Source organism: Bacteroidota bacterium, from assembly GCA_016183775.1.
Classification (GTDB): domain Bacteria; phylum Bacteroidota; class Bacteroidia; order JABDFU01; family JABDFU01; genus JABDFU01.
On the sequence record JACPDY010000093.1, the window covers coordinates 1 to 57,671 of the forward strand.

The 57,671-nt window shown below is 39.3% G+C and carries 43 protein-coding genes and 1 tRNA gene (1 of these 44 running past the window's edge); 23 read left to right on the forward strand and 21 right to left on the reverse strand.

Annotated elements, in window-relative coordinates; translation table 11 throughout:
- Positions 1–1,865 (forward strand): SBBP repeat-containing protein (locus HYU69_11640; protein ID MBI2270987.1); only part of this gene is annotated, 1,865 nt, incomplete at its 5' end.
- A 27-nt stretch (positions 1,866–1,892) separates the two neighbouring features.
- Here HYU69_11640 and HYU69_11645 read toward each other — a convergent pair.
- The 3 genes from HYU69_11645 to HYU69_11655 form a co-directional block, all read right to left on the reverse strand.
- On the reverse strand, positions 1,893–2,309 hold the full coding sequence (locus HYU69_11645; protein MBI2270988.1) for a hypothetical protein: 417 nt from the start codon (positions 2,307–2,309) through the stop codon (positions 1,893–1,895).
- A 20-nt stretch (positions 2,310–2,329) separates the two neighbouring features.
- Entirely contained in the window at positions 2,330–4,870 is a 2,541-nt protein-coding gene (locus HYU69_11650; protein ID MBI2270989.1) for a carboxypeptidase-like regulatory domain-containing protein, read from the reverse strand.
- A 105-nt stretch (positions 4,871–4,975) separates the two neighbouring features.
- A complete protein-coding gene (locus HYU69_11655; protein MBI2270990.1) occupies positions 4,976–5,629 on the reverse strand; it encodes a carboxypeptidase-like regulatory domain-containing protein in 654 nt (217 codons plus the stop codon).
- A gap of 93 nt (positions 5,630–5,722) precedes the next feature.
- Between HYU69_11655 and HYU69_11660 the strand changes: the two genes are divergently transcribed.
- The 3 genes from HYU69_11660 (at position 5,723) to HYU69_11670 (ending at position 11,480) form a co-directional block, all read left to right on the forward strand.
- A complete protein-coding gene (locus tag HYU69_11660; protein MBI2270991.1) occupies positions 5,723–8,557 on the forward strand; it encodes a T9SS type A sorting domain-containing protein in 2,835 nt (944 codons plus the stop codon).
- An 89-nt stretch (positions 8,558–8,646) separates the two neighbouring features.
- Positions 8,647–10,785 (forward strand): tetratricopeptide repeat protein, encoded by a 2,139-nt coding sequence (locus HYU69_11665; protein ID MBI2270992.1) that lies wholly within the window; start codon positions 8,647–8,649, stop codon positions 10,783–10,785.
- Positions 10,786–10,856: 71 nt separating this feature from the next.
- On the forward strand, positions 10,857–11,480 hold the full coding sequence (locus HYU69_11670) for an ABC transporter ATP-binding protein (GenBank protein MBI2270993.1): 624 nt from the start codon (positions 10,857–10,859) through the stop codon (positions 11,478–11,480).
- Positions 11,481–11,765: 285 nt separating this feature from the next.
- On the opposite strand, the gene HYU69_11675 is transcribed toward HYU69_11670, so the two are convergent.
- The 4 genes from HYU69_11675 to HYU69_11690 form a co-directional block, all read right to left on the reverse strand.
- On the reverse strand, positions 11,766–12,104 hold the full coding sequence (locus HYU69_11675) for a hypothetical protein (GenBank protein MBI2270994.1): 339 nt from the start codon (positions 12,102–12,104) through the stop codon (positions 11,766–11,768).
- Positions 12,101–12,694, reverse strand: coding sequence for a DUF2179 domain-containing protein (locus HYU69_11680; protein ID MBI2270995.1), 594 nt, complete (start codon positions 12,692–12,694; stop codon positions 12,101–12,103). Before HYU69_11680 ends, HYU69_11675 begins: the two co-directional genes overlap by 4 nt.
- Before the next feature lie 22 nt (positions 12,695–12,716).
- Positions 12,717–14,348 carry an ATP-binding cassette domain-containing protein gene (locus HYU69_11685; GenBank protein MBI2270996.1) on the reverse strand — a complete coding sequence of 544 codons (1,632 nt, stop codon included), beginning with the start codon at positions 14,346–14,348 and terminating at the stop codon, positions 12,717–12,719.
- A gap of 227 nt (positions 14,349–14,575) precedes the next feature.
- Entirely contained in the window at positions 14,576–18,241 is a 3,666-nt protein-coding gene (locus HYU69_11690) for a hypothetical protein (GenBank protein ID MBI2270997.1), read from the reverse strand.
- A gap of 170 nt (positions 18,242–18,411) precedes the next feature.
- On the opposite strand from HYU69_11690, the gene HYU69_11695 reads away from it, so the two are divergent.
- Positions 18,412–19,923, forward strand: coding sequence for a hypothetical protein (locus HYU69_11695; GenBank protein MBI2270998.1), 1,512 nt, complete (start codon positions 18,412–18,414; stop codon positions 19,921–19,923).
- 65 nt (positions 19,924–19,988) lie between these two features.
- Here the strand turns inward: HYU69_11695 and HYU69_11700 are convergent, their stop codons facing one another.
- Entirely contained in the window at positions 19,989–22,943 is a 2,955-nt protein-coding gene (locus HYU69_11700; GenBank protein ID MBI2270999.1) for an SBBP repeat-containing protein, read from the reverse strand.
- A gap of 208 nt (positions 22,944–23,151) precedes the next feature.
- On the opposite strand from HYU69_11700, the gene HYU69_11705 reads away from it, so the two are divergent.
- Positions 23,152–24,690: a hypothetical protein gene (locus HYU69_11705; GenBank protein ID MBI2271000.1), complete on the forward strand. Its 1,539-nt coding sequence runs from the start codon at positions 23,152–23,154 to the stop codon at positions 24,688–24,690.
- Positions 24,691–24,753: 63 nt separating this feature from the next.
- Here the strand turns inward: HYU69_11705 and HYU69_11710 are convergent, their stop codons facing one another.
- The 8 genes from HYU69_11710 to HYU69_11745 all read right to left on the reverse strand — a co-directional run bounded on the left by HYU69_11710 (position 24,754) and on the right by HYU69_11745 (position 37,631).
- Entirely contained in the window at positions 24,754–27,498 is a 2,745-nt protein-coding gene (locus HYU69_11710; protein ID MBI2271001.1) for a PKD domain-containing protein, read from the reverse strand.
- Between the two features lie 30 nt (positions 27,499–27,528).
- Positions 27,529–30,267: an SBBP repeat-containing protein gene (locus HYU69_11715; GenBank protein MBI2271002.1), complete on the reverse strand. Its 2,739-nt coding sequence runs from the start codon at positions 30,265–30,267 to the stop codon at positions 27,529–27,531.
- Positions 30,268–30,339: 72 nt separating this feature from the next.
- Entirely contained in the window at positions 30,340–31,047 is a 708-nt protein-coding gene (locus HYU69_11720) for a T9SS type A sorting domain-containing protein (protein MBI2271003.1), read from the reverse strand.
- 39 nt (positions 31,048–31,086) lie between these two features.
- On the reverse strand, positions 31,087–32,676 hold the full coding sequence (locus tag HYU69_11725) for an SUMF1/EgtB/PvdO family nonheme iron enzyme (GenBank protein ID MBI2271004.1): 1,590 nt from the start codon (positions 32,674–32,676) through the stop codon (positions 31,087–31,089).
- Between the two features lie 54 nt (positions 32,677–32,730).
- On the reverse strand, positions 32,731–34,800 hold the full coding sequence (locus HYU69_11730) for a PKD domain-containing protein (GenBank protein ID MBI2271005.1): 2,070 nt from the start codon (positions 34,798–34,800) through the stop codon (positions 32,731–32,733).
- 116 nt (positions 34,801–34,916) lie between these two features.
- The gene (locus HYU69_11735) at positions 34,917–35,120 is read right to left on the reverse strand and encodes a hypothetical protein (protein ID MBI2271006.1); all 204 of its coding nucleotides are present in this window, start codon (positions 35,118–35,120) and stop codon (positions 34,917–34,919) included.
- A 40-nt stretch (positions 35,121–35,160) separates the two neighbouring features.
- Positions 35,161–36,843 carry a ThiF family adenylyltransferase gene (locus tag HYU69_11740; GenBank protein ID MBI2271007.1) on the reverse strand — a complete coding sequence of 561 codons (1,683 nt, stop codon included), beginning with the start codon at positions 36,841–36,843 and terminating at the stop codon, positions 35,161–35,163.
- A gap of 173 nt (positions 36,844–37,016) precedes the next feature.
- Positions 37,017–37,631: a GNAT family N-acetyltransferase gene (locus tag HYU69_11745; protein MBI2271008.1), complete on the reverse strand. Its 615-nt coding sequence runs from the start codon at positions 37,629–37,631 to the stop codon at positions 37,017–37,019.
- 198 nt (positions 37,632–37,829) lie between these two features.
- On the opposite strand from HYU69_11745, the gene HYU69_11750 reads away from it, so the two are divergent.
- A complete protein-coding gene (locus HYU69_11750; GenBank protein MBI2271009.1) occupies positions 37,830–39,323 on the forward strand; it encodes a hypothetical protein in 1,494 nt (497 codons plus the stop codon).
- A 79-nt stretch (positions 39,324–39,402) separates the two neighbouring features.
- Here the strand turns inward: HYU69_11750 and HYU69_11755 are convergent, their stop codons facing one another.
- Together HYU69_11755 and HYU69_11760 are read right to left on the reverse strand one after the other, a co-directional pair.
- The gene (locus tag HYU69_11755; protein ID MBI2271010.1) at positions 39,403–39,780 is read right to left on the reverse strand and encodes a PUR family DNA/RNA-binding protein; all 378 of its coding nucleotides are present in this window, start codon (positions 39,778–39,780) and stop codon (positions 39,403–39,405) included.
- Positions 39,781–39,883: 103 nt separating this feature from the next.
- A complete protein-coding gene (locus tag HYU69_11760; protein MBI2271011.1) occupies positions 39,884–41,692 on the reverse strand; it encodes an ABC transporter ATP-binding protein in 1,809 nt (602 codons plus the stop codon).
- Positions 41,693–41,865: 173 nt separating this feature from the next.
- Between HYU69_11760 and nusB the strand changes: the two genes are divergently transcribed.
- The 12 genes from nusB (at position 41,866) to HYU69_11820 (ending at position 53,498) form a co-directional block, all read left to right on the forward strand.
- Positions 41,866–42,810 (forward strand): transcription antitermination factor NusB, encoded by a 945-nt coding sequence (nusB, locus tag HYU69_11765; protein ID MBI2271012.1) that lies wholly within the window; start codon positions 41,866–41,868, stop codon positions 42,808–42,810.
- A gap of 133 nt (positions 42,811–42,943) precedes the next feature.
- Entirely contained in the window at positions 42,944–43,315 is a 372-nt protein-coding gene (locus HYU69_11770; protein ID MBI2271013.1) for a DUF1573 domain-containing protein, read from the forward strand.
- A 37-nt stretch (positions 43,316–43,352) separates the two neighbouring features.
- On the forward strand, positions 43,353–43,679 hold the full coding sequence (yajC, locus tag HYU69_11775) for a preprotein translocase subunit YajC (protein ID MBI2271014.1): 327 nt from the start codon (positions 43,353–43,355) through the stop codon (positions 43,677–43,679).
- A 98-nt stretch (positions 43,680–43,777) separates the two neighbouring features.
- The gene (locus HYU69_11780; GenBank protein ID MBI2271015.1) at positions 43,778–44,767 is read left to right on the forward strand and encodes a hypothetical protein; all 990 of its coding nucleotides are present in this window, start codon (positions 43,778–43,780) and stop codon (positions 44,765–44,767) included.
- Positions 44,767–45,354, forward strand: coding sequence for a dephospho-CoA kinase (locus HYU69_11785; GenBank protein MBI2271016.1), 588 nt, complete (start codon positions 44,767–44,769; stop codon positions 45,352–45,354). The genes HYU69_11780 and HYU69_11785 overlap by 1 nt, the downstream gene beginning before the upstream one ends.
- Before the next feature lie 47 nt (positions 45,355–45,401).
- Positions 45,402–46,916, forward strand: a complete 1,515-nt coding sequence (locus HYU69_11790) for an NAD(P)H-hydrate dehydratase (protein MBI2271017.1) — start codon at positions 45,402–45,404, stop codon at positions 46,914–46,916.
- 42 nt (positions 46,917–46,958) lie between these two features.
- Positions 46,959–47,519 (forward strand): hypothetical protein, encoded by a 561-nt coding sequence (locus HYU69_11795; GenBank protein MBI2271018.1) that lies wholly within the window; start codon positions 46,959–46,961, stop codon positions 47,517–47,519.
- Positions 47,519–48,109 (forward strand): GNAT family N-acetyltransferase, encoded by a 591-nt coding sequence (locus HYU69_11800; protein ID MBI2271019.1) that lies wholly within the window; start codon positions 47,519–47,521, stop codon positions 48,107–48,109. The genes HYU69_11795 and HYU69_11800 overlap by 1 nt, the downstream gene beginning before the upstream one ends.
- 106 nt (positions 48,110–48,215) lie before the next feature.
- Positions 48,216–50,228 (forward strand): tetratricopeptide repeat protein, encoded by a 2,013-nt coding sequence (locus HYU69_11805; GenBank protein MBI2271020.1) that lies wholly within the window; start codon positions 48,216–48,218, stop codon positions 50,226–50,228.
- 49 nt (positions 50,229–50,277) lie between these two features.
- On the forward strand, positions 50,278–51,336 hold the full coding sequence (gene mltG / locus HYU69_11810; protein MBI2271021.1) for an endolytic transglycosylase MltG: 1,059 nt from the start codon (positions 50,278–50,280) through the stop codon (positions 51,334–51,336).
- Between the two features lie 185 nt (positions 51,337–51,521).
- Positions 51,522–52,949 carry a phosphoglucomutase/phosphomannomutase family protein gene (locus HYU69_11815; protein MBI2271022.1) on the forward strand — a complete coding sequence of 476 codons (1,428 nt, stop codon included), beginning with the start codon at positions 51,522–51,524 and terminating at the stop codon, positions 52,947–52,949.
- A gap of 475 nt (positions 52,950–53,424) precedes the next feature.
- Positions 53,425–53,498: transfer RNA gene (locus HYU69_11820), tRNA-Arg, on the forward strand.
- Between the two features lie 214 nt (positions 53,499–53,712).
- Here HYU69_11820 and HYU69_11825 read toward each other — a convergent pair.
- The 3 genes from HYU69_11825 to HYU69_11835 all read right to left on the reverse strand — a co-directional run bounded on the left by HYU69_11825 (position 53,713) and on the right by HYU69_11835 (position 56,398).
- Complete coding sequence (locus tag HYU69_11825) at positions 53,713–55,266, reverse strand: Fic family protein (protein ID MBI2271023.1); 1,554 nt, start codon at positions 55,264–55,266, stop codon at positions 53,713–53,715.
- Between the two features lie 164 nt (positions 55,267–55,430).
- Positions 55,431–55,718 carry a hypothetical protein gene (locus tag HYU69_11830; protein MBI2271024.1) on the reverse strand — a complete coding sequence of 96 codons (288 nt, stop codon included), beginning with the start codon at positions 55,716–55,718 and terminating at the stop codon, positions 55,431–55,433.
- A 35-nt stretch (positions 55,719–55,753) separates the two neighbouring features.
- Complete coding sequence (locus HYU69_11835) at positions 55,754–56,398, reverse strand: hypothetical protein (GenBank protein ID MBI2271025.1); 645 nt, start codon at positions 56,396–56,398, stop codon at positions 55,754–55,756.
- A gap of 127 nt (positions 56,399–56,525) precedes the next feature.
- On the opposite strand from HYU69_11835, the gene HYU69_11840 reads away from it, so the two are divergent.
- The 4 genes from HYU69_11840 to HYU69_11855 all read left to right on the forward strand — a co-directional run.
- Complete coding sequence (locus HYU69_11840; GenBank protein ID MBI2271026.1) at positions 56,526–56,801, forward strand: hypothetical protein; 276 nt, start codon at positions 56,526–56,528, stop codon at positions 56,799–56,801.
- Positions 56,798–57,148, forward strand: a complete 351-nt coding sequence (locus tag HYU69_11845; protein MBI2271027.1) for a hypothetical protein — start codon at positions 56,798–56,800, stop codon at positions 57,146–57,148. Before HYU69_11840 ends, HYU69_11845 begins: the two co-directional genes overlap by 4 nt.
- The gene (locus HYU69_11850) at positions 57,111–57,449 is read left to right on the forward strand and encodes a hypothetical protein (protein MBI2271028.1); all 339 of its coding nucleotides are present in this window, start codon (positions 57,111–57,113) and stop codon (positions 57,447–57,449) included. The genes HYU69_11845 and HYU69_11850 overlap by 38 nt, the downstream gene beginning before the upstream one ends.
- Positions 57,450–57,637: 188 nt before the next feature.
- On the forward strand, positions 57,638–57,671 hold the 5' end (the start) of the coding sequence (locus HYU69_11855) for a hypothetical protein (GenBank protein ID MBI2271029.1). The gene runs 212 nt beyond the window's last position; the window shows 34 of its 246 coding nt (coding positions 1–34); the start codon lies at positions 57,638–57,640; the stop codon falls past the right edge of the window.

Here is a 57,671-nt window from a genome sequence, read left to right on the forward strand (position 1 = left end):
GAGCAGGAAATATTTTTATTACGGGTGATACGTATTCAACAAATATGCCTCAAAAACACCTTGCAGGGGCATATAATCAGCTTGTTAACTCCGGGGGATACGATGCTTTTGTTATTAAGTTTGATATTGTAAAGAGTGAATTACTTTGGGCTACTTATTATGGGGGGAGTGGCGATGAATGGGGAGCAAGTATAGGTACTGATATAGCAGGAAATATTTTTATAACCGGGCAAACCACATCAGCTAACTTTCCACTACAAGCTTCTGGCACAGCTTACTATCAGTCAATCATAAAAGTAACGGGAAGTAACTTTGATGCCTTTGTTGTTAAATTTAATAATCTAAATTCATTAGTATGGAGTACCTTTTATGGTGGAGGAAATTTTGATTGTGGCAACTCGGTTGTAACAGACTTTTTTGGAAACATATACTTAACCGGTCAAACTAATTCTTCTGACTTCCCGATTTTTTCTTCAACGGGGGCTTATAACCAATCAGTATGGGGAGGAAGCAATGACTCGTACGTAGTAAAATTTTCAAATTCCGGTTTGTTACTTTGGTCTTCTTATCTCGGAGGTAAGGGTACTGAATTTGGTGCAACAGCTATTGCAGACGCCAGTGGTAATATTTTTATAAACGGACGGATATCGGGTTTTTCTACCGGGTTTCCACTATTGAATCCATTTGCTGGAAGCTATTTTCAGGGAAGCCTCTCCGGCTCTTTATCGGATTATTTTATAGTTAAGTTTAACCCGCTAGGAGTAATACTTTGGTCAACTTTTTTTGGTGGCACTTCTGATGAAGAACAATCGAATTCTTTCGACAACTGCTCAATAGATTCCTGTGGAAATATTTTTGTTGCGTTCATCACCAAATCTTCCGACTTGCCTCTAATCAAGGGTTGTGATGAGTTTCATGATGGAACTTATGGAGGTGGGAATTCCTGGGGCGATTGTTTTGTTACAAAATTTTCTAATACAGGTATATTATTATGGAATACATACTTGGGCGGCGGAAGTGACGAGTTTAATATTTCTATTGCAAATGATAATAATGGTGCGCTGTTTCTCACATTAAGAACTTTCTCAAATGGTGGTATGCCAATCTTAAATAAAGCAGCTGCATATAATGACAACACCTTTAACGGAATTTCTGATCTTTTTATAACAAAATTTTCTCATACAAATACATATAGTCAATCCCAGGTAAATAGTGATTGTAGTTGCAGTGGATCAGCAACAGTAACGTTGAACTGCCACTACCAAGACTTCAATTATGTATGGAGCACAGGCAGCCAAACATTAAATACTCCAAATAAAACAAATACCATTACAGGTTTATGTATGGGTACATATACAGTAACTGTAACAAGTAATTGTAATCAATCACTAACAGCTATTTATAATATTATTGGTGGTGGTGGCACAATTTCTTTAAGCAGCACCATAATAAATCCAACATGTACTACTTCAGGGATGGCTTCTATTACAGCCAATGGAGGAACTGCCCCTTATTCTTATTTGTGGAGCACCGGTAATTCCACACAAACTGTCACTGGTTTATCCGCAGGTCAATTTACCGTAACAGTTACTGATAAAAACAGCTGTACTGCCATTGCTACAATAGTAATAATTTCACCTGTGAAATTGGTTGTGCAGTTTGATAAAGGAACAGCCAACTGTGCAGGTTGCGGTTGCAAGGAATGGATAATGATAAATGCTGTAGGTGGCACAAGCCCATATAGTTATTTATGGTCGGATGGCTCTGTAAACAGGTATAAAAATAAACTTTGTTCCGGAACACATAAAGTGAATATTAAAGATAAAAACGGATGTAGTGTAGATGTTAACCTTACCGCACCTTAAAAACAAAATCATCAGAGTAAAATCTCTTTACTTATAAGGCGACCCCATTTTAAAAATATTCATGCCTTCATCCCCTTCTCTCCTGATTTTTGCCTGCATTTTAAAGGCCATATCCGCATAGTGATAAAGTTTCGCGTTTTTAAGAAACATTATTGCTTTTTCATCACCATTAATAATATTGGCAGCTGCGGCCCAATGGAAAGCTCTTTTTTGAAATAGAATGTCGAAGGCTTTGGGGTCTTCCCAAACAGCATTAATAAAGGCAGCTAAAATATAATGTTTGTTTTGTATAAGCCATTGCAGACTTTTAACATCGCCACTTACACCGTCTCTAAGCATGGTCAGTTCTTTAAAGTTGTGTTGAATTAACCAGTTAAAGGCAGCAGTATCGCCGCATTCAATATAAAGTGATAATTTTTCTATGGCTTCCTGCGGATAATTCATCTGTATATATTTTTAAGCGTTTAATGGTCAGATGCCGTGCCTGCCGGCCGGCAGGGAATAGTCAATATATTCATTTTCAGCTTGTCTCGGCCCGGAATAGCATAGGTTCTGTTAGTAACATCTTTGACCCAATAGTAAGAAATGGTGTTGTTAACCTGCAGTAAATTTAAAACTTCAACCCCAAGCCACACTGATCTTAAATTATGGAAAGGATTGTGTGGAAGCAATTTTTTACCTTCCTTCAGAAGTTGGTATGAAAATCCGATATCAACTCTTCTGTAAGGAGGCATGCGCAATGTATCTTTGTAACGTTGATAGGTAGGAGGGCCGAAGGGTAAAGAACTTCCGAATAATAAGTTCAGGTGCATTTTAAAGTCGGGAAATTTCGGCAGGTAATCCTGAAAGAAAAGACTGAAATTAACCAGTTGGTCGGAAGGGCGTGGGATATAGCCGGGCTCGTGCCGCACACTATCCGTCTTTACAATGTTGTTTGTATATCCGGCAATTATTTTTTCACCGTCACTGTTGTAATAATCATAATAATAATCATTGCGGATATTTTCTTTGGTTTGAAGTAACGACAGGCTGAACCATGATTCTATTCCATTTACAAACTCGCCATTGATCTTAAAGTCCATGCCGGTGGCATAACCATGTGCATTGTTGGAGGCGAAATAACGGATGCGTACGTTATCAATTTCATAGGGAATAAGATCGTTTAATATTTTGTAATAAGCTTCTGACACAAATTTGAACGGACGGTTCCAGAGTTTAAAATTATAATCACTTGCTAACACCAGGTGAATGGATTGCTGCGCTTTAACATCGGTATGCACAACTCCATCCATACTTCGAAGCTCGCGGTAAAACGGAGGCTGGTAATAAAACCCTCCTGATGCCCGGAAAAGAAAATTGTGTTTCCAATTGGGTTTATACGCGAAGGTAGCTCGCGGGCTGATAACAGTTTGTTGATTAAGGTCCCAGTAATTGGCCCGCAAACCCGCCGTGATGATAAGCGTAGAGGTGTCGCGCAGATCTTTGTTCCATATGTACTGTGTGTAAGCTGAAAAGCGATTTGAAGAAAGAGTATTTTCTGTTTTTAATACTTTTTGCAAATTAATTTCGGAGAGGTTGCCCTGTGGCAAGGAATAGCCCGCTGAATCAACATAATTCCATTCACTCAGCTTGTCTGTTATCAATTCATGCTGAGCTTTTACACCCCATAACATCAGATTTTTTCCTCTCAGGTAACTTCCTTTATGCTCAGCGTTCATTACTGTTCCATCAAGATAATTACGCGCATGGTTAAGGTAGGTGCCAACTCCAAGGTTCGCTTTTACCTGTCCGAAACTTGGTTTGCCAAAATCTGTTTCTATCTGGTCAATGTAATATTGCCCCATAATATCAAATGTTTCATCTTCCGAAGTTTTATAAACAGATGAAATAAATTTCATTTGCAGCCTGTCGTTCGGCCTATAGATGGCGGATAACGCGGCCTGGCCTGTTTCAAACCGGTCAACTTCCTGTCCGTCGAAATAAACCAGGAAGCGAAGCGCCTGGTTTACGGTACCAAACTGTGTTTCGCGGGTTTGAGGAACCACATTGTATTTATTGTTTGAATACATACCCAGCAGATCGATCTCCCATTTATCTGAAATATCATACGTTAAAAAGGTCTGCAGATCAATGAATGATGGCCGGTAATCACCTTTCACATCTGTTTTGCCGAGCAGGTATTGATTCGTTTTATAACGCGCACCAATTATCCATGTAAAGCGAAAGTCCTTTGAAGCTCCTTCCAGGTGTGCACTTCCGCCAAGAAGGCTGGCCGACCCTGTCCCGTTGAATTTACGAGGTCTGCGGTACTGTATATCAAGCACCGATGAAAGTTTGTCTCCGTATTTTGCTTCAAAGCCTCCTGCAGAAAAAAGGATAGAGGAGACCATATCTCCGTTCACAAAACTTAATCCTTCCTGCTGACCGGATCGGGCTAGGAAAGGGCGATACACTTCAATGTCGTTCACGTACACCAGATTCTCATCATAATTCCCGCCTCTTACTGAATAGGCGGAGCTTAGTTCATTTCTGCTCGAAACACCGGGTTGCGAAAACAGTATGGCATTGAAATCGCCGGAAGCTGTAGGAATGAAAGAGACTACTTTGGGATCGAGCCGGGTGGTACCTGTTGCACGGATGTTATCCGTTACTTCAACATCGGGTAAAATTATTTTTGTGTTTAATGTGAGCGAAATGTTTAGTTCGAAGCGCTGTCCGGGTTTTAAGTTGACCGCTTTCTTTTGCTGATTGTATCCGAGGTTTGAAAAAACAATTTCAATCTCTTTGTTGGCCGGAACTTTGTATTCGTAATTGCCGTCTTTATCTGTATAAACAGGGGCCTGTGAAGATCCGAACACGGATATCTGTATGTCTTCAGCAGGTTTGTTCTCGGCATTTATCAGCTTGCCATATATTGTTGCTGTGTTTTGGGCTTTAACAGTATAAAATGAAAAACTACAACTAAGTATAATTAAGGTGCAAAATGTATTTATTCCTCTTTTCAAAATTTATTTTGTTCAAAGTTCAAGGTTCAACGTTCAGGATTTTATGTTTATCAATACATATTTATCTTGTTCTTCTTCAACTTTGAACCTTGAACCCGTAACTTTTTAGTCCTTCTTCTTAAAATCACCCCTTTTCCAGGCTTGAATAAATTGTGTCCAGGCGATTGGGTTAAGTATGCTGTAGGATGGATATTGCCCGGCATAATATATTTTACTGTAACGCTGTTCCATAGCGTATTTGTAATTCATAGATCCATCCATGGGCATAGTAGTATATAGTTCTTTCATATTGTCATAAGCCAGGTTTTTCCTTGCACGGTCCAGATCATCTTCCGGAGCGCGAAGGTTTAGAAACACCTGTTTGAATTGCTCTTTGGTTGGCCATGGAAATACTACAGATTCTTTTAACCAGATCGAATCCTTGTGAAGCATTTGGATCAATGAATAACGGTTGGTAGATAAAGTGTCCGGAATAACAAACTCTGCCCTGGCATAACCCAATTCTGAAAAAACGAGCGTGTCGCCTTTTTGGGCCACAAATGAAAAGTATCCATAATAGTCAGCCACTGTTCCGTGACGGGTATGTTTTACGAAAATATTTGTAAATGGTACCGGTTTAAGGCTGTCTACTTCAACTACAACTCCCGAAAATTGTATCAGGTCCTTGCTGTTTTGTGTTGTGTTTGCTTTATTTTGGGCGAATGAAATATTAATAATTCCGGTCGCAACAAGTGAAAAAATAAGGGCTATCTGGCGCATTAAAAATTGTTTAAAACCAAAGTTACAAATAACCTTTGTTTTATTTCAAAAATCGCTAATTTGGTGTCCGTTTTAACAATAAATAACTCAACAATGAGCAAAAAATTATATGCAGCGTTACTTTTTTGGGCAATTTTCATTTCAACTCAATTGGTTGCAGGTAAATTCTATTGGGTAGGAGGGAATGGCTTTTGGGATTATCAAACAACTCAATACTGGTCGTTAACAAGCGGAGGTACAGGCTTTGGAGGTGTTCCGGGTCCAAATGACACAGTGTATTTCGATGCTAATTCGTTTGCAGGGACTTTTGGATCGGCGACAGTGGCAATATACGGAAGCAGCACAAACCCCGTTAAAGTACATACTATTGATTTCACCGGTGTTACTGACAACCCAACGCTTTCTATGGGAGCGAATGACAACCTTGAAATATTCGGTTCAGTGATCCTGGATAGCCTCATATCGGTTAGTGTAAGCGGAAATGTAACGTTCAAGTCTGCAAAAAAAGGAAATATTATTAATCTGTTTGATAGGATCGTAAACTTTTCATCGATAATATTTGATGGCCCGGGTGGTGAATGGACACTGGGTGATAGTTTGCTTTCCAATGCTGCGATATCTTTATTTGCGGGTAATATTATTACAAATGGGTACAATATTCGTTGTAATACTTTTACTGAAAGTGATATGGGGGCAGCCCGTGGAATTCAGTTGTCAAATGGATCGAAAATAATTTCAACCGGCGGCTGGAACTTTAACGATCAGGCAGGGACGCTCAATTTTGTAATGGATGCGGGAACAACAATCATTATGAAAAATCCGGGATCTCTCACCACATTTGATGGGGGAGGATTGACGTATGCAAATGTGGCCTTCATGGGCATGGGAGGAAGTATAAACGGTGCTAACTATTATGATACATTATCGGTTCATCCGCAATCGACATTAACTATTCCTTCCGACATACAGCATTTTAACGCGATTATGAGTTATGCTGCTCCGGGAGTGCCTGCCTCTGTTAACGGGGGAGCCTCACCCATAGTATTATATGATCAGGATGGCGGTTTAAATTGTTTGAACTATACCGACCTGTTCAATATTGATGCGCAGGGTCCTGCCGGAACAACCTATAGCAGTTATGCAGGTACTAATTCAGGTGTGGTAACAGGGGTTTCTGTTGCAACTCCTACGTCATTCACATATGCTGCGTACAAAACAGCCAACTGCGCTGACGGAAATGATGCGGCCGTTGCAGTACAGGGTTCAGGTGGAATAGCTCCTTACACCTTCCAATGGCTTCCCGGAAATTATGTGGGCGATACTTTAAAAACTGCTATTGGAGGCACCACATATACAATAAATATGAAGGATGTTTGTCATGCCGTTTATACATCCACTGTTTATGCCAATGGCCTGCCCGATAATGTAGTGTCGCCAACGATCAGTAATGACAGTGTTCTGTGTTATGGTCAAGGGATGGACGTATTTATTTCTACAATTTCAACCGGGGTGAATTACTCATGGAGCCCCGCTGCAGGTTTAAGCAGCACTAACTCAAATTACGCGTTTGCGAATCCCACCGCCACCACCACATATACTGTGACCATGTCGAGCGGTACATGTGTGAAATCATTAACTATAGCAATTAAGATCGAAAATCCCAAGGCCGTATTGTCGCCTGATAGCATGGTGGTTTGCAGCGGCAGCGAATTTGTTTTAGATGGAGGCTCGAGTACCGGTATAATTAATTATCCTTCATGGGGAGGCTTGGAAATTGCCGATTTTACTGATTCATTAAGACCTAAAATTGTTGAAAAAAATATCGGGGGTATTTGGTATTATTTAAGCCTTTCCGGTAAGCAGTGCAGTTCAATGGATTCAATATATGTAGATATTGTTGATTCAATTATCAAGATACATGGAAATATAACCTACGATAACGGAACAGGTACTGTTACAAAGGGATATGTGAAGCTTTTTAAAGATACAAGCATTATCACACTTAAAGGGAAATTACAGATGATCGATTCGGTGCTGATACAGGCTAACGGCAGCTATGCGTTTGACTCTACAAAGATCAAACCGGGCTATTATTTTATCAGCGCATATCCCGATCCGGTTATGTATCCCCGCGTAACCCCAATGTATTACCTGGATCCTGTTTATGCCAATGATACATGTACTTTTTATTGGGATTCGGCTTACGCAATCACGGCAAATTGCGCTGATGATCTCCAGAAGAATATTGATATAGATCAATTGCCTGATCTTACAACCATGGGCGGGAAGGCTGTTGTTAATGGCCATATACTTGAGGGTGCCGGGTATGTTGAATTGGGTAAAGGAAAATCCAACTTTATAACAATGAAAGTGGGTGATCCTGTAAAGGGTGTTGGTGTTGGTCTTGGAAAAAAACCAAACCCATCGGCGAATATAATAGCAACTGCAGCAACCGATACATCCGGCTTTTACCAGTTTAAAAATATACCTCCGGGTAATTATGTGATATTCGCTGATATTCCGGGTTTGCCAATGGATTCAACTTACGAAATAAATATAACCGGTGTTGATTCTGTTCCTGACATGGATTATTATGTGAATGACAGTATTATATATATTGATATTAGTACAACCTCTGTTAAAAATATTTCCGGTGCATCCGCTTACTCTGTATTTAAAGTATACCCTAATCCATATAATGGCGCTGTTACCTTTCACCTGAGTCTGAATGAAAAGTCGGCAGTAGCAATGGAAGTTTTCAATCTGCTTGGCGAAAAAATTTCTACACTGGAAAGGGCTGTTTTAAATGAAGGCGATCATCGGTATTCATTTAGTGCCAAGGACATTGGTTTGTCAGCGGGTATTTATGTAGTAAAACTAACAGTGAACAATAACATTTATACGAAACGCATTGTTGAGTTGAAGTAGAATATGTGCAATAGTGCCAGGTATAGATCCCCTCGCCATTCGCGGAGGGATCTATTTTTTTAAGCTGATTATTACTTACTTTTGTTTGAATGGTTAAAACATCCCGATCAGGTAAATATTTATCCGGTTTTATTCTGCTTTTAAATCTTTGTTTAAGCGGCTACGCGAATAAGTGGCAGGATAGTGTATTGGCTGTTTTGCCAGGGTTAAAAGACAGTGCAAGGGTTGATTGTTTAAACAGGTTAGCAGATTCATTCTCCGAAAACGATCCCGGTAGATCAGGACAATATGCAGTTTCTGCAATGCATTTGTCTGATAGTATAAGTTATGGGCATGGTAAGGTTACAAGCCGGGATAATCTGGGATATGTATTTCTGTTGACTGCCCAATATGACAAGGCTGTTAATATATATAAAGAGGCGATCTCGGTCGCAGAGCATATTGGTTTAGTAAAGAAACTCGACTGGTTGTATAACCGATTGTCCGCGGCATATTATTACAAGGGTGATTACGAAGAATCGTTAAAAAGTTATATCAAAACGGCAGATTATGCGAAAAGGATCAACAACAAAAATACGCTGTTTGAAGCTTATAGCGGAATGGCGAATATTTTTATGGCCCGAACAGATTATAACAATACGGAGAAATATTATCACGAAGCACTTGTAATTGCTAATAATCTGAATGACAGCGGCAGCATTGCGCTCATTGAGAATAATTTTGGGATAATGTATGAGGCGCAGCAAAGATATAATGAAGCTTTGACTCATTATGAAAAAGCGTTGGGCATATACAAAAGCAAAAGAGACAGTTCTTCTACGGCCCTCACTTTGCTGAATATAGGAGGTTGCAATAGTTTAACCGGCAATTATACGGGCGCTCTGAATTTTTACAATGAAGCGCGTCAAATATTTATGCGCAGTAATGATAAAAACAACCTGGTTCTGTGTTATACCAATATTGCCATCTTATTTTCGAAGAAGAAAGATTTTATTACAGCAATAGAATTTTTAAATAAGGCGCTTGAGTTGTCGAAAGAAACAGGGCGAAAAGAATTAATTAAAAAGTGTTATGAGGAACTGGCTGATTTATATTATCAGACCGGCAAGTATCAAAAGGCGTATGATTATTTTAAAATGTATGCAGAGATAAAGGATTCCATATTTAATGAGGTTAACGCGAAAAGTATCAATGAACTGCAAACCAAATATGATACAGAACGAAAAGAAAATGAGATCGTGCGGCTTAACTTACAAAGTGAAGCGCAGGAAGCCCGCATCAAGCAGCAAAATATCCGCACCTATTTTATAGGAACCGGCCTTTTACTGGTTTTAATAATTGTGTTTGTTGTATACAGACAATACAAAATTTCGCGAAGAACCAACAAAGAACTTGCCTTAAAAAATACTGCTATCCGTAAACAAAAAAGGGAGATCGAGACCCAAAAATTGGTTGTAGAGAACCAGAATAAGGAGATTACTGACAGTATCAACTACGCGCGACAGATACAGCAAGCCATATTGCCATCCGACCTGCTGATCAGCAAAGTGCTGCCCAATCATTTTATTTTGTATAAACCCAAAGCTATTGTAAGCGGCGATTTTTACTTTTTTGCTGAAAAAAAGGATAAGTTTTTTATCGCAGCGGTTGACTGCACAGGTCATGGTGTTCCGGGCGCATTTATGAGCATGATCGGGCATAATTTGTTGACTCAGATAATCAGTGAAAAGGATATTACCGAACCTGCCGAAATTTTGAACCAATTGCATAAGGGTGTACGACATGTTTTGCAGCAGGATACTGAAAATGCCGGCAACCGTGATGGAATGGATATTGCTTTACTTGCGATCAGCAAAAATTTCAAAGAGGTCGAATATGCCGGTGCAAACCGTCCTTTATATTTAATACGACAAAATGCGATTAATGAAACAAAAGGTGATAAATTTCCGATCGGGGGTTTGCAATACGAATTGGAGCGCAAATTCACTGGTCATTCTATTCAGATCCAAAGCGGGGATTCTATTTACCTGTTCAGTGATGGTTACGCGGATCAGTTTGGGGGTGAAAAAGGAAAGAAGTTCATGGTTAAGAGCTTACAGAGAACTTTACTTGAGGTAAGCTCCCTGCCATTGCACAACAGGAAAAGTAAATTGGATGCTGTGATTGAGAATTGGAGAGGAAACCTGGAGCAGATTGATGATATACTTGTTATTGGATTGGAGATTTAAAACCGGTGAATAAGAGAATGGGTTTCATTCATTAACAAAATAAACAGAACGTAAACATTATCCGTCACTTTGTGAAAGTCAATCTGACTAATATAGGCAAACGTTATAACCGCCATTGGATCTTCAAAGGTCTTAGTTACGAGTTCAGTTCGGAAAACGCGTATGTAATAATGGGCGCGAATGGTTCGGGCAAGTCAACTTTGTTACAGCTTATTGCCGGCAGCCTGTCACCGTCAGAAGGGGAAATTTCTTATCACAATGATTTAGTGCAGGTGCCTGGTGAGCAGATTTATTCAAGTGTAGGAGTCGTAGCTCCTTACCTTGACCTGATTGAAGCATACACCCTTGAGGAGATAATTGCTTTCCATTTTCAGTTCAAACAATTTTATGCAGGCATTAGTGCAAAAATTTTTATTGAGATCATTGATCTGCCTTCAGCGCAGAATAAACCGCTAAAGGAGTTCTCTTCAGGAATGAAGCAGCGTGTTAAGCTCGCACTTGCCATATTAAGTGATACCCCGTTATTATTATTGGATGAACCTGCAGCAAATCTTGACAAAAAGGGAGTTGAATGGTACAGTCAATTAATGAACAAATACCGAAACAACAGGCTGGTAATAGTATGTTCTAACCAGCAAAAAGAAGAGTACGGGTTTTGTAATAGAGAGTTGATGATTGAAAATTACAAGGGATGACATTGCTTTTAGCGCAATGTCATTAAGTTAAGCCTGAAGGGCTTGAATAGAAATAACCGCCGGTGAAACGGAGGAAAAAATAACACAAGCCATTATCCAACCCCGAAAGGGTTGAATATCATCAATGTAAATATATTTAACCCTTTCAGGGTTGGGCTTTTCTCCCACTCATAACCCCCGATACAATCGGGGGTTATTTATATTCAAGCCCTTCGGGCTTATTGCAATAAACTATTACTCTTAACTTAATGACATTGCGCTCAAAGCGATGTCATCCCTATAATGTTACCCCTCCCTCCACATTTTAGGAAAGTAAAAAAAAAGCCACCAACTGATAATAATAAGGCCAATAAAAAAGGCGGGGTAGCTGATCCAGCGCATTTTTAAGTTAAAAAACTCATCACACATCCAAAGCGAGTTCGCCAGGATCCAAAAAGTAATTGCAAGGTTAGGCAGGCAATTGGCTGCATTTAATCTTGTTTTATATACTATCATTAACGAAAGCGTAAGTGTAGGAAAGATCATCGCGATACCCAGCGGTTTTATTTGTAATGCCCAGCAGGAATCTTTTACAAGCCAGAAAGGTATATGCAGGTTTTCATATATAAGCAGGTTTTTCCTCATTTTCTTACAGAAAGAATACGTCGGAGAGCTGAAGAATTTTCCCTGCTTGTAAACACACCCTGGCCTTTATCTCTTATATCTTCAACCGAATAAAATGCAGTAGGATTGTTCTTATTTATAATTCTGATCACCGAGTTAATATTAGTCCGGCTCACAATGCTTAAAATGACTTTAACCGGGCCTACAGCACCTTGTGCGTCAATAACAGTGATCCCATGATTTTTTCCTTTTAATTCGGCAACAAGGCTATCGCAATTCTGGTTGGTAATGATACGAATGATCTGCAGCCCAAGCGCCAGGCGTTCTTCAATAAGTAAGCCGATATAAGTGCCGGCCGCAAACCCTGCTGCCCAGCCGAAATAGCAAGCCCAGTTATTGAGGTTTTTCATTACCTGTGCCACTACAATGATCCAGATCAACACTTCGAAAAAACCAAGGAATGGCACAATTGTTTTGTATCCTTTTGAAATGAATACATGGCGTAGTGTACCAAGGGTTACATCACCAATACGGGAAAGAAATATAATGCAGGGTAAAATGATCCAACTGTAATAGTCGAATGATCCTACGGTTATTGATAGAAATGTCATGGTTGCAAAAGTAAATATTAAATTACGCTTTTACCATTTTCGGATACATCTTCTCACGCAAAGCTTTAATACCTTCATCCGAAATATATTCATCATAGCTCATGCGTTTGTCAATGATGCCTTTTGGTGTAAGCTCAATAATCCGGTTAGCGACACTTTGTACAAAGGCATGGTCATGTGAGGTGAACAGGGCCACGTGTTTCCAATCCTTTAATGCGTCATTAAAGGCAGTGATGGATTCCAGGTCCAGGTGGTTGGTAGGTTCATCTAAAATAAGGCAGTTTGCATTGGTCAGCATCATGCGTGAGATCATGCAGCGCACTTTTTCTCCGCCTGAAAGTACATTACATTTTTTGAGGGTTTCTTCACCCGAAAAAAGCATTTTACCCAGGAAACCGCGTATATAAGTCTCATTTTTATCTTTTGAGAACTGCCGCAGCCAATCGATGAGGTTCTCATCAACGGTAAAGAATTTGGAATTCTCATTGGGTAAATAGCTTTTGGTGATGGTGCTTCCCCATTCGCAAACACCTTTGTCGGCTTGTTCCTGGCCAACTAAAATTTCAAAGAAGGTTGTAATCGCTATGTGTTCTTTAGAGAGAATCGCGATCTTGTCGCCCTTGTTCATTGTGAAACTGATATTCGAAAAATACAATGAGCCGTCAGGCCCTGATTTGGCAAGGTTTTCTATATGTAATATCTGGTCTCCGCAATCGCGTTCGGCTTTAAAAATAATGCCGGGGTATTTACGTGTGCTGGGTTTAATATCTTCAATGACCAGTTTTTCCAGCAATTTTTTACGACTGGTTGCCTGTTTTGATTTGGAAGCATTGGCACTAAAGCGCTCAATAAATTCCTGCAGCTCTTTACGCTTATCTTCCAGCTTTTTATTCTGATCGCTCTTTTGGCGCAAGGCCAACTGGCTCGATTCATACCAGAATGTATAATTCCCGGTGTACAGTTGTATTTTGCCAAAATCAATGTCCGCAATGTGCGTACATACGGAATCTAAAAAGTGCCTGTCGTGCGATACAACAATAACGGTGTTCTGAAAATCTGCTAAAAAATTCTCCAGCCAGTTGATGGTTTCCACATCAAGGTCGTTGGTTGGCTCGTCCAGCAATAATATGTCGGGATTGCCGAATATGGCCTGTGCCAACAGCACACGCACCTTTTCTTTACCGCTCATTTCACCCATGAGGGTATTATGAAACGCTTCTTTCACTCCCAGGTCGCTCAACAGGTTGGCTGCATTGCTTTCCGCGTTCCAGCCTTCCATTTCGGCAAAAAGGGTTTCCAGTTCTGAGGCCTTAATACCATCCGCATCACTGAAGTTTGGTTTGGCGTACAAGGCATCTTTTTCCTGCATTACACTCCAAAGCTTACTATTGCCCATTAAAACAGTCTGTAAAACAGTAAAGGCGTCAAACTCAAAGTGATTCTGCTTCAGCACGCTCATGCGCTCGCCCGGAGTAATAGATACTTGTCCTGTTGTAGGGTCGATCTCACCCGAAATAATTTTCAAAAAAGTTGATTTGCCGGCTCCGTTGGCGCCAATAACACCGTAACAATTACCGGGTGTGAATTTTATACTTGCTTCGTCAAATAACTTACGTTTGCCGTAACGTAAGGAAAGATTAGATACTGCGATCATGAGTGTACTAGTTTATAGGAGTGCAAAGGTAGTGTTTATGAGGGATATTTTTCGGTAATTGGTGATCAGTAATCGGTAATCAATTGTATAGGGAAGGAGTGATGGGGACAATATGTTATCGTGGGTTCTGAATTTAAGTAAATGATATTAAGAACATTAAGAGGTTGTTTTAATTTCATAAATGTAATAAACAGATCGCCCCCAATGGATAAACAACGATGAACCGATCACGGCGCCGTCAGATTTACATTTATACTGCACTCATTTTTATCTTTAATATTTACAGTGTAAGCTCCCGGGCACATCTGACTCCTATACCTGTTAACATATCCATCCGGCCAGGAGTAGGAGTAGGGGCTTGTTCCGCCAGTGGCAGTTATCATTAACCATTCTTTGCATCCACATCCGCTGCAGCTCGCTGTACCTTTTGTAAATTGCCCGACTAGTGGAGGTGATGAAATTATTGTTGCCGTTGAGGTTGAAGAGCAGCCTTTACTGTCCCTTACAGTTACTGTATAATTACCGGCACTCAAACCTGAAACCGTTGAACCTGAAAGCCCTCCACTCCAGCTATAAGTATAAGGTGTACTGCCACTGTTAACGGATGCGGTTGCTGAGCCTGTCGAAGCACCGCTACAGGTTATATTAGTTGCAGTGGTGGTTATACTTACGGTCGGGTTAACTGTTACCGCTGCGGTTGAAGTGGAGGTATTTCCTCCGGTATCTTTTATAGTAACGGTGTAAGTAGTAGTGGAAATAGGACACGGATTAATACTTTGTGTTGTTGCTCCGTTACTCCATGTATAGGTATAAGGACTGGTGCCGCCGATACCGTTCGCATTTATTGTAGCACATGCGCCCATACATACAGAACTTCCGGTAGCGGTTACGGTAGGACCCGTACAGTTTAATATTATTATTGGCAAGGTTATCTGGTTTTTGCATCCTCCCGTAGTTACTTCGTGCGACATACTATATGTTCCGGCTGATAAAAATGCGTAAGAAATGTTTGCAGTGGAGCCAGAGTTGATAATGTATGGCATATTTGAATACCAGAGCTGGGGACCCGAAGAACCTGTTCGTGTAAAAGTTACAGTAGTTCCAGCGCAAACTGTATCATTCGGACTTATTGAAAATGACGCATTCGCGGCACTTGAGCTGGTTAAGGTAAATGTTTGTGTAGCAGAGCATCCGCTTACGTCTCTTACAGTCACAGTATAGCTTCCAGCTGCCGCCGCCGAAATATATGAACCTGTTTGTCCGTTGCTCCAGTTATAAGTGTACGGAGCAACACCGCTGCTGACATTAACCGAAGCACTGCCTGATACATTGCAACTGATATTTGTGCTGGATACATTTATTGATACCGGCGGGTCAATAATAGTTGATCTGATGGATGTGCATCCGTTTGCGTCAGTAACTGTAACCGAATAGATACCTATACTCAGCCCGCTAATCGTTTGAGCATTGATCCCGTTGCTCCACGAATAGAAATAGCCCGGTGTGCCATTCGTTGCTGTTGCAGAAGCGCTTCCGTTATTTCCCCCGCTACAACTTAAATTTTGTTTAGTCACAGTTAAACTTACACTACCGCTGTTCATTATTGTAAGAGTCTGAACAGAAATGCAGCCGCTGTTGTCTCTGACATTTACAGTATATGTACCGGCTTTTAGTCCGGTTGCGGTTGGTCCGGCTTGTCCGTTACTCCAGCTATATGTGTATGGCGCAATTCCTCCGGATGCAAAAGCTATTGCTGTTCCATTATTCAGATCACAGGTTGAGTTGGATGGATTTGCAGTTATCGAAACAGAACTTACTCCTCCGCCGATAATAACCGAATCTGTTTCTGTATTATTCAGGGCGCATGTGCCGGATCTTGACGCCGAAAATTTATATTTTCCGGGACATAAACCAGTAGCGTTTAGTGTCGTTTGCCCGTTACTCCACAAATAATTAAATCCGGTGGAGCAGCCGTTAATAGTTGCAGTGGCTGTCCCATTACAGGTACAGGCTGCGGCAGGAGTGGAGCTAAATGTTATATAGTCGTTAACGGAGACAAGATCTACCTGAGTAATAAACCCGTTTCCGCAGGCATAAAGCTTATTGTTGTTTCCAAATTTCACATCATAAACAGTGTTAGGCAATGGGAATGTATTTACAAGTGCAAGAGATGTGTTATATTGTTTAACAGACGATTGAACTCCTACATAAATATTGTCGAACATATCAGAAGATATTCCCGCCCATGAGAATAAAGGCGTTGTACCCGGAGTTAAGGTTGAGACCAAAGCTCCGGAATTTTTATTCCAACGCTTCATGGTCTGTCCATCATATGTATACAAATAGCAAGGGCTCGCATTCATTCCGTTAAAACCAACGGGCCTGTCACCCACATAAGTCGGAGTATAAAATACGATTGGACCAACCTCCTTAAAGGCATGTCCGCTATTAATAGCAAATGATGTAGGACTAAGGCTTGGGATAGGGCATTTTATCATTGTATTATTAAATGAGCCGGGGTTGATATTACTTAACGCCGCAAGCATATAACTAAAAGGATTCAGGGGATCAACAGCAAGTATGGCCATGTCATGATAAGAGTCGGTTGCTCCAAGTACATTCACAATATTTAACGATGCCATATTTGTATCAAGTATACCGGCCTGGTCAGTTCCGGATATTCCACCTCCGCCTATTACAATTCTTCCGGTACATACATCAAATTCAGATCTCCAGAATTCTCCCATATGAAAAAGGTTTACAGCAGAAGGAGTATGCGTTGCTACAAGGTTTCCCAATGTGTTAATTTTATAATGGGTAGGCCCGATCGCGGTTAAAATATAGCTGGTTCCTGATGTGGGGTCTAAAGCAAAATCGCCGTATTCTTCCTGCGCATACTGGCCACCAACCAGGGGTACATTGTATATCCACTGAACAACCCCTGCATTGTTTATTTTGCATAACTTAAAAGGGGTAAAAGATCCATAAACATAAATGTTGCCATTGTAATCATAATTTATATCAAAGGCTTTGTTGGTTCCCGCGAATACCGGAGTTTTTACCCAGGGGTCAATAATAGTTGTTTGTTGAATGTTGTTTGTTGTAAGGGACTGAACAGTTGACGTTTTAAGTTTGAACCCAACAGTATTACCATTCAATTCAAATGAAGATGGAATAGTTGCTCCATCGGCAAAAAAGCTAATAGGAGCATGGTCAATAAAGTCACCAAATTCACTTTTAATCACTATGTTATTTTCACTGTTTAATATTAATCCTTTAGTGTTATTGTACTGCATTTTAATATGCAAAGGGTCAGCGCCGGGGTGGAGAATAAGTGTGTATTTAATTCCGCCTTTTTCAGGGAGAATATATTCAACGTCTATATTTGGATATAGATCTTTGCATGTAATTTTTTTGCAGGCATTCGCCCTGATCGTTTTATTTGTTTCATCACTGTATGTATAATAAAACGACTGGATTGCTTCAGCTATAATCGTCGGAGATTGATTGGCTCCGATCCATTCCATATCAAGCGTTTGTGTTTTTTTAATTCCGGATTTTCGCAACTCATCCTCTTTTCCACGTCTTTCCAGTTTTTCTTTTTTTCTTTCACTGAATGTTGAGCTGGTTTCGCCGTGAACATAGGTTAATCCATTCCCTGTAAAATAAACATCTATTCCTCCAACGTTTGCACTATACAGAACTGCCTTATTTTTAACACCCGACTTGTTGTCAAATTGGCCTTTGTTCTCAATAAAAACAAATTGTTCAAATGGACTCGTGGTCCAGGAAGGAGAAATGCTTGATGAAGATGACCCGACTGATTGAGGCCAAACCGGATCTGCTAACAATAACAGCACTATTACAGAATGATAGAGTAGACCTATTCTCATACATTTTCCATATTTGATAATATCACGCATTGCTTTCAACTTTATAAAAATACTTATACCAGGTTTATAATACAATCTAATAATTATTTAAAATCGCTTTAGATATGATGTCTAAAATTGTAAATTTGATCACTATGTTGCATTAAAATGTTAACTTTCTATTTCGTGTCATGAAAACATCATCGTCAGATCTGCATTCATTGGTACATTCTTTAACAACCCGTGAAAAATCATTTATTGTCACTAAATTAAGACATAACAGGGACGATAGCTATAAGTTAAAGCTCTTTTCATTGGTCAATAAACAGAAGACATTTAATGAAAATAAGTTGTATGTTAAATTAAGGAGTGAATTGACACCGAAAAAATTTATTGATGTTAAAAATCGCCTTAGTTACACTATTTTATCATTGCTTGAAAACTATCATGCTCAAGACAAAGTGAATTATATACTTCAGAGCAGCCTCAGGCAGGCCGAGATATTGCAATCAAAGGAGCTTTATAAGATGGCCGGTAAAATACTTCATAAAGCGCAGAAACTGGCTATGGAGCAGGAGAAATTCGAATACCTTATGCTTATCAGGAGGATGATCGTGTTCGGTTATAGGATGAATCGTGACCTCGAAAAGCTGGAAGATCATATTCATAATAAGGAATATAAAAGACAGGATGAGATCATCGAAAATATCCGGAACGAAGAGGAATACCGCAGGCTTATGATCAGAACTGAATTATTGCTTTCGAAGGGGCATTCAATTGTACATTATAGATCAACAAAAAGAGATCTCGAAACATTGGCTGCCTCCGGGTATTTGACCGATCCGGTCAATGCAAAAACCATTTTGGGAAAACTCTATTTCCACTATGTGCTTGCTTCAATAGCCACTTTGCAGGGAAAAGGGAAAAAAGCATTGGCGACGAGAATGGCCTGGCTGAACTATTTAAAAAATAAAGCGACGGGGTGGGAGGTCTTCAATAAAGAATATCTGACAACTTTGGCTAATATTTCGGCTTCAGGAATTGCTGGTAAGGGAATGGAGTTGTATAAAAGGGCGAATAAATTTTTTTTTGCAATTCCTTCAAAAAAGAGAGCCGGACTTGAAATGATCCAGATTCATCATCTCTCAAATATTATATCCAATGTCCAACCGATAGAAGCAGTTGAGTTATATAAGGATGCTATTTCAATTATTGAGAAAAAAATAGATCACAGTACACGAATATTATTTTATATTAATATGACTATGGTTTTTTGTCAGATCAGCGATTTTCATTCCGCTATCAGGCTGTTGAACAAGATCATAAATTACAAAGGAATGGAACGAAAAAATGATGTACAGATACTGGCGAGAATCTTTTGTCTTATTTGTCATTATGAACTTGAGAATTATGATTTGTTGTTATCGTTACATAATTCCTTTTTCAGATGGATGATCCGGAACCATCCCCTGTTTAAAGTTGAAATTGAGATTATTTCAATGTTTAAAAAGATTCCTTTAAAGAGTGAAAGTAAAGAACAAAAAAAACAATTTTTTGTTGACATGCTGAATGTTCTAAAAAATCAAGCAAGCGGAAAGCCGGGACTTATTGGTAGTGACAAATTTTTTAATATTTGGCATGAAAGCAAAATCGAGGATCGTCCTTTCGCGGAAGTACTAAAGGAGAAAGCGAAAAATAGTTGAGGGTTTTAGTTGGTGGTTGGCAGTCTGTTTTTCCCAACAACTGACAACCAACAACAATTAACTAATCATGGCGCCGTCAGATTCAGATTTACACTACACCCATTTTTATCTTTAATATTTATAATATACGTTCCAGGACAAAGCTGATTTTTGTATCTGTTGGTATATCCATCCGGCCATAGGTAAGTGTATGGGCTTGTGCCGCCTGTGGCATTTACCAGTATCCATTCCTTGCATCCGCAGCCTGTGCAACTGGCTGTTCCTTTAGTGAATTGCCCTTCCAAATTGCATGTCACACATTGGGTTGTAGTAATATAACTGTATTTTGTTATACTATCTTTTTTACAAGCTGTTGTAAGCACCAGTTTAACATCATGGGTACCCATACCGGAAAAAGTAACAGTTGGTTTTACGGAATCTGAAACTGCAGGGCTGCCGCCGGTAAATGTCCAATGAAACTTATATCCTGTGGTATCGCAGGAGTTGGCTATAGAAGGTGTAAATTTTATCGGCGCATTACTGCATACACTCATAGTACTCGCAGTGTAGTCTAACCCAAGCACCTTGCTTTCGCAAATATTAATACATAACTTATCCATAAAAGCATCCCACGTTCCTCCATAGGCTGTTTGGAACGCGCCTGAACTTACCGGATATCCGCCATAAGTAGAGCCGGTAATGTATAATGAATTACCATAAATGGCAATTGCACCACAACCATTGCTTAACGTTGTAAATTCATAGTCATCATGTCCTGAACCACCGATGTAAGTTATACAGCGTTGGTTTCCGCCAGGATCGTATTTTGCTATAAATCCATCTTCCACTCCTCCAAAATTTGGTTGATAGGCACATGAACTTATAGGATAGTTACCAGCATCTGTATCCTCAAATTCTCCATAAACATATATATTATCGTTTCCATCAGCAGCAAGGCCAATAGGAATTTCCCAGTTACTTCCGCCCAAATAAGTTCCCCACAGGCGCGTACCTGTTGCGTTAAATTTAACAAGAGCCATGTCTCCCATTGAAACTGATCCGGCATAAACCTGTTGGTAGGCGCCAACTGTTGCAATGGCATTTCCTGTATTTGAAGAAAATGTATTTAACCCTAAAAGTACGTTGCCGGAAAAATCAGTTGCTATTACTGTCCTCCAGTCTCCGTCAGAAGCAGATCCACCATAATATGTTGACCATGTCGGAAAACCAGTTACTGGATTAAGGCGACAAAGAAAAGCATCCACGCCTCCGCCTATAGCCGGCTGCGATGCCATAAGTACAGGGAAATTAACAGAATTTGTTACACCACAAACATATATGTTATTTGCAAAATCAACTGTTATCCCAGAAGCAAAGTCAGATAGTGTGCCACCGTAAAAAGTCGACCATTGGCGAATGCCTGCATTATTAAATTTAACAATAAAAGCATCTCCTCCGAGATTTGCAATTACAGGCTGATAGGCCGACTGAATTGGAAAATTGGACGAACGAGCATTGCCTGTAAATATAATATTGTTATTCCCATCGGTAATTATATCAGCACCACCGTCATAATTGCTACCACCATAATAAGTGGACCAGATTAAAATTCCTGCCGCTGAAAACTTCGCTACAAAAGCAGTATAATTTGCGACACCAATTGGCGTAAAATTTATAGCCTGCATAAATGCTCCTCCCCACACTTTAGTTGGGAAATTGCCGGAATGTGTATTTCCGGTAATATAAATATCGTTATTGCCATCGGCATCAATACCGTATGCCTGATCATCATAAGTACCTCCTATATAAGAGGCAAAAACAGGAACTCCTGCCGGGTTCATTTTTACAATAAAAGCATCCGATTTACCCCCCAAAACTGCCTGAAAGGCGCCAGCCTGAACCGGAAAATTCAACGACTTCGTAAACCCGGAGAAAATAGGATTACCAATGTTATCTGTTGTTACAGAAACACCCTGTTCTATATCATTCCCGCCATAATAGGTAATCCACATAGCAGGGTCAATAATTAGAGCGTAATCCTCGTTGTAGGCTCCAAGTAGAAAACTTACTTCGTAAGATTTGAAATGATGTGGTTGTTGTCCAGCCTCTTCATTCATGGTTGCTGCATTGGAGAGAGAGGTAAGTTTATATTCAGTTTTTATGTCTATTATTTGACCATTTATGATTTGGTATACCCTGGGAATAGATTCGTAAAATTCATTGACACTTGTTTTAATTTTTAACCTGCCTGCCGTCGCCCGGTTCTCGTTATGGAAGCCAGGTTTTCCCTGCCCATCCGGCAGGTGGACATCCTCAATTGTTAATTCCTCTGCACCTTTCCAGTGTAAAGCTATTTGATTTGGATCTGCATGTGGCTGCACGATGATGTCGTATTTTATTCCGGAATTTTTATTGCCATAATAACTTACATCAATATTGTTGTAAATATTTTTGCAGGTTACTTTGTTGTATTGGTGTACGTTGGTAATACCTTGCGGACAATGGGCATAATAATAATTGTTGTATCCTTCTGATTCATCTTCGACTGTTGTAGTATAATTAATGTTGCAGTTTGCAAAGTCCATATCTATACGATGCACATTTACCTTTGTCTTTTGTAGTAACTCCTGTTTTTTGTTTTGTTGGATAACTTCAGAAACATTTCCGGCATTTCCCAATTCTTCTACTTGCTCATTTACTTCGTGCATTACTTCACCCATATTGCTGTATACATAGCTTATGCCGGTTTTGCGCAGGTAAATATCAGCTCCTCCACTATCGCCTTTGTATAATACCTCCAAAGCCGGTTTGCCATTCATATTGGCTACCTGTCCTTTGTTTGGGGTAAAAGCAATCCCGTTTCCTTTAAGCGATTGGAGGTTTGCCTGCCCGGCGTACCCGTCTGGGATTTTAGGCTCAGGGGGATTTCCATGCCCCTTAATATTCTGGGCAGAGCAAGAACCCATGAATAGCATAACCATTAAAGGGCTGAATGTCCTTTTTACGATACCTATTCTGCTTTTATACCGTGGTTTTATCATTTGTTCTATCGCGTTTATGTACTGTAGAAACGAAACCTTTCCGAAAAAAAATAAATGACTTCTTTCTATGGGAATGAAATATTAATAAAATTATGCTTGATTGTTAAAAATTAAAAAACTAATTTACCAGAAAAGTAAAAGTCTACCCAATAATAAATAGATATATTTTACATAAATATTTTAAATTAAGCATAATAATATAGATAAAATGAAAAAGTCCAGTAATAATACGGATAAACTTTTTGAACTTATAAAATCACTTTCAAAAACTGAAAAGAGATATTTTAAGTTGATGGTTTCGCCCCATAAAGGGGAAAAAAGTTATCTATTGCTTTTTAATACTATTAGTTTGCAAAAAAGGTATAATGAAGAAAAATTGAAAGCAGATTTATCCAGTAAAATTGCACCTGAAAGCATACGGATATATAAAAAATATTTGTACGACCTGATCATCAAGTCTTTGGATAGCTATCATGGTAAGTCTGCATGGCCATCCAAACAGTGTGCGGATATTTTAGGAGCAATAGAAATTTTATATCGAAGAAAATTGTATTCGCATTGTAACGCTTTGCTTAAAAAAGCTGAGAAGCTGGCTTCTGATGCCGAGGATTATCCTTCTTTAATGAAAATTATGGACTGGAAAAGAATATTAATGCCATACGAGCCTTTGAGAAATAATATTGAAAGCTATATGCGTCTTGAGAAAGTGCTGGAGAATCTGGCTTTGACTTATACGCTTTTTATCAAATATAATTTTCGACACATACAATTATACTTTTTATCACAAAAAAAATTCTTTCACAGGGGATCGGGAAAATCCCTGAGTAAGATAAAAGAAATAACATCCATGCTCCCACCGCCGGGACAAATTGACAAAATGCCCGGTGGCTTACAGAGAGCCATTTTGGAATGTTATTCCATGTATTACCAATATACCCGGAACTGGAAGCAATTATATATTGCACGAAAAAAATTGCTTGAAATTGAAAGAGAAAGGTATAAAGTGAAGATGATATCGCAAGATACGTTATCTAAAAGTTTGTATAATTTTCTCGTATATGCTGTTTACATGAACTATTTTGGGGAGGATTTTGAAAATGCCCTGGAAGAGTATGCCCTTCTTATGGAAAACGATGAAAAGAAAAAGCACACAACACTTATGTTTAAGTTGGCAAAATGCACATCTCTTGTTTTAACTGACGATGCAAAAGTGATACTAATAGAATACGAAAGGGTTGTCCGGGAATTACAGGAGCAAAAAGAATACGAAAACACAGGGGTATATGGTTTGTTTTTCAATATATATTTTATACTCGGGGATTATTCACAAGCTTTAATATGGGTTAATAAGCTGATGAATGAGTCGATGAAAGATTCCCGCATAGATCGCCTCGGTATGGGAAAATTGCTCCTGATTGTCGTCCATTACGAGAAACAGAATATGGACATGTTGGAAAGTCTTATCCGTTCTTCTGAAAGGTTCATGAAAAAGAAAGGAGTATTTTATGAATTCGAAAGGGTGTTTTTATCGTTTTTTAGGAGGGGTCTTTATATAAAAGGCCAAACAAAAGAGAACAAAGGGACGTTCATCGAGCTCAGGAAAAAACTACAGAAAATATTGACAAAAAGCAACGACAATTTTATTTTAGAGTATTTTGATTTTATTTCATGGTTGGAAAGTAAAATAGAGAACCGCCCCTTTGCAGATGTAGTGAAGGGGAAAAGCGAAAGGAGGGGTGGTTCTTAATTGTTGGTTGTAAGTGTAGCATCTTATTTTCCCAACAACCGACAACAAACAACGATTAACCGATCAGGGCACTACCAGATTAACATTCACACTACATCCGTTCTTATCTTTAATATTTATGTTGTAAGTCCCCGGGCAAAGTTGATTTTTATATCTATTGGTATATCCGTCGGGCCAGGAATAACTGTATGGGCCTGTGCCGCCTGTTGCAGTTACCATTATCCATTCCTTGCAACCGCAGCCTGTGCAATTGGTTGTTCCTTTTGTAAATTGGCCTGTTAAATTACATGCGGTACATTGAGTAGTAGTAATATAATTGTTTATTGTAATACTATCTTTTTTGCAAATTGTTGTTACAACTAATTTAACATCGTGAGTGCCGACACCGGAAAATGTAACAGTAGGTTTTACGGAATCCGAACTTGCCGGGTTACCACCAGCAAATGTCCATTGAAATTTATATCCTGTGGTATCACAGGAGTTGGTGACGGAAGGTGTGAAAATAACCGGGGCATTCGTACATAAATTGGTATTACTGGCAGTATAATCTAAGCCAAGTACCTTGGCTTCACAAAGATTAATACATAGTTTATCAATAAAAGCATCTGTACTTCCGCTATATACTGTTTGAAAAGCACCGGCAGTTACCGGATACCCACCATTTGTATAACCGGTAATGTATAAATCATTTCCATATATGGCTATTGGACCTGGTCCAAGTTCTATCTCGTCCTCTGTTGTACCACCTAAATATGTTATACATTTTTGCTTCCCGTTAGAATCATATTTTGCTATAAATTGATCCTCCAATATTCCAGAAGGTTCTCCTCCACTATTTGTTTGGTAAGCACAGGTACTGATAGGGTAATTACCCACATCCTGATCCTCAAAATCTCCACAGGCATATATGTTGCCCTTTCCATCTATTGCACAGCCCATTATCCATTCTTTACTATTACCTCCCATGTACGTTCCCCATTGCCTTACTCCTGCATTATTAAATTTTACTATAAAGGCATCAAGCGGGCCTCCTGCAAAAGCAATCTGTTGGGCACCAGCAGTAGCAATGTTAGTTGCGGAAGCTGTTGCTCCGGCTAAAATGCAATTGCCCGAAGCATCTACAGCTATGGCGGAGCCAAACTCAATTGCAGATCCTCCATAATACGTAGACCAAATGGGAAAACCAGTTGCGGGATTTAATTTGGCGGCAAAAGCATCTCCGCCTCCACCATAACCTGGCTGATGAGCAAGTAATATAGGGAAGTTTGCTTCAGCGTAACCACAAATAAAAATAACATTGCTATTATCAACGGCAACCCCACAGATTTCCTCTTCGTTTGGGCTCCCATAATAAGTTGCCCATTGTCTTATCCCGACGCTGTTAAACTTAACAATATATCCATCATACAAAGCACCTGCAAAAGCAGCCTGGTATGGTGCCATTGTTGGAAAATTAGTAGAATTTGTATAACCTGTTATTATAATGCTGGATGTATTGTCGGCTACTATTGCATGTCCAACATCACTGCTGTTGCCCCCATAATAAGTAGACCAGGTAAGAAATCCGGCGGGAGTAAATTTTACAATAAATGCATCATCTTGTGCTCCTTTTGCCGATTGAAAATATGCCCCTCCTCCCGGGCCTAACAGGGGAAAATTAATGGAATAGGTCCAACCGGTCAAAATAATATTGTTGGCACCATCAGCGTCTACGCCTTTACCGCAGTCTCCGGCACTTCCTCCTAAATAAGTAGCATAACTAAGTACTCCTGCTGAAGTCATTTTTACAATAAATGCATCTGACGATCCTGCTAAAGCTATTTGAGAAGCACCAATGCTTATTGGAAAGTTTAGAGAATACGTTTGGCCACTAAAGATCACATTACCTAAATTATCGGTACAAACAGACAAACCTGCATCATAATTATTACCACCGTAATAACTTAGCCATGGGTCTATAATGAGGGGGTAAAAGGTATTCCATGTTCCAAGTTCAAAGTTCACCGTTGTGCCATGTAAAATGTACCGAGCTTCCACATCAATAATTTTTCCATTTATGTTTTGGTAAACTTTGGGTAGGGTTTCGGTAAATTCGTTTATGCCGGTTTTAATTACCAAAGCCCCTTCATGGTTTATGCTTATGTGATCTGCTCCTTTCCAGCGAAGTTTGATTTGGTCGGGGTCGGCGTGGGGGTGTACGATGAGGTCGTACTTGATGCCATTTTGTTTGTCTCCGTAATAAGCAATGTCAATACCCTCGTAAATATTTTTGTAGGTTACCTTGTTGTATTGTTTTACGTTTAATACGCCGTTGGGGCAATGGCCGTAGTAGTAGTTATTGTAGCCTTCCAGTTCCTCTTCGTTAATGGTTTGTATGTATTTGTTACAGCTTTCAAATTCCATGTCCACGCGGTGCAGCTTTATCCGTGCTTTGCGCATGAGTTCTTCTTTCAGCTCTTTTTCTTCCTGTTCCGTTATTTCTCCGGCTTTCTCTTTTTCCTCCACCTGTTCTTCTATTTCGTGCATCACTTGGTTCATGTTGCTTAGCACGTAGCTTAGGCCTGTTTTGCGAAGGTATATGTCGGCTCCGGGTGTTTCACTCTTATACAATACCTCGGGGCAGGGTTTGCCGTTCCTATCGGCTATTTGTCCTTTGTTGAGGGTAAAGCTCATGCCGGAACCCCGAAGTGAGTGCGGGTTGGCTGTTGCCAGCGAAACAGCTTGTGGATTTTGCGCATGGTAATTGGGAACTCCAAAAGCAATTAAGATAGCGCTTGCACAAAAACGAATGAGGATTATTTTATTCATGTTGTTTGTTATTTTCGCTGGCGCAGTTCATCAAGGCGCCGAAAGATTAATATTTACACTGCATCCGTTTTTGTCAGTAACTTTTACATTGTACGCTCCCGGGCACAGCCCGTTCCTGTAACGTTTGTCATACCCGTCGGGCCAGGAATAACTGTATGGGCCTGTGCCGCCTGTTGCAGTTACCATTATCCATTCCTTGCAACCGCAGCCTGTGCAGTTGGCGGTCCCTTTGGTAAATTGTCCGGTTAAAGTGCAGGTATTGCATGATGCCCCCGTAATAACAAACGTTGCTGTTTGTGTTTGATTGCAATTACTTGTTGCGGTAACAGTGTAGGTACCAGGACAAAGACCCGTTATAGTATTGCTATTATTCGTTGTATTTAATGTTGAACTGCCATTGCTCCACATATAACTAAAGGGTGCGCAGCCTACTGTTATAGTTACAGAAGCACTCCCTGTGCAACCGCAACCTGAATTTACTGAGTTGGGAGTAATAGCAAGAGGTAATTTATTAAATTTGGCGATATACAAATCTTCCATCTGCTGATTTTGATTGTTATCATAATAAGCCCCACCTGCCGGATTGGTAAAGGGGAAAGTATTAGCAGTAGCTACTGATTCACCTGAAATGAAGAGCCTTCCACTATTATCCACTGCCAAGGGAGCGCGAAAATCTGATCCATTTCCGCCAAGATAGGTAGCCCAAAGCAATGCACCTGTGTTGGAAAAATTAGCAATAAAAATGTCGCTGGTACTTCCGTTATAAGTATTATCGTAATATCCCCCGTCGCAGGCTGGTTTGGTATTTATATTTGTAGATGTTGTTTCAAAACTCGCATATATGTTTCCGCAGGCGTCAATAGCCAAATTGTCAAATGTAATAGCGGGCAATATTCCTGGTGGTTCCTCTGCTCCACTACCTCCGTAATAAGTAGCCCATAGGCGATTGCCCACATTATCGAACTTTAGAATAAAAGCATCAGACGTTCCACTTAACGCTCCATCAAAATAAGCACCTGCTACCGAGCCTGGAGTAGGGAAATTTCCTGACTTAGTTAGTCCCAGTATAAATACATTTCCGTTATTGTCAACAGCAATAGAACGACCAGAATCATCCCCGCTGCCTCCATAATAGGTTGCCCAAAGAACGGTACCTGCCCCATCCAATTTTATAATTGCAGCATCTGAAAGTCCACCACCAAAGCTTGCCTGAAAATATCCCGGACAGGTGGAGCAAAGGTCTGGAAAAACCGGTGGAGAAAACATAAAAAAAATGCTTCCCGTTATAAATACATTTCCGGTTGCATCGGTTGCAATGGCTCTTGGGATTACATCACCAGTTTTGTGTGTCCAAAGTAAGACTCCTGTATTACTGAATTTTTCAACGCTGAGTAAGTTATTATAAAATACCGATACAAACACATTCCCTGCTCCATCAGTAGCAACAGAATAGCCCTGTTCATTACTTCCGCTAAGTGCTGTTCCGTAGTATGTTGCCCATAGTCTAGTGCCGGCATTATTAAATTTCAAAATAAATGCATCTTGGGTTCCGCCTAAAGTGGCATCAAAATAACCTGGGCAAATGTTGCATACCGGAAAGTTACCTGACTGAGTAAATCCTGTTATAAAAATATTTCCGATATTATCAGCAGCAATTGAATTGGCTGCATCGCTCCCATTCCCCCCATAATAGGTAGCCCAAAGGAGAACTCCTGTATTGCTAAATTTCAAAATAAAGGCATCGCTGGTTCCAAGCGCACCACCGCCAGATGTTCCTTGAAAAAAAGTTCCGGCATTGAGCAAAGGAATGCGAATAACTGCTGAAGCGGTGTATCCAACTATAAAAAGATTGCCTGCATTATCGGTAGTTATTGACATCGAACCTTCGTACCCAGCTTGACCAAAATCTCCATTGCCCCCATATAATGTAGCCCAAAATAATTGAGGATCTATAACTAATGTAGAGTTAGGATTGACAAATGAGGAATCTAAAAGAAATGAAATAGTGGTTTGGTAATAGTTGTTATCAATGTGTCGTTGATCCATAATCTCAAAGTGGCTTGCTACTTCCTCACGAGTTTCTTTGATGTAGCTGTATGGCGCATTTTCAGTAAGTGTTCCAAGTTTGTTTTTTATTATAATACTGCCATCATTGTTAAGTTTTAATGGTTTTAAAGAAGAATAGACCAAGGCAATTTGTTTTGAATCAGCTCCCGGATGAACAATAAAATCGTATTTAAAGCCTTTTGTATCTGAATTATAAAGAACCCAATCTATTCCCGGATAAATTTCTTTGATGGTTATTTTATCATACGTATGTACATCAGAAATCCCATCAGGGCAATGAGCATAAAAATATTGTGAAAAAGCAGTACTCGCCCCTTCTTTAATTATATTTTCCTTTTTAATGGATGCGCCTTTTAAAGCCATATCTATACGGTTCCATTCCGCTTTTGTGTTTTCTTTTTTTTGTTCATCTCCCTTCTCTTTTTCATGCTCTTCATGTTCTATTTTCATGAACAGGTATGTTAAGCCTTTTTCCGTCACATACATATTCATTCCGGGAACAGAAGCGGTAAATAATACATACGGAACAGGTTGTCCATTGATGTCAGCCATTTGCCCTTTATTTTCAAGAAACCTGACAGGTTGTTCACGCATCCATTGTTGAGCATTAGTTTTTAAATTGGGATCGGTTCTTTTGCTGCCATAGACAATAGCTGCTGTTATCAAAAAAATAGCTAAGATGCTGATGCGCGTCCGTTTCATCGACTTGTTTTTATTTAAATACTTGTTGTTTTAATACCCTTTATGTAAGCTTCTCTAAAACAAGGGTTACATTTATTCGAACATTACTTTTTTACTTAGCAATTTATTGTCGCCTGCTGCCCCTATCATATATACACCTTTTGGTAGTGTGGTACTGCTCCCTATAGCAACCTTTACACTTCCTTTGTTGTCAGTTAATACTATTTTCGAGTAATATTCCCTACCTAATACATCATACAAAACTACCAAGACGGAGGAGTCTGCTTGCAGCCCAGACAATGTAAGTGAAAAGTTCTCGCCGGCCAATATATTTATCGGATTTGGATAAACTGAAAAGTTGACGATACTATTATTTTCAAAATCTATTGGTATTACATGTGAATAGGAGTACTTTCCGTCAAAATCGGTTTGTTTAAGTCTGTAATAAGAGGTTTCGGGTAAAAGGTTCTCGTCTACTCCTGTATAATCTCTAATCGTGCTGCTATTTCCGGCCGCTTTTACATTTAGTACTTCCTTAAAATTAATTCCATCACTACATTTTTCGATAGTAAAATAATCGTTATTAATTTCTGTCGCGGTTGCCCATGTTAAATACACACTGCCTTGCTTACATATAGCTTCAAACCTAAGTAATTCTATGGGTAAAGGCACCTCATTACCAACAGAGCCAACACAACTGAACGAAAACCCACCATCGTTTCCTACATTGTATTGAGCATAAGCTACTGTTCGGACAACGAGTAACAAAAGAACTGAATATATTGATTTGAGTTTTTTCATCTGGCTTGTATTTTAAATGTCTCTTTTGAAAAACCCCGGCTAAGGCACCACACGAATACCACGACCACCGTGACGGACACTACGCACGCTGTAGGACTCAGCTGCGTTACGGCGGTCGGACACACGCAGGTTAAGTGCAGAGGTGTACCAAGCACCGCCACGAAAGCCAGTGCCTATGGCATCGGTTACTGGCCAGTTGTTCGCATCGGCATCGCCACCACTGGTTAGTACACCATTGCCATGAGTGCCTGTAAAGGCTCTGCCTGTGGCGTTACCCACTGATACAGAGCGATCCCAAAGGTTGCCAGTTAACTCCATGATACCGTAATAACTTGCCCCTACGCCTTCTCGTGTATTTACACCCTGCCCAAAATTGCCTACCCGCATGGGTCCTTGTATGCTGGCATGATTTCCATAAGCACCATTAGCACCTGCATTGCTGGCAGTTTCGTTGTTTGCTCCGCTATTGCTGATACCGGTTGCCTGTGTTATGCTGGTGGAGCCCCATGCATATTCATCGGCAAGAGCAGCCTGCGTGCCACGGCATGCTTTTTCGTATTCCAGCTCGGTCATGGGGCGTAGCGCTGCCCAATCAAGGTAAGCGGAAAGGTCTGCCCAATTTAATAAGTTGCAGGCAATATTTTGTCCGTCAACGCTTTCGTTAGCTGTTCCATCACCATCTAAATCGCAATAAAAAGTTATCGGGTCGGAGGTGTGTATGGTTGCATCACAACGTATTCCATTTCGATACAAAAGAGTTGAAGTATTCGACATGACATACCTGTTTGTAACAGAAGTAATTCCAGTAGCAAGATCCGTATTAGTCCTGGCATTCTGTTGATCCCTGGTTAACTTGTTTAAAAATGCTACATATTGATCCTGGGAAATTTCATACTTCATGCAATAAAATGCGTTATATCCTTTTGGGAAGGCTGCCGGAAGGCTTTGGCTTGTGACATCGTTAAAATCATCGGGTACCCCCATCGCGAAAGCATTATTATTCCCCAAAGTGCCGGCACCACCACCGCCAAGGGTTAAAGCGCCTTCGGAGGTTATTTGAAAGACTGTTCCTGCTGTAGCGTTTTCAAAGTGCCCTTCTCTATTACTACTTGTACCATCACCGGCATCAAAACTACCCTGGGGCACATATACCATTTCTATGGCAAATACGCATACTTCCACACTATCGCCATCAGCCAGCCCGTCTACACCATAGTTCCAACGCAGCTTAACTCCGGTATAATTTACGCTACCATTTACCATATCGGCATCGCGGTGTATAAACACACCATAAGCGCCACCGGCGCTGTTGTCGTTTCTGCTGGCTATATTGCTATTCGCGGGTTCGGTGTGTCCATCACCACTGCCAGTACCGTCCACCCAATTGAGTGTAGCGTGGTTCCATGTGGTTTGCGTTTTTAAACGGTATTTTATAAATACCCAGGCAGCATCCCAATTTGATGGTCCTGCACTGGTTCGCCAGGAGTTATTCCAACTAATGTCGCAATTTACGAGGGTGTAATCCGATGTGGCGTTTCGCCCGTTGAGAACTATATTGCTCACTGTAACTCCATTGCCAAATACGCACAATGGCATGAATGCCAACGATAGTAAAATGCTTCTTTTCATGGACAGGCATTGGACTACGCGCCTAAATATTTTCAACAGACTACTGATCATCAGTCAGGGAGATGTTACAGTTATGTTTATGTTACAATTATTTTTATCCTTAATGTTTATCGTGTATGCTCCCGGACACAGCTTATTTTTGTACCTGTTTGCGTATCCATCCGGCCATAGGTAAGTGTATGGGCTTGTGCCGCCTGTGGCATTTACCAGTATCCATTCCTTGCATCCGCATTCCGTACAATTGGCGGTGCCCTTGGTGAATAGGCCGACTAATGGAGAAGGGGAAGATATTGTTGCAGCAGATGTTGCTGTACAGCCATTCGCATCAGTTACTGTTACAATATAAGATCCCGCTATAAGGCCTGTTGCTGTTATGCCGGTTTGTCCTGTAGCAGGCCATAAATAGGTATAAGGACTTGTGCCTCCGTTGGCTGCAACTGTTGCCGATCCATTGCTGCCTGAATCACAACTTACATTCGTTTGCGTTGAAATACCTGCGGTAAGAGTACAGCCGCAATTGTTGATAGTAACAATTTGTGTTATAGAATCTTTACTTGCCGTACAATTAGTAACTACTACTTTTACAGAATATGATCCCGCGGAGCTGTATGTATGTGACGGGTTGATAAGGGTGGATATGTTATTGATACCTGAACCCGGATCTCCAAAATCCCATGAATAAGATTTTATTTCATTACAACCTGGAACGCTGGCATCCGTGAATGAAACATTTGCAGGTGCACAGCTATTGTTAGGGTTGAATGTATATGATGCTGTAGGTTTATCGGGAACATACCTCCACATATTATTAAGCCTTGCAGCGGGTGATCCTCCTGAAAAAAACCATAATTCATTTGTATTGGGTCTTCTAAAGGGAAGATTCCCTAGTCCGGCTTTGGGCATATTAGTTGGCGCTGAGACACCCTTTGCACCATAAACTCCGGCTTGATTTGGAAGTTTAGAACCACTTACCCAAGTCCAATTCCCTGTTGCATGGCTGTATCTCCATAAGTCATTTCGGAGATTGCTACCATCAGAGACTGATCCTCCCCATAACCAAAAATTTCCACAATCATCTTCCCACCGGCCACGATTTTCATATACTGCTGGAGGATTATTTGCAGGGGCATCTGCACAAAGCGTTCCATATGTTCCGTTTGGATTACCCGGACCATTTGTACCTTTCATCCAGGTCCATTCGTTTGTAAGCGGATCATATTTCCATAAATCATCCAATGTTGAAATATTGTTCTTTCCTCCAAACAACCAGAAATTACCAACCAGATCCTTCCAACTGGCATATACAAACCTGGATCCGGGAACATTGGCAGAAGCGGATATACCCATTGTGCCATAAACACCAGTCTGGTTGCTAAGATTACTTCCACTCATCCATGTCCATTGACTACTAACCGGGTCAAATTTCCATAAGTCGTTCAAAAGACCCGTTGCGCCACTTCCATCATAGCCCTGTCCTCCAAACATCCATATGTTTCCTTGGGCATCAGCCCACATTGCATCAGTTTCTGCTCTGCCACCTGGGTTGTTTGTTGGGGATGGAATTCCTTTCGTTCCATATATTCCAGATTGATTTGATAAGGTGCTACCTGCCATCCAGGTCCACTCGTTTGTTAAGGGATCATATTTCCATAAATCATTCGTGAATCCTCCGTTGTATATTCCTCCAAACAACCAAAATTTTCCTTGTAAATCAACACAGGTGGCTGAGGCAAATCCTCTTCGACTGGGAGTATTTGCAATATTCGGAATACCTAATACGCCGTAAACCCCAGCTGCAGGTACTCCTGGACCTCCTTTCATCCAGGTCCATTCATTTGTGACAGGATTAAATTTCCATAGATCAGTACTATATAGGGTGGCATTTGTAACAGATCCACCAAAATGCCAAAAATTACCCTGCAAGTCCACCCATTCTCCGCCCCCTTCATATCTTCCGGCTGGCTTATTTGCCGGGGAGGCTACACCTTGTATTCCGAAAACAGCTGTCGGGTTTATTATATTATCACCGGCCATCCATGTCCATTCATTATACTGTGCAATACAACTTGCAGATAGAAAACAGGAAACGAAGAGCAAGAGCAGTGGCAGGCAGAGAACTTGCATTTTATGTTCCTGGCTCTTTGTGTAAATTGTACATGCTCGTTTCAAATTGAAAGAAATAATTGTCAAGTTACAAGAAAATTTTCTATCAAAAATTTGGCAGACATAATTTCGTTTTTTCATTTGTATCCGATGCGTATGATAAAATCTTTTGTTTTTGTTTTCGCGGATTTTGATAATGATGGGAAGTCGAAATCCGTGTTATCGATGCCTACCCGTTTCTTGATCCATTTGCTGTTGCCTCCGATGTCGAGCTTTTCCAGGAAATCATTGCTGATAATATTTTCCGGGTAAAATGTTCCTATTCCGTGCAGGTATAACATAGGTTATTTTTTTAAATGGTTACTAAGTTATTGTTTGCATTTATAGCAACACTTTTCGTGCAGTAAATTCAAAACAATTCCCACTTATTTTTTCAAAGATTAATTTAAAACCTGCGTTACTGATTATTTCTTTTACCTCTGCAACCTGGTAAGGTCGATGAAGAATTCCTTTTTTCATTCCCCAGGAATTGATTCGATTGGAAATTTGATCCCATATGCTTTGGGCATGAGGGTATAGTAGGACATTTCCGGCCAAAGTTCCATTGGGCTTCAATACCCGGTGGAGCTCTTTCATGCCAGCCTCTATGGCTGGAAGGCAGTGAATGGCATTGGCGATATTCGCTGTATCAAAAGACTCACTGGAATAAGGCAATCTGGAAATGTCAGCCCGGAGCAATTCGACGGACTTTTCGTTCTGAAATCTTTTTCGAGCTCCGACCAGCATTCGATCAGCATAATCGAAACCGAAAATTTGCGAGGGCTTCATTTTTCTCCACCGTCGCCATTTCAATATCAGATCGAGTAAAGTTCCAGTTCCTATAGCCGCCTCTAAATGTTTGTCACCCATATTTTTAGAAAACAGACGAACCTGTGCAAGCAGAGTACTTCGATAAGAAAAGGTCAAAATCAAAAAACCGCGAAGATCGTACCACCAGGGTTCGGATGAATAAGCCTTATCGATTTTATTTATTTCAAAATCATTTTGAACGCAGGCAACTGGCTTGTTTATACTTAGTGTGTTCGAGTTAATCTGAGTGTTTTTTTCAACTGTTAGTTTAGCCATTTGTTTAATTTTTATTTTATATACTGCTACTTTTAGTTTTTGTATGGGATTTCTATTGCCCAATGGCATATATCCTGTAATGAATTTTTTTAACCATAAGTCGTATTGAAAATAATGAGGCGCTGATTTCACTTTATTTGGTTGAAGTAGTATTCGTATTACTTCAGTTGCGGCAGCAGCAGTAGATAAATGGCAGCTAAGGCCTAATGATGGCCCTTTTCGCGCATCCACGCTAAAACGACTCATATCCAAATAGCGTAAATGTGTTAGCCTGGGACTAAGGCCTATACCAAATTGCAAAACCATATCTTTTTCAGACATGGAGTCATGAATATTAAAGTATTTGTCGAAACTCATTGTGTCTGGAGCAAACACAAGCATAGCAGTACTGTATCCCATAGGACCAGCCGTGATCACATATATTTTCTTTTCTTTTGCTTTATTAAAAAGCATTCTCCTGATTTTCATTTCAAAGAAGTCCAGGCTGTCAACAACCACATCAACACCTTCTAAAAAAGCGTCAATGTTATCGGAGTTAATGCCATTTTCAAAGACTTGCAGGTTAAGATAGGGGTTTATATCCATAGCTTCCCGAGCCATGGCAAACACTTTGGATCGGTTCAGATTAGTTCTTTTAGCTCCATATTGCCTGTTGATGTTTCCAATTTCAAATTTATCGAAATCCGCAATGTGAAAATTGCTAATGCCTAAACGGACTAAATTAACAAGATGTAAACCGCCTACTCCACCCATTCCCGGTATGCCAACTTTGCTGCCCCTTAAAAATGCTTGTTCCGATAAGCTTAATAAACCAAGGTTTCTGGAGAAAGCTTCTTTATAGTAGAATTCTTCGCCTGAAATTTCTGTGTTGACACTTTCAATATCGAAGGTGTGAATTACTGCTTTTGGGCACTTTGGTTCTTTGGTTAATGTTTTCATAGTAATTAAGTTTAAAGTGTACTTTTAGAAAGCTTTGTTTCCTGAATAATAGCCCGGTAAACTTTTATAATCCTTTTGATTGGCGTAAGTATCAGAAATCAACATATAAATTGCGAACCTCTTGACAATACAGCATTTCTGTAAATATTTGCGAAAAACTACCAGGGCAATTGTTAACAATAGTATCCTTTTATAGCAAATCGTTGTGCCATTTTTTTAACCTCCAACATCATTGGGGCAACGTAAGTGCCAACATGCTCATTGTATTTTGTTTCACCTACTAAGATCGCCCCTAAACGTTCTAATGTTGGCTGCAATATATAATTGGCAGGAAATAACGCATAATCTACCCGATTAGCACTTCCTATTTTAATTGCTTCTTTTATTAAGGAATATAGAAGTTGTACACTACAATCTTGCTTTTTAATGGCTAACATACTCACACTCGCAAATTTGCCTTTTAGTTTGGAGCGCAATTTTTTATATTCTTCATGATAATGATCGCAGGGGAATTCCTGTTCCCGATTTTCAATTATGGTCACTCGTATTGTCCCTATGCAGTTTTCACTATTACATACCAGTAAGTTCAGAGTGCCATTTTGCGTATCGAACTTGTCGTTTAACTTTTCATCCGAAAAGGCAGCTTTGTTAAAATATTTATTGTCCTCTACATATACTTTATAACGTAATTTATATACCTCATTTAATTGCTCAACAGATATCGCTTCTTGCACTATATAAGTAAGTCTTTTCGGATTCCTTTCTATCGTTGTAGTTTCTGTTTGCATAGGGTTTTGTTTTTAGTTTGATTCAGTTTTTAGACTATGTTTAATTTATAATCTATGAAACGTTATGGCAAACCATTATTTCTACAATGAGATAATCATAAAGTGATATTTGAAAATAAAAATTGCTTAAATTGTTTAAATTCAAGTAATTTGAATAAATTTATGTAATTACTTGTCCCAAACTTAATTTCAAAATAATTGAAAATCGATCTCTTTAAATTAATAAAATCACTCAGCAAGGGCGAAAGAAAAACCTTTAATCTTTTTGCTAACTATTATTCTGATGGTAAAAAAAATTACCTGCGCCTGTTTGAAATAATAGATTCACAGAAAGAATATGACGAAGACTTTATTAAACAAAAGTTAAAAGATGAGAAAATTCTTACCTCACTTCCAAAAATCAAAAAGTATTTACTGGAACTTATTTTAAAATCTCTGCGGTTTTATTATTCGGGGAAAACCATTGAAGGAAAAATAAGAGAGCATCAGGCCAATGTTGAGATATGCAATACCAAAGGATTGATGAGAATGAGAGATAAAGTACTGGAAAGGGCAGAGCGTATTGCAAGAGTAAATGAAAAACACGAAATTTTACTGGAGTTGTTGAATAAAAAATTTAGCTACAAATCTGATCAACAACGTACAGATATACTTATTGAACAGGAACAAATAACTGCAAAAATAATAGCGGTCAGAAAATATAAGCATCTTTCAGAAAAAATTGACGAACTGAAAAAAAGGGGGCTAATAAGAGATGCAAGTATGAAGGAAGAATGGGATAAAATATTTCGAGATCCCATTTTGAGCCAAGCCCACGAACCATCAGGGTATGAAGAAAGTTTGTATTACCACAATATGTGGGGAATGTACTATGAACAAACGAATGATATTGCAAAAGAACTTTATCATTCGGAATCATTGGTAAAAAGGATGGAATCACGACCTGATTTGCTTATTCAGGATAAACAAAAATATATAATTATAGTCACTAATTTGGGAAGTGCTAGAGCCAAAAACAAAGAATTGCTGAAAGCAAATGAAACGTTGGAGAAGCTTATACAAATACAGGAGTGGGGACTAAGCGCAATAGAAACACACACACTTTCAAATTGTATTGCTATGACTTTTAGCACTTTGTTGGGAAGTTTTTCAAGAGCGAAGAGTTTTGATGCAGGATTACAGTTGGCAAAAAAGGCAGAAATTTTTGTAAAGATGAAAAATATTAATATGCTTTTCAGGTCAATCTTGTATATAAATTTAGCGAGCATTTATATTCATTCAGGCCATTATAATTCTGCTCGTATTTGGAATACCAATTTGTTAAATGAATTAAACCAGAATTTCAGGGAAGGTTTGTACGCCCATGCGAAAATAATTAGTCTTATCATTCATTTTGAATTGGAAAGCGATCAACTGTTGCCATATTTAATACGTTCCACCTATCGCTACCTGTATAAGAGAAAAATGCTGTACAAAACCGAAGAGGCAATACTGCGATTTATCAGAAATAAATTACCAAAAGCAAATTCGCGAAAAGAATTAATTGAATTTTTTAAAGACTTTAAAACAGAATTGGAGGAAATTACCAAAGATGAATATGAAGCAAAGGTTTTAGAATATTTCGATTACATACGCTGGCTTGAACGTAAAATTGGCAACAGACCGGTTGCCGGAATAGCAGGGTTGGTATAAATATGTATATATAAGTGTAATCACCAATAAAAAAGCCCTCCTGATACTATCAGCAGGGCTTTTAGGGTAAATATCAAAATTATTTATTCCCCAAGTCTTCAAAACGTACATCGGAAAAGCTTCCATTTCCATTTGATGTATGATTAGCAGTGACAGTTGTGTTTGAAGTGGTTGGCACAGCAGGAGAATTGGTTTTGATATAGGAAACAACTTCGTTCAGGCCCTCTACAAATTTTTCAAAATCTTCTTTATAAAGGAATAACTTGTGTTTCTCGAAGAAAAATTTTCCTTCTTCACCAAAACGTTTTTTGCTTTCAGTGATTGTAAGATAGTAATCATTTCCTTTTGTGCTTTTCACATCAAAGAAATACGTCCTTTTACCTGCACGAACTGCCTTCGAGAATATTTCTTCCCTCTCCGCAGTCGCTGTTCCATTTTTTTCAAATTCTGTCTCCATCGTCATAAAGTTTAAGTTTGTCGTTAATATTTTGGGTTTCGTAAAGGTATATAAATATTTTGATATTCAAAACAATATTGCAAACCGCTGATTATTAAATAGTTCAGATGGATGAATTCTCTTTTTCCAATAATTGCTTTTGGTGTAATTCGAAATAGATACCTTTTCTGCCCAGGAGTTCGTGGTGTGAGCCTTGTTCAACAATGCTTCCGTGATCGAGTACTATTATATGATCGGCATGTTTAACTGAAGATACACGATGACTGATAACGATGGTAGTTTTATTCCGCATCAGCCGGTTTAAATTGTTCAGTATTTCTTCTTCCGTTTCTGTATCAACCGCCGAAAGACAATCGTCGAAGATAAGTAGCCGCGGTTCCCTGATAATGGCACGCGCAATGGAAATACGCTGTTTTTGTCCTCCTGAAAGTGTAATGCCGCGTTCACCCACCACTGTGTCAAATTTTTCGGGGAAATTAATAATGCTGGCATAAATAGCGGCGTCTTTGGCGGCCTGTTCGATCATACTCCGGTCTGTTTTTAATTTTCCTGTATTATGCGCCGAAAAACCAATGTTGGCTGCTATGCTGTCGGAAAATAAAAATACTTCCTGCGGAACATAGCCAAGCTGATCGCGCAGATCATACAGGTTAATGGTTTTAATATTATTACCGTCAATCAGTATCTCCCCTGAATCAACATCATAAAGCCGGCATAATAAATTAGCGATTGTTGATTTGCCTGAACCGGTTCGGCCAATTATAGCAAGAGACTTGCCCTGCGGGATCGTAAATGAAACATCGTTTAAAGCTTTAACCCTCGCCTGCGGGTCGAACTGTCCTTCGGCAGGCAGGCCTGAGTCTTTGTAAGTGAAGCTTACATTTTTTAATTCAATACCTCCCTTTATCGTGAAGGGTTCATCCGTTGGTGACCTGATGCCGGGTTCTGTGTTCAAAAATTCATTGATACGCTGCTGTGATGCCGCCGCACGCTGTACCAGTGATGTCACCCAGCCCAATGAAGCCACCGGCCAGGTTAAGCGGTTCACATAAATAATAAACTCGGCAATATTACCGACGGTTATTTTCTCATCTATCGCTTCTTTGCCGCCTATGTAAATGGTGGCAATGGTGCTTAACCCGATCATCAAAATCATGAACGGCTGGAAGAGGGAATCGGTTTTGACCAGGTCCATGTTTTTATCCTTATACAGTTCGCTTTCACGTTCAAAATCTTTATTCCAGTTTGCCTCACGGCTGAATGATTTAATTATCCGTATGCCGGAAAAAGCTTCCTGGGCAATGGTGGAAAGCTTTGACAATTGTTCCTGCACCTTATTGCCTTTTTTGTTAAGCGTAGCGCTTACATAGTAAATGGAGAAGGCGAGAACAGGCAATGGAAGTAATACATACAGTGTGAGCCGGGAATCGATGTTTATCATAATGCCAATGGTAAAAACAAAGGTCATAATGGTATTAACAATGTACATAATAGAGGGGCCTATATACATGCGTACCCTGCCGACATCTTCGCTGATGCGGTTCATCAGGTCGCCGGTGCTGTTTCGTTTGTAAAAGCCTGTATCAAGTTTCTGATAATGTTCGTAAACATCATTTTTAAGGTCATATTCGATGAGCCTCGACATAACGATAATGGTTTGCCGCATGAGAAAGAGGAAGAAGCCTTGCAGCAAAGCCATTCCCAGGGTCATCAAAGCGAAAAAAAGTAATTTATTGCTGATGTCTGCCGGGGCATCAGCCAGGTTAATATCTTTTATATAGTCAATGCCTTTTCGTATAAATGTAATTGAGTAAACGGCAAAGTAGTTGGATATGCCGACAAAAGCGATACCCAGTGTCAATCGCCATTTATAGCGCAGAAAATATTTATTAAGTGTTAAAAGCGTTTTCAATTGAATTTCATTTTTCTAGTCACCAAAGCACCCAAACACCAACCTGTCCGCCTGAATAATTTTACCAAATATTTTTCGTGGGCTTTGGTGTTTTGGTGCTTTGGTGGCAAAAATTCACGTAACTTTGTGCCTGTTCATTATATATCAAAAATACTCATTTTGCAAGGTTATTTATGTTAAACAGGAGATATTTAAGAGTGAAGGTAATGCAGGCCTTGTATGCTTTTTTCCAAAGCGATAACAAAGACCGTGGCAAAGGTGAAAAGGAATTGCTTAACAGCATTGAGAAGATCTATGACCTTTATGTTTACCTGTTGTTACTCCTCATTGAAATACGCGACCAGGCCGAGCGTATAACCGCGGATGCCAGAAATAAAAGACTTCCTACAGAATCGGACCTGAATCCAAGTACGTTGTTCATTGATAATGCTGTTGTTAAACAGTTATCAGAAAACAGCAGGTTGAAGAAGGAAGTAACTAACCGGAAAATAACCTGGCAAACGGACGATGAATTGGTGCGCAAAATTTTAACCACAATTAAAAACAGCCAGGAGTATCAGCAATACATGAATGGAGGAGAGCACTCCTACGAAACAGATAAACAATTTATCCTGGCTATCTATAAAAATTGTATCACCGATTTTGAATTGCTCGAGCATTATTTTGAAGAGAAAAGTATATACTGGGTTGATGACTTGCGCCTGGCACATAATGGGGTGCTTAAAACTATTGAAGGGTTAAGTTCTTCTGCGAATGATTTTGCTCTAATGCCTTTATATAAGGACGAAGCAGAGGATAAGCAGTTTGTCATTGACTTATTCAGGAAGACTATCCTTCATGAAAAAGATTCCGAGCAGGTGATATCTGAAAAAACAAAGAACTGGGAAGTTGAGCGTATAGCAATGATGGACATATTGCTGATGAAAATGGCCATCACCGAGATATTACATTTTGAAAGTATTCCCGTTAAGGTGAGTCTTAACGAGTATATTGAAATATCAAAATTGTACAGTTCACCCAAGAGTAAAATGTTCATTAATGGTATACTTGATAAGCTGGTGCAGGATTTCAAAAGGGACAGTAAGCTGGTGAAAACCGGCAGGGGGTTGATGGAGTAGGAACTTATTAAAGTTTCTTCTGTGGATTAAGAGAACATTGTTCAATTTATTATTTTTGAGTAAAATTTGATTCAAATGAGTAGAGATAGAATTTCATTGTTTTTTTTAATCCAAAACTGTTACGACCGATGCTGTGAACATTACCGCGACCGCTTCTGAGAATAAAACCGATCCCGGCTCTCAGCCGCAGTTTAGTTTCGCGGTAGAGTCGCATGATTTTGGAAAAATAACACAGGGAGAGAAAGTTTCCTATTCATTTAAATTCAGAAATACAGGTGGAAGTGATCTTGTCATTGCCGAAGCACATGCGAGTTGCGGCTGTACTGTGCCGCAGTATTCAAGGGCTCCCATTCCTCCCGGAAGTGAAGGTATTATTGATGTTACATTTGACAGTGATGGCAAATCGGGTAAGGTAGAAAAAACAGTGACTATTACAGCGAACACATCACCTAATACCAAAGTTTTAAAAATAATAGCGCAAATTGAAGTGCCTGAAGAGAAGTAATTTTCAATTTTAATTTAACTAATAATAAATCTGTTCTATGAATCTGTTACACATTTTACTCATGGGTCCTCCTGCAAAAGGTGGGGGCTTTGACATTATGGGAATGTTACCCCTGTTATTGATCATTGTTGTATTTTACTTTTTTATGATCCGTCCGCAGCTAAAAAAGGCGAAGGATCAGAAAAAATACCGTGAAGAACTTAAGAAGGGTGATAAGGTTATTACCATTGGCGGGATACATGGCAAAATTGTTGAGATGAATGATAAAACATTCGTTATCGAAGTGGAGGGTGGTGTGCGTTTGAAGATCGAGAAATCTGCTGTATCAATGGAGTTTTCGGCTAACTTGAACCAGGGTACTTAATAGTTGTTGGTTGATTGTTGTCAGTTGTTAGTTTTTCTATCTATAAATTAGTTCATAATAACCGACAACCAACAACCGGCAACCGGCAACTAACATCTTTGAAAACCAATCTTTTAAAATTATTCCGGCGCAGCACTGACGGTGGTAACGTGAGGCTGAATAGAAAGCTGATCACTTTTCTGATCTGTATATTTTTGTCGCTCTTTTTCTGGTTCATTACTACGTTTAGTAAGGATTATAATTCAATCATCACCTTTCCGGTGACCTATCTTAATATTCCTAAATCAAAGGTCATTGTTAATCATTTGCCGGAGAACATTGATATAGAGATCAACGCCAGCGGCTTTACCATTCTTTATTATAAACTTCGTAACGCGACACAGTCAATAAGGATCGATCTCAAAGAACTTCGCCCTTTAAAAGATGCCCCGGGCTATTATTTTGCAGTGAATAACAGGTTGGAAAAAATAGGCAGGCAATTTGGCAGCAAGATCAAGGTGCTTAAAATTGTTCCTGATACTTTATTTGTTAATTACAGCAAACGTCTTAGTAAAACGGTTCCGGTAAAATTAAATGCGAACATAACTTATAATAAAGAATATCAGCTGAAGGACAGCATTCGTCTTATACCGGATAAAGTAACGATCTCGGGTCCTGAAGAGCGCGTGCTTAAACTAAAATATGCAGAGACCGAGCTGGTGAAACTGGAGGACGTGGATAGTGAAATAAAAAAGGATATTAAATTGATCCTGGCAAATGATACGTCTTTGGTGCAGGTTTCAAATTCGACTGTTGAGCTGATCGTACCCGTTACAAAATTCACGGAAGCGACCCTGGAAATACCGGTTCAGGTCGATAATTTACCTAAGGGTTATTCGTTGAAGGTATTTCCTGACAAGATTTCTGTAAAGTTTATTGTTCCATTTGATGAGTTTGAGAAAATGGACGCTTCCGCATTTCGTGCCCGTGTTGATTACTCGAAGAAAACAGGCAGCAAAAAATTAAAGGTTGAAATTGTTAAAAAACCATCAAATATTAAATCCCTCAAAGTAAATCCTGAGAAAGTTGAATTTTTAGTTCGTAAATAATGTTAAGAATTGGAGTCACCGGAGGTATTGGAAGCGGTAAAACCCTTGTCTGCAAAATATTTGAAAAATTGGGTGTTCCTGTTTATTATGCGGATGTGGCAGCCACTGAGGTATTTTACCGGAAAGATATTCAACAACGGATCATACAGGTTTTTGGTGAGGAGCTAATTGATGATAAAGGATTCGTCGATCGTAAAAAATTATCGGATCTTGTATTCAATGATAAGCCTTTATTGGAAAAGCTCAATGCTATTATTCATCCTGCCGTGGCACTTGATGTGGAAAATTGGAGCAGGAGAAATGCCCAGGCGAAATACGCGTTGAAAGAAGCTGCTATACTTTTTGAGAGCGGTACAAATAAGCAACTGGATAAGGTTATCACTGTTACAGCTCCCGTTGATCTTAAGATCGTTCGCGTTATGAAACGTGAAGGCTGGAGCAGGGAAGAAGTTGAAAAGCGTATGCTGAACCAATGGAGTGATGAAGAAAAAATAAAACGTTCTGATTTTGTGATCTATAATGATGAGCAGCAGCTTGTCATTCCGCAGGTGCTTGCTATTCATGAGCAATTGTTAAAGTTAATTTAAACAGAGGGATGTCATCGCTTTAAGCGATGACATCCCTTGAATGTCCAATGAAAATACTTACTACAGAACAAATCCGTGAAGCCGATGCTTACACCATAAAGCATGAGCCAGTCGCTTCGGTTGACCTTATGGAACGGGCGGCGGTGGCTTGTATGCAATGGATCACTTCTGCTTACCGGGAGCCAATTAAAATGCATGTGTTTTGTGGCTTGGGAAATAATGGCGGGGACGGACTTGCCATCGCGCGTTTGTTGGCTGAAAAAAAATATAAGATCATAGTTTATATTGTTCGTTGTTCCGACAAATGTTCGGGGGATTTCAAGACAAATGAACAACGACTCAAAGGTACCGGCGTCACTGTCCTTGATATCAGATCAGCAGATGATCTGAAAAACATTAAAGCTCAGTCATCCGACATTGTTATTGATGCTATATTTGGTTCAGGTCTCAATAAACCGGTCGAAGGTCTTGCCGCGGATGTGATAAAGTACATTAATGCACTTAAATTACCTGTAATTGCAATTGATGTACCCTCCGGGTTGCCGCTTTCTGCAAAGGAGAAGCCGGATGCCTGGGTCTGTATCAATTCAACACATACACTTACATTCCAGGCGCCAAAGCTGGTCTTTATGTTTCCTCAGGCAGGGAAGCACATAGGTGATTTTACAATACTTGACATTGGTCTCGATGCTTCATTTATCAATAAGCAGGAAACAATTAATTATTTTATAACGTTATCTGATGTTCAGGCAATATTAAAACCACGAAAGAAATTCTCTCACAAAGGAACTTATGGCCATGCGTTGATCATTTCCGGTAGTTATGGAAAAATAGGTGCCGCTGTTTTGGCTGCTAACGCCTGTTTGCGAAGCGGAGCCGGCCTGGTAACAGTTCATATTCCAAAGTGTGGTTACGAAATTATTCAGACAGCCCTGCCTGAAGTCATGGTTAGTGTTGATTCAACAGATCATTATATTTCAGAATTACCTAAACTTGAAAAGTACAATGCAATTGGCGTTGGTCCGGGTTTGGACAATGAAAAGCAAACGCAGAATACATTAAAACTGCTTATACAAAATGCCGTTGTTCCTTTGGTATTGGATGCCGATGCGATCAATATATTATCCATGAACAAAACATGGTTGCCCTTTTTGCCGAAGAACAGTATTTTAACACCCCACCCGAAGGAATTCGAACGATTGGTTGGGAAAACGGATAGCGACTATGCCCGCTATGATCAGTTGCGCGAGTTTGCTTTCAAATACGGGGTATATGTGGTTTTAAAAGGTGCGCATACAGCAGTCGCTTGTCCCGATGCCACTGTTTATTTTAATTCCACCGGCAACCCGGGGATGGCCACAGGAGGAAGCGGTGATGTACTTACAGGCATTATTACGGGTTTATTGGCACAAGGTTATGCACCAAAGGAAGCTGCTGTATTTGGAGTTTATTGGCATGGGCTTGCCGGTGATATTTCAATGGACAGATCAGGTACCTCTTGTATTATTGCCGGCGATATAATTGAAGCACTAAGTTTTGCTTATAAAGCAATTGTAAAATAAATTTTAGACTTACATTTGTTTTGATTCATATAAACAAGTAGTTTGACCACTATCAAGAACCAATATGTTATCCCAAATATCTTACCGGCAACGGAAGCTTTGCTGCTGAATGATATTTACCTGGTTGTGTTATATGCAACCCGCATTCCACCGCATTTGGCTATATCTGTAAATGGTAAATTATTTACGCTTACTGTTAAAGGCGCTACTGTGGATGGAGAATTAAAGGCTTTGTTAAAGCTTATTCGCCAGCGCAACATCGATTCTATATTTATTAAATTATCCGTGCCAGCTGTGTTTACCCTTGATCAGCTTCGTGATGAGATAAAGAAATATACGCTGGCTTATCCTCGTGTAGATATAGGCATAGCCACCTGCCTGAGTCCGATCAAGGATTTTTGCTCGGAGGTATACGAAGCAGAAATGCAACGTGTAAATTATGTATTCGATCTGCTGCCCAAACTTTATGAGCGTAACATCATTACATCCTGTTACCAGCTTAATCTTGACCGTTACCTGGCTGGAAATTCATTTTATCTTTCAAAATACAATATGAACGATATTTACGAAGGGATCCGTTCCGCTTCATACTCCGCTGTTTAATGCTCTCTGATAACAATATAAAGCTCCGCGCACTCGAACCTTCAGATATTGATTGGTTGTATAAATGGGAGAATGATATTTCTGTATGGCAGGTATCAAATACCTTAACTCCATATTCCCGGCATGTGCTCGAACAATATATCTTAAATGCGCAATTGGACATTTATACCACCAAACAGTTGCGCCTGATTATTTGTATAAACGAACCATCTTCTCCTCTCCAAATGGAGAGAAGGCCGGGAGGTGAGGCCAAAGTTATAGGTTGTGTCGATCTTTTTGATTTCGATCCCCATAATAAACGTGCAGGTGTAGGAATACTTATCGCCGATAAAACGGAACGTGGAAATGGCTACGCTTCAGCCGCGTTAGCACTTTTAACCAATTATGCATTTAAAATTTTAAGCCTTCAGCAATTGTATTGTAATGTCAGCGTGGATAATAAAGCAAGTCTGAAATTATTTGCGAAACATAAATTTGAAACAGTAGGCGTAAAAAAGAAATGGATCAATGATGGAGGAGTATGGAAGGATGAGTGTTTGATGCAGTTGGTGGCTGGTTCCGGGTTCCAGGTTCCAGGTTCAGGGTTATAGAATCGGATTCTATTATGCTTTTTAAAGTTGATATTTGTGTGAGGGATATCCTGAGCGAGGTCGAAGGAGTGCCTTGGTAACCTACTTTTGATAAATCTTTTATTTCTTGCTTAAAATTAAATTTTCAAATACGGTATATTTTTTTCTAACCACTTCCCTTTGTTTCCTTTTTGCATATTGCGGTTCTGATTCTACTTCTGAAAAATCTCCGGCAGAAAACCCTTCAACGTACCTCAACCATAATGACTCTGTTCATCATGTAGGTATTAATACCTGTAAGCAATGCCACATGGATATTTACAAAACATTTATCCATACAGGCATGGGGCAATCGTTTGATCTCGCTACCAAAGCTAAAAGCTCCGCTAAGTTCGATAAGCACACTGTAGTATATGATAAGTCCTCTGATTTTTATTATTATCCGTTTTGGGAGGGAGATAGTTTTAAGATAACCGAGTTCAGGCTGGATGGAAGGGATACAATTTACAAACGTACAGAGAAGGTTGATTATATCATTGGTTCGGGCCAGCATACAAATTCACATATATTTAATACGAATGGGTATTTGCATCAAATGCCAATGACATATTATACCCAAAAGGGACAATGGGACCTGCCTCCGGGTTTTGAGAATGGCATGAATACGCGTTTTTCCAGGAAGATCGGGCTGGAATGTATGAGTTGCCATAATGCTTTACCGGGTTTTATTCAGGGTTCCGAGAATAAATATTCTGAAGTGCCCGAAGGTATCGATTGTGAGCGGTGTCATGGACCGGGCAGTGCCCACGTTGTGTTAAAGCAGCAAGGAGTTTTTGTCGATACAACTAAAGAGATCGATTATAGTATCGTCAACCCTGCCAAACTTTCCATTGATCTCCAGTTTGATGTTTGTCAGCGCTGCCACTTGCAGGGTAACACGGTGTTGAAGGAGGGTAAATCATTTTTTGATTTCAAACCGGGGATGAAGCTTTCGGATATAATGACAATTTTTTTGCCGAAATATGAAGGAGCTGATGCTGAATTCATCATGGCTTCTCATGCTGATCGTTTAAAAATGAGCCAATGTTTTATTAAAAGTTTTAAGCCTGCGGAAAACTCCGCCTCTCTGAAGCCTTATAAGGAATCACTTACCTGTGTTACCTGCCACGATCCCCATGTAAGTGTTAGGGTCACGGATAACAGTGTATTTAATAATGCCTGTAAAAATTGTCATGGAACTAAAAATAATATTTTGTGTAATGAAAAGCCGGAAGTCCGGAATAAAAAAACTGATAACTGTGTAGGCTGTCATATGCCAAAATCAGGATCGATCGATATCCCGCATGTGCGTGTAACAGATCATTATATACGAAAACCTGTATCAGTTGCTGAAAAAGAAAATATAAAGAAATTTATAGGTCTGTATGCCATCAATGAAAAAGATCCTTCAGCTAAGGTAAAAGCACAGGCATATATTAATCAATTTGAAAAATTTGATCTAAAAAACAGTTCATTATTGGATAGCGCAAAAAAATATTTAAAGGATAATACTAAAGAGAAATTATTAAATAATTTTCCTCAGCTGGTTCAGATTTATTTTTTGGAACAAAATTATAGCCGGATTGCAGGTTATGTATCAAAATTAGGCAGTCAGGAAGTGTTAACTGTTTTTAACCGAAGGGCGCATAGTAATGATGATGCCTGGACATTGTACAGAATAGGAGAGAGTTACAATAGATTGGGAAATGCTTTTGAAGCATATACTTATTTTACTAAAGCGGTTGAGTTAGCTCCGTTTAGCCTGGAATTTAAAAGTAAGTTAGGAACGGCGTTAGTTGCAGTGAATAAAATAGATGAGGCACAGGCCATTTATGAGAGTATAATTTCCGAAAATCCGAAGTTCGCGCAGGCTCATTGTAACCTGGGCTACTTGTTTCTGCTTAAAGGGAATACTTTTATGGCTGAAATGTATTATAACCAGGCATTGGCATTGGATCCCGATTATGAGCAGGCCATAATGAATAAAGCCGGACTTTACCTTTCACAAAAGCAAATTGACAAGGGAAAGCGGCTTCTTCAGCAATATATAAAATATCATCCCCAAAGCGCTCAGGTCAAAGCATTGTTGAACAAGCTTTAGATCAACCCGACTGCATGTCGAGGAGGTAAATTTCTTATATTCGTGACCCATGTCCGGAAGAAAAATATCGTTTTTTAAAAAGGTGATTATCTCCTTTCTATTCCTGGTGATCGCGGGTGGAGGTATTGTTGTTTATTGGGGTTATAAGCTCGTATATCAACCTAATGTAAAACTAGATGGAAAAAGTGTGGAGTATTTTTATATTCCTACAGGTTCCACTTTTGATGATGTGATAAATAGTTTAACCGACAAACGGGTCATTGTAAACCGGGCCTCTTTTCAACGTTTAGCTGAACTCAAAAAGTATAAAAATAAAGTGAAACCCGGTCGTTACCGTATCAGGAATAATATGAATAATAATGAACTGGTGAACATGCTACGTGCGGGTATTCAGGAACCCGTTATGCTCGCGTTCAATAATATCCGGACAAAAGAACAACTCGCTTCGCGCGTAGGAAAAAAATTGGAGGCCGATTCACTTCAATTGCTGAAAATACTTAACAGTAGTGAATTTGCTGCGAAGTGCGGTTTAAAGAAAGAAACAATTTTGACCTTATTTATTCCCAATACCTATGAAATGTATTGGAACACTTCGGCCGATGAGTTTATTGAACGAATGGTAAGTGAGTATGATAATTTCTGGAATGAAAAAAGAAAAGCGAAGGCAAAAGAAATAGGTTTGTCGCGCACTGAGGTCGCGACCCTCGCTTCAATTGTACAGGCCGAGCAGAACAGGTTTAATGATGAAAAGCCTGTCATAGCCGGTTTATATCTTAATCGTTTAAAGATCGGAATGCCGCTTCAAAGTGATCCCACATTGATCTACGCGCTTGGTAATTTCAATATTAACCGCGTTTTAAATGGGGATAAAGGAATTGATTCACCCTATAATACATACAGGAATATTGGTTTGCCCCCCGGCCCTATAAATTTGCCGGAGATATCATCCCTGGATGCGGTATTGAACTACCGGAAAAATAATTATTTGTATATGTGTGCTAAAGAAGATTTCTCAGGTCGCCATAACTTTGCAGTAACCATGGAGCAGCATGCCGTTTTTGCCAGGCGTTTCAGGGAGGCATTGGATAAACATAATATAAAGCGCTAGTGTCATTATGTTATGCCGCGAACAGGATAAATTTCTGCATAGGTGTATTTAAGGATCGGACTTCCGACTTCCGACTTCGGACTTCCGACTTTTTCAAAATGGGCCATTTATACCGTTTAATGTATTGCCGTTTTTAAACAGAAATTCGTATTTTGTATGGATATAAAAAATAAAGTGTGACAAGTATGAGCAAAATTAAATTCGGCACAGATGGCTGGAGAGCCATTATTGCCAGAGATTTTACGGTTGAGAATGTAATCCGCGTTGCGGAAGCAACTGCCGTATGGCTAAAGAAAAATTTTTCGGTTCCTTCAGTTGTTATCGGTCACGATTGCCGCTTTGGCGGAGAATTGTTTGCGGAAACTGTTGCTAAAGTAATGGCGGTAAACAATGTGAAAGTATTTTTGGCCAGGGGATTTGTTTCAACACCGATGATATCATTAGGTACAGTGAGGCACAAAGCTGATGTGGGTATTATTATTACCGCAAGTCATAATCCCCCTTCGTACAATGGCTATAAACTTAAAGGAAGTTACGGAGGTCCCTTATTGCCGGAAAAGGTACAGGAAGTGGAGGATTTGATAAAAGATAAATCAACTATTGATATCGAAAAATATTCCCTCCCTGATTTCATCAATGCAAAAAAAATTGAGATCACTGATCTGGAAGAGATGTATTGTAAGCATGTTGAAGATAATTTTGACCTGGATGCGATCCGTAATTCCGGTTTAAAACTGGCTTACGATGCCATGTATGGCGCGGGGCAGAATGTGATCAGGCGTTTATTGCCCGATGTAACATTACTGCATTGCGAGTATAATCCGTCGTTTAACGGACAGGCTCCTGAACCTATTCATAAGAACTTAAAAGAGTTTGCAGAGTTGATTAAAGTCTCGGGAAAACACCTGCCTGCCGGCAGCCAGATTGATTGCGGACTGGCAACGGACGGAGATGCTGATCGCATTGGATTGTATGATAAACATGGTAATTTTATCGATTCGCATCATATTATTTTACTTTTAATAAAATATCTTTTTGAGCAGAAGAAAATGACAGGTAAAGTGGTTACGGCTTTTTCAGTAACTCCCCGTGTTAAACAAATGTGTGAACATTTCGGATTGCCTTACCAGGTTGTAAAAATAGGTTTCAAATATGTTGCCGCCATAATGCTGCAGGAAGACGTATTGCTTGGAGGTGAAGAATCAGGAGGGATAGCTATAAAGGGGCATATCCCGGAGCGGGATGGAATCTGGATCGGCTTAACTATCTGGGAATATATGGCAAAGTCAGGGAAGTCGCTTGACGACCTGATACAGGAGGTTTACAAAATAACAGGCGCTTTTTCATTTGAACGCTCCGACCTGCATTTGAAAGAAGATTTGAAAAACACTATTGTGGAAAATTGTAAAAACAACAATTACAAAGCCTTTGGTAAGTATAAAATACAGCGCACCGAGACTATAGATGGATATAAATACTTCTTCAGCGATACGGAATGGTTAATGATACGGGCTTCCGGCACAGAACCGATATTACGTAACTATGCCGAAGCCGGAAGCAGCGAAGCGGCCTTTGCTATTTTAAATGCTGCTGAAAAAACCTTTCTTAATTAAGGTAATGGTATTTTTAATACCTTTGCATGAATACAAAAAGGGTTCCGTAGCTCAACTGAATACCTGCCTGCCGGCGGGGAGCATCAGACTAGAGAAAATGAATTTTTTTGTATATGTTCTTTATAGTATAAGATTTGACAGAATGTATGTTGGCATGAGTAGGGATGTTGAGAATCGTTTGAATTAACATAATTCAGGTAAAACAAAATCTACAAAAGGAAGAGTTTTCTAGTCGGGTTGAAGCCAGAAATCGTGAAGTTTATTTAAAGAGTGGAATAGGAAGAGAATATATTAAGAGTTTTACAAAAGGGTTCCGTAGCTCAACTGAATAGAGCATCTGACTACGGATGTTAATGTAGTATCCTCTGTTCGCCTTTAAAATCAAGGTGTTCAGAAATCGAAGGTAAGTATTTGCAAGCAATTTGCAAGCACTTAGAAGATTTATAAAATTGATAGCTTTGCAAAAAAACAATTTGCACTCGTAGCTTAACTGGATGAAGCACATGGCTACGGACCATGAGATTGGGGGTTCGAATCCCTCCGAGTGCACTTAAAAGGGAAGTGATGTTAAATACATCCTTCCCTTTTTTAATTGCCTTAATTCTTTGAGTTATTCTTGTCGCACATTTAGTAAATATTTGCGACAAGATATTACCTAAATATTTTCAGAAACATTAGATAGATATTTTATCATTTTATTTTTTCTTTTAAGATTAGCGCTCTATGAAATTAGTACTACAGCACAAACAAAAAATTGTATATACTACTTTTTAATTGTAGCCACTGGAGTTCCTTTGAGGCTTTCTTTTACGAGGTAAGCTATAAATTTCGCAAACGCTTCTATGTTTTGGTCAACACTTGCTTTTTCGAGTGCTGCCATATACGTTTTACGTTCTTCAACAGGAATTACCGTCCAGGGATATCCGCCCGATGCCAACATTACATTCATTAAAAACCTTCCAATTCGGCCATTACCATCCACGTAGGGATGTATAAATACAAATATAAAATGTCCCAAGACGGCTCTTACAGAAGCCTCAGACTCATTCTCCAATAGTTCAAAGAGTGTCGGCATTACATCACGAACAGCATCTTTATTAAGAGGGACGTGCTTTGATCCGCCTATATATACCTGGCTATTTCTGTAACCAGCCAGATCAGATGCCTTCAATATACCAGCAGCTACGCTTGGAGCAAAAAGCTCCCTGTACCATTCTCCATGACCTGTATCTGCAACTTTACCGGAGTTTTTTCCATTGAGTATTTTTGTAATACTGTCCCTTACTTTTTGAGTAGCCTGCCAATAGCCCCTGGCAGCCATAGCATCTCTTTGTTTTTTATCTTCCTTGTTTTTAACTGCATCCCACGCTCCGCTGCGTACACGTTCAATCAATTCCGGTGTAACTCTATATTGCTCTATTGATAATGAGTGATAAGCATCCGTTACATATATTTCCTCCACAAGTTTCATGTATTTTTCATGATTTTTGGGAAGTCCGGGAGCTTTAGGAAAATGTTTAATAATAACAGTCCTCATTTCATGCCACATTAAACGTACCCTGTTTACATAAGGCGATTTTTCTCTGGCTGACAATACAATCGGAGTGGTAGTTTCAAACGGATCTATTTCTCGTACATCATAATCTGCCTTTTGCATGGTACTTAAAATATCGTTGGCAATTCTTTCCTGCCCGATATTCCGAAAAGCACCGGCAAGTCGCCCGGCAATTTTACTGTGTCCGCCATCCAGAAGCAAGCCGAGTATTTCAGACGAATCCCTGATCATAGCAAGTGCCGTTCGAACATCCGTTGGATTTTTAGTAAACATGGTTGGTGTGCAGTGAATGAGGGCTGATGGCAATGTTAACATTCGGATTCCTTCTATCACTACAATTTCTGCTGCTTCCGGCAAAGGAGACTTCATGCTGAATAAAGATGTTCCATATGGCAATGGGGTAGCAGAGTTTGTTACACTTTTTGATCTTACAATAAGTTGATGTGGTACTGTCCAATTGCCCGAATGTATTTGTAATGATTGTTCAGCTGATATACAGTAGAAATCACCATACCTGTCAGCTAAATATCTTGAACAAAAATGCCAATATGATGCATACCAGGAAGTACTGTCACCTTGTTGTTCATAGGAAGGTACCGTTATATACCATCCCTTGACAACTTCTTTAAGAAACCCGTTCTTCAATAGACGTTGTCTGTGAACGCGACTTAATTCAGATACATTGATAGCCATGATTTCCTGATCTTGAAGCACTTTAAGCGCTTCAAGTGATTCTGCTAATTTTTCGCTTGGTGTTGCCATGCTTTATCGTACTATAAATTCGATTTACTTGCTGTACTATAATTCGGTTTTCGTGTTGTGTTAAAATTCGGTTTGGCAGCAAATTTAATATAAAATTCTGTATTGGGTATTTATGATCGTGTTTTCAAAATTCTGAAAAAGGATGGGGAAACTACTTTCAAATATTACCCTGAAAAAGGTTCTGAATCCTTATCAAAAAGGAACTCTGAATTAATATTGTAATCATGGACTAAACCCCAAAGCATTATGTGCGGAGCATCTTGTCTTCCTTTTGCAATTTGTGTAATTGTATTACTGCTATAACCATACCTTTCAGTAAAATCCTTATACTCCACAATTTCACCCTTCTGTTTTAAGAGATTAATAGCTTGAATAAACTTATGGCTGATAATACTTTTTTCCAAAAATTTTCCGATATACTTCTTAGGTACTTTGCGTGGCTTTGATGGCATTTTGTGTAAATTTCCTATAAAATATTCCTATTCTATTATTTGTGTTTCTTGTCTGAAAGTTTCTCCTTCAAGTTGATAATAATCTCTTTGTGAAGTTCCTTGATTTCTGCATCTTTCGCATGAATAATTTCGTCTTTTTCATGAATAATAACGTCTTTTCTCCGAACATCCTCCTTGGCTTCGTCTGCAATTTTTTTTAAAGCCTCAATGCGATCTTCTTGAGTAGTTATTCTTGTCTGTACCTCCTTAAAAAAGTCAATAGTCTCCTTTTGAAATTTCTTGGGCAGTTCATTTATTATATTTCCAGCTGCCTGCATAATTGTACCATTATTATGCACTCCCCCCTTTCCACCCTGAATATTCATTGATTTATTCCCTGTCTGAATACCACTATTTTTTTCTGCCTTATTTAATACCGATGAATTATCATCAAGATCAGTTTCATCATAAAGGGATTCCTTTTCCTTAAAAAAGAAATTGGCATTTAGATTATAGACACCGATAGTTGTCGCTACTTGCTCCATAGTAACAGACCGTTTGCCCTTCTTAATATCACTAACCAGGTTAGCGTAGGCTCCAATTGAAGTGGAGAAGCGCGAAGCGTTTTTAACCTTTTCGTCCTTTATAAGAAGGTCAATTCCGGCCAGAAAACGCTCATCAAATGGGTTTTTTAGTTCCATAGGAAACTATTGTTTAAAAATATATCAGTAAAATTTTGCATACGTAAAACTATTTTTTATAAATTTGTCAGCAAAATTACTAAATAATTTACTGACATAATAATATTTTTAACTAAATTTTTACAAAATGTTTACTAAACGGGAGGCAAACTTACTAAAAAAACAGTTACCAACTAACTCCATAATAGAAATTTCTACTAAAAGAAATATATCAAGACCAACAATATACAAGTTTTTTCGTGGAGAAAAAATACGTTCCTATCACGCTAAAGCCATATATGAAGAGGCTTTGGAGATTCTTGAAAGGGAGAAAACCGAAACATCTAACCTGGTTAGAAAGGCAGAAGAAATAATTTTTTCTGATGAAATGCCTGTAAAACCCTCAAAATCTTCTAAAAAATGAAAGTAATACTACTTGAAGACGACCAGGCATATTTGCATTTAATGACGGACATACGAAAATTGGTTAAGGATACCATCAAAGAAATTAAGGAGCAGGAAAAGTCAGAAAAGGAGAAGAAGGATGAAGACGATGATTGGGTATCTGAAGGAATTGCAAAACAAATTTTAGGTATTAAAGGCAGAAGTAAGATGCAGGCATTAAGAGATCAACGGGACGTTGAATTTAGCCAGTTCGGTAGGACAATCCGTTATTTTAAACCAAGCCTCTATGAATTTCTCGAAAAAAATGTTGTAAAAAAAAGGAACATACATGAAACACGCAGAAAATCGCAGCCAAATATGGTTTAAGGTTCTCACTCCGGAAGGACGTGATTTGGACAATGAAACGAAGAAGTGGTTTCTTCCTGAAGGAGTTAAAAAAGGAGAATGGTTTACTTCAGGTAGCCGAATTGGAACCTGGTTAGTTTCCAATCCAAAAGAGTTCCTACAAAAAACTAACAGAATATTTGTTGTCGAATTGGGTGAAGAAGAACCAATCATTGAATTAAACGGAATGATATGGGTTAGAAAAGTGAGACTGGTTAGGGAAGCCACCAACCTTGATCTTAAACGCTTCGGTATTCACAGAGCCTTCCGACAAATTATTTAATCATATCTAAAAGCAATGCAACAATATATACAACGCTCAAAAACAAAGTTCAACACAATCATGGAGGCATGGGCAGACATTATAAAAAGCACCAGCCTTACACAAAAGAGTGTTGGCCCGGCACATACAAGACATTATTGGAAATGGAAAATCCTACGTGTAAATCTAAACACTCAACATAATAAAGTATGCAAGTAAAATTACTCACATGGGAATACGTAG

Excerpts from the sequence above, each read along its gene's own strand:
- HYU69_11825 (MBI2271023.1), bottom strand. The coding sequence starts at position 55,266 with ATGGCAACACCAAGCGAAAAATTAGCAGAATCACTTGAAGCGCTTAAA.
- HYU69_11690 (MBI2270997.1), bottom strand. The coding sequence starts at position 18,241 with ATGAGAATAGGTCTACTCTATCATTCTGTAATAGTGCTGTTATTGTTA.
- HYU69_11740 (MBI2271007.1), bottom strand. The coding sequence starts at position 36,843 with ATGAAAACATTAACCAAAGAACCAAAGTGCCCAAAAGCAGTAATTCAC.
- HYU69_11835 (MBI2271025.1), bottom strand. The coding sequence starts at position 56,398 with ATGGAACTAAAAAACCCATTTGATGAGCGTTTTCTGGCCGGAATTGAC.
- HYU69_11660 (MBI2270991.1), top strand. The coding sequence starts at position 5,723 with ATGAGCAAAAAATTATATGCAGCGTTACTTTTTTGGGCAATTTTCATT.
- HYU69_11710 (MBI2271001.1), bottom strand. The coding sequence starts at position 27,498 with ATGAATAAAATAATCCTCATTCGTTTTTGTGCAAGCGCTATCTTAATT.
- HYU69_11680 (MBI2270995.1), bottom strand. The coding sequence starts at position 12,694 with ATGACATTTCTATCAATAACCGTAGGATCATTCGACTATTACAGTTGG.
- HYU69_11845 (MBI2271027.1), top strand. The coding sequence starts at position 56,798 with ATGAAAGTAATACTACTTGAAGACGACCAGGCATATTTGCATTTAATG.
- HYU69_11665 (MBI2270992.1), top strand. The coding sequence starts at position 8,647 with ATGGTTAAAACATCCCGATCAGGTAAATATTTATCCGGTTTTATTCTG.
- HYU69_11790 (MBI2271017.1), top strand. The coding sequence starts at position 45,402 with ATGAAAATACTTACTACAGAACAAATCCGTGAAGCCGATGCTTACACC.
- HYU69_11695 (MBI2270998.1), top strand. The coding sequence starts at position 18,412 with ATGAAAACATCATCGTCAGATCTGCATTCATTGGTACATTCTTTAACA.
- HYU69_11705 (MBI2271000.1), top strand. The coding sequence starts at position 23,152 with ATGAAAAAGTCCAGTAATAATACGGATAAACTTTTTGAACTTATAAAA.
- HYU69_11655 (MBI2270990.1), bottom strand. The coding sequence starts at position 5,629 with ATGCGCCAGATAGCCCTTATTTTTTCACTTGTTGCGACCGGAATTATT.
- HYU69_11850 (MBI2271028.1), top strand. The coding sequence starts at position 57,111 with ATGAAACACGCAGAAAATCGCAGCCAAATATGGTTTAAGGTTCTCACT.
- HYU69_11730 (MBI2271005.1), bottom strand. The coding sequence starts at position 34,800 with ATGCAAGTTCTCTGCCTGCCACTGCTCTTGCTCTTCGTTTCCTGTTTT.
- HYU69_11720 (MBI2271003.1), bottom strand. The coding sequence starts at position 31,047 with ATGAAAAAACTCAAATCAATATATTCAGTTCTTTTGTTACTCGTTGTC.
- HYU69_11745 (MBI2271008.1), bottom strand. The coding sequence starts at position 37,631 with ATGCAAACAGAAACTACAACGATAGAAAGGAATCCGAAAAGACTTACT.
- HYU69_11840 (MBI2271026.1), top strand. The coding sequence starts at position 56,526 with ATGTTTACTAAACGGGAGGCAAACTTACTAAAAAAACAGTTACCAACT.
- HYU69_11830 (MBI2271024.1), bottom strand. The coding sequence starts at position 55,718 with ATGCCATCAAAGCCACGCAAAGTACCTAAGAAGTATATCGGAAAATTT.
- HYU69_11815 (MBI2271022.1), top strand. The coding sequence starts at position 51,522 with ATGAGCAAAATTAAATTCGGCACAGATGGCTGGAGAGCCATTATTGCC.
- yajC (MBI2271014.1), top strand. The coding sequence starts at position 43,353 with ATGAATCTGTTACACATTTTACTCATGGGTCCTCCTGCAAAAGGTGGG.
- HYU69_11645 (MBI2270988.1), bottom strand. The coding sequence starts at position 2,309 with ATGAATTATCCGCAGGAAGCCATAGAAAAATTATCACTTTATATTGAA.
- mltG (MBI2271021.1), top strand. The coding sequence starts at position 50,278 with ATGTCCGGAAGAAAAATATCGTTTTTTAAAAAGGTGATTATCTCCTTT.
- HYU69_11675 (MBI2270994.1), bottom strand. The coding sequence starts at position 12,104 with ATGAGGAAAAACCTGCTTATATATGAAAACCTGCATATACCTTTCTGG.
- HYU69_11685 (MBI2270996.1), bottom strand. The coding sequence starts at position 14,348 with ATGATCGCAGTATCTAATCTTTCCTTACGTTACGGCAAACGTAAGTTA.
- HYU69_11785 (MBI2271016.1), top strand. The coding sequence starts at position 44,767 with ATGTTAAGAATTGGAGTCACCGGAGGTATTGGAAGCGGTAAAACCCTT.
- HYU69_11735 (MBI2271006.1), bottom strand. The coding sequence starts at position 35,120 with ATGTTATACCTGCACGGAATAGGAACATTTTACCCGGAAAATATTATC.
- HYU69_11700 (MBI2270999.1), bottom strand. The coding sequence starts at position 22,943 with ATGATAAAACCACGGTATAAAAGCAGAATAGGTATCGTAAAAAGGACA.
- HYU69_11755 (MBI2271010.1), bottom strand. The coding sequence starts at position 39,780 with ATGGAGACAGAATTTGAAAAAAATGGAACAGCGACTGCGGAGAGGGAA.
- HYU69_11800 (MBI2271019.1), top strand. The coding sequence starts at position 47,519 with ATGCTCTCTGATAACAATATAAAGCTCCGCGCACTCGAACCTTCAGAT.
- HYU69_11715 (MBI2271002.1), bottom strand. The coding sequence starts at position 30,267 with ATGAAACGGACGCGCATCAGCATCTTAGCTATTTTTTTGATAACAGCA.
- nusB (MBI2271012.1), top strand. The coding sequence starts at position 41,866 with ATGTTAAACAGGAGATATTTAAGAGTGAAGGTAATGCAGGCCTTGTAT.
- HYU69_11725 (MBI2271004.1), bottom strand. The coding sequence starts at position 32,676 with ATGAAAAGAAGCATTTTACTATCGTTGGCATTCATGCCATTGTGCGTA.